Source organism: Flavobacterium rhamnosiphilum, from assembly GCF_004349195.1.
GTDB lineage: Bacteria > Bacteroidota > Bacteroidia > Flavobacteriales > Flavobacteriaceae > Flavobacterium > Flavobacterium rhamnosiphilum.
Genome location: NZ_SMLG01000003.1, coordinates 288,357 through 333,034 on the forward strand (window position 1 = coordinate 288,357; position 44,678 = coordinate 333,034).

Sequence of the window (44,678 nt, forward strand, 5' to 3'; positions counted from 1 at the left end):
GGTTTAATAAAAATACGGATAAACTATTGGATTTAATATTAATAATGGATAATAAAGGAAATGCTGAAGCAGAAACTTCTAGTTTTGAGCAAAATACGCATAATAAAAATGACCAAGGTTGGTATTACACTTACAAATTGAAGATTTATAAAAAAGATTTAGAACAGTAAAAAAGTTAATGTTCCTACTTGTAAAGTTTCACAACATTGTTGATGGCATTTTGATCCCTGCTCTACGAAGTGTTCGTCGGTTATGCTGCGCAAATGTCTCCTTTGAGCTGTGTTTTAATATCGATTATTCAACTCTTCCCAATCCGATATATACTTACGTCAAGGTAAATATAGTATAAAATTGTTGCCCTGATATTTCACAATTTGATTCAAATAAAAAAAACCATCAAAATTACTCTTGATGGTTTTTTGCATATTTTTTAAGCTTAGGTTTATGCCAATAGATCTAATACAAAAGAAGGGAACAAACCTAATACAATATTCAAAACAATCGCTATAACGGCAACTGCATAAATGATAACCGGAGTTCCTTTTCGTTCTTCATTTGGTTCTTTGGTATACATTGCCAAAATCAATTTAAAGTAGTATCCAACGCTAATAATAGAATTCACCACTGCTACAATCACTAAAGCCAAATAACCCGCTAGAATCGTTTGATTGAACAAAACCAACTTAGCAAAGAATCCGGCGAAAATTGGAATACCTGCCATGGAAAGTAAAGCTGCCGTAAGAATGGCTGCTAACAATGGGTTGGTTTTTCCTAATCCATGGAAATTCACGATATCTTCGTTGTCTCTATTTTTACAAACGTATAAAATCACACTAAAAGCAGCGATTCCAGATAAAGAATACGCTGAGGCATAATACAACAAACTTCCTGCTGAAGTAGACAAACTCAATAAAGTCATCAACATAAAACCGGCGTGAGAAACCCCTGAAAAAGCCAACATACGTTTTACATTCGTTTGTCTCAATGCCATAATATTACCAACCGTCATCGATGCCATAGAAATCACGACAACAATAATTTTGAATGACTCAGAAATATCAGCATTCATAACCGATAACAACTTGTACAAAGTCGCCATGGCAACTACTTTCGCCAAAGTACTCATCAATGCCGTTGTCAACGCTGGAGAACCTTCGTAAACGTCCGGTGCCCAAAAATGAAATGGAACTGCCGCAATTTTGAATAACATTCCAATAGTTACCAATACAATTCCGATTGGAAACCAAATTGGCAATTCCGCTGATTGTGACAATTCGCTGATTTCAGTAACATCAAAACTTCCCATGGCTCCGTAAATTAAACAGATCCCAAACAGAATGATTCCAGAAGCAAAAGATCCCATTAAGAAATACTTCATTCCTGCTTCGTTGCTTTTTAAATTCATACGATCACTTGCCGCAAGAATATAAAGGGAAATTGACAATACTTCGATTCCTAAAAAGAACATTGCTAAGTTTCCAAAAGAAACCATTGCCACTGCTCCTGCCAATAAAAATATTTTTATGGCAATATAATCCGAGATTTTAGATTGGTGATTTTCGTAAAAATTATGTCCTAAAGCCACCAAGAAAATGGTAAGCACAATAAACAAAGACGAAAAAGTACTTGAAAATTTACTCACAACAATCATGTTGTTGTAGTAGCTTTCCGTTGAATTAAATTCAGATATGGTTAAACCCAGCACTCCCAATAATCCAATAATTGTTATTGGAACAATGGCTTTCCTTAAATTAAATATTTCAAATAAAAGGCATAAAACACCTAATCCTATTATAGCTATTAATGTATTCATTTTTTTATTTGACTTAGTTAATTCGGTTTATTTGAGTTAAAATTTCTTCCAGACTTGGGGTAATCAAATCGGTAATTGGCTTTGGATACATCCCAAAAAAGAATAAAACACCAATTATTAGTACCAAAGTTATTCCTTCATTGACTGTTACATCAGCAAAAACTTTAGAATTAGTTTCACCCAACATCACATGTTGAAACATTTTCAACATATAATACGCTCCTAAAATTATGGTTGTTCCTCCTAGAATGGCAAACCAAATATTAATTTGTGAAAGACTATATAAAACAGTGAATTCTCCAATAAAGTTAAAAGTTGTTGGCAAAGCAACAGATGCTAAAACCAAAATTAAAAACATCGAGGTGAATTTTGGTGATTGCGTACGAATACCGCCCATTTCTGCAATGGCTCTGGTTTCGTATCTTCTGAAAATAATTTCAGCTACATAAAACAATCCCACAACCACAAATCCGTGTGCAATCATTTGTAAAACCGCACCACGTAATCCGTCTAATGTCAAAGTGTATGTTCCTGCTGCAATTAAACCAACGTGGGCCAAAGAAGAATAGGCTAATAATTTTTTTAAATCTTTTTGTCTCAATGCAACGATAGATCCATAAATCACACCCGCAATTCCAAGACCAATGAAAATGTACATGTATTCTTTGGCTGCCAATGGCGCCAATGGCAATTGCCAACGAATAACGCTATACAATCCCATTTTCAACATGATACCGGATAAAAGCATTGTCCCAACGGTTGGTGCTTTTTGATACACATTTGCTTGCCAAGTATGGAAAGGAATTAATGGAATCTTAATCGCATACGCCAAGAAGAAAGCTAAGAATATCCATAATTGTTCGGTTGCTGATAGATTCAATTTGTATAAATCTTCTAATAAAAGACTTCCCGCTTGTTGGTACATATAAACAAAAGCAACCAACATGAATAAAGAACCGGCAAGTGTGTAGATAAAGAATTTAACTACTGCTTTTTTGCGATCTTCTGCGTCTCCGTTGCCCCAAATTAAGGCGATAAAGTAAATTGGAATCAAAGATAATTCCCAGAAAATGTAATACAACAAACCGTCTGATGCCAAGAATGTTCCTGCCATTGCAAATGACATAAACAGAATTAAAGCATAAAATGATTTTGAATTTTTATATTGATTTCCAAAAGAAGAAAAAATAATTATTGGAGTCAAAGCCGTGGTTAATAAAAGCATCGCCATCGATAATCCATCTGCTTTTAGAGCAAAAGAAATATTAGGCTGCGTAATCCATTGGCTGATGAAACTGATATTTTCACCTAAATTATAGTGATTTAATAATACAATAGATGAGCCTAATGAAGCCAAACCAAAGAACAAAGCCACTTTTGAAGCCAGTTTATCGCCTGCAAGATAAGTTGCAAACGCACCAACCAAAAGTATAATTAATATTAGAGATACATTCATAGTATAAGATTATTGAGCTAAAAATAAATAAGAAACAATGGCACAAAGCCCTAAAACGAAAACAAAAAGATAAAGACCAATGCTTCCATTTTGTATTTTCTTTCCTTGGTAACTTATTTCGTTGGTAACTTTTCCGAATCCAAAAACCAAAGCTGATAAACCTGTTTCTATAGTATCTCTGAAAAAACGAGACAAGAAATTAATTGGTTTAACAAAAATAGCATCATAGCATTCATCAACATAATATTTATTGTAAAGCATTTTAGAAAATCCTGAAATGGCAGCATCTTCTGTCGGAACTGTATTTTGTTTGATGTATTTGGCGTAAGCAATACCAATTCCTACTAATCCGCCCACAACAGCAATAGCCATCAAGATATATTCAGTAGTTCCTAAATGGTGTTCTGCGTTTGCTAATTTTGGTAAAATAGGAGTCAAATATCCATTCAACCAGCTGTTTCCAGGTAAACTGATCAAACCACCGATAGTAGCCAAAATTGCTAAAACAATCAAAGGAATGGTAATCAAAGAAGGACTTTCGTGCAAATGGTGTTTTTGTGCTGAAGTTCCTCTGAATTCTTGGAAGAATGTTAAAAACATCAAGCGGAACATATAGAAAGCAGTCATTATAGAAGCAACCGAAGCCACAACCCATAACGGAATGTTGTGATGAAAAGCCACTAATAAGATTTCGTCTTTCGAGAAAAACCCTGAAAACAATGGAACTCCAGAAATCGCTAAAGAAGCAATTAACATGGTTACAAACGTAATTGGCATCGCCTTTTTCAAGCCACCCATGTTACGCATGTCTTGTTCTCCGTGCAAAGCGTGAATTACAGAACCTGAACCCAAGAACAAACAAGCTTTGAAGAAAGCGTGTGTGATTACATGGAAAACGGCAACTTCATAAGCACCCAATCCCAAAGCCAAGAACATCAGTCCCAATTGAGAAACGGTAGAATAGGCCAAGACTTTCTTAATGTCATTTTGAACCAATCCAATTGTAGCAGCAACTAAAGCAGTAACAGCTCCAACAATTGCGATTATAGATTGAACGCTTGGAACCAAATCAAACAAGAAATTTAATCTTGTAATCATAAAAATACCAGCAGTAACCATCGTAGCTGCGTGAATCAAGGCCGAAACCGGAGTTGGCCCAGCCATTGCATCCGGTAACCAAGTATACAATGGAATTTGTGCTGATTTACCACAAGCTCCAATAAATAGAGTTAAAGCAGCAACTGAAAACCAAAAATCATTATAGTCTGGCGCAGTAGTGATGGCTGTTTTTAATGTTGTAAAATCAACCGTTGAAAATAAAGATCCAAGGATAAAAATACCAACTAATAACCCTAAATCACCGATTCTGTTCATGATGAATGCTTTCTTAGCAGCATCATTAAATTCTTGGTTTTTATGCCAAAATCCAATTAGCAGATACGAACAAAGACCAACGCCTTCCCAACCGATGAACATCACTAATAAGTTACTTCCTATTACTAACGTAATCATGAAGAATATAAACAGATTCAAATACGCAAAAAACTTGTGCATATTTTCATCATCGTGCATGTAACTGATCGAATACAAATGAATCAAAGATCCAATTCCGGTTACAAAAAGCAACCATAAAATTGACAATTGGTCCAATTGAAATCCAAAATCAACTTTGAAATTACTGATTTGAATCCAGTCAAAAAGAGTAATTCGAATGCCTTCCGGTTGTGCCGCTATTCCACTGAAGAAATAAACAGTTGCGATAAAAGAAACCACAACTGATAGGGTTCCAATTATTCCAGAAAGCGATTTTCCCAGACTTTTGCCAAAGAAAACATTGATTAAAAATCCTAAAAAAGGAGCAAGAACTAAAACTAAAGCTATATTGGTATTCATTTCCATTTATCCTTTTAAGTTTTTTAAATTATCGATAGTAATTGAACCTAAATTTCTAAAGATAGAAACTAGAATCGCCAATCCTACCGCAACTTCTGCCGCAGCAACAGCCATCGAAAAGAACACAAAAACTTGTCCTTGTGCATCTTGATGATAGGTCGAAAATGCTACAAACAATAAGTTTACTGCATTCAGCATAATTTCAATTGACATAAATACGATAATGGCATTTCGTCTGTACAACACTCCGAAAACTCCAATACAAAAAAGTATTACGCTCAGGAATATATAATTTTCAATACCAATGTGGTTTAAAATATTGTTCATCTTATTTTTGCAATTTTTCTTTTTTAGACAATAACACAGTTCCAATCATAGCAACCAAAAGTAATATAGAGGCAAATTCAAACGGAACCATATATTCATTCAACAGTATTTTACCCAATACTTTTATAGACTGATAATCTTCGCCGGTAGTTACGTATTCTCCAACAATAGGTTTTGAGTTGATAAAAATGGCTATCAAAACCAAACAGATCAAACAAAAAGAAACAATAGCTCCTAATCGCGTAATTCTAGGTCGGTGCACTTCTCTTTCTTCATTTAAATTCATCAACATAATGGTGAATAAAAACAAAATCATAATCGCTCCAGAATACACAATAATGTGAACTATCGCTAAAAATTGAGAATTCAATAATAGATAATGACCCGCAATCGAAAAGAAACAAATCACTAAATAAATAGCGCTGTGAATCGGATTTTTGCTAAAAATTGTCAAAAATGCGGTTGCTAATGTGATAGCAGCCAATACACAAAAAATTATAAGTATCGTAGACATTAGTTAGCGTTTTTAAGTTGAGCGTTTTTCATTGCCATTTCCAGAGGCATGACCAATTTGTCTTTTCCAAAGATAAAATCTTCTCTCTCATAGCTAGAAGGAACCAAAACTTTAGAAGTTGTCAGGTAAATTGCGTCTTTAGGACAAGCCTCTTCACACAATCCACAAAAAATACAACGCAACATATTAATTTCATATATCGACGCATATTTTTCTTCTCTATACAAATGTTTTTCATCTGCTCTGCGTTCTTCAGCCTTCATCGTAATCGCTTCAGCAGGACAAGACAAGGCACATAAACCACAAGCCGTACAATTCTCACGACCTTCCTCATCACGCTTCAACATGTGCTGACCGCGATAAACCGGACTTCTTTCTCGTACTTGTTCCGGATATTGAATCGTTACTTTTCTTTTAAACAAATGCTGAATCGTAATTATCAAACCTTTGACAATCGCAACAAGATACATTCTTTCCCAAAAAGTCATCTCCTTGTTAGAGACTAGCTTTTTTCTTCCCGATAAGGATATACTTTCTATTGACATTTTTTATTTTTATTTGAAGCTTAATCCTGCTATTCGCTATATCTTTTATTTTTTAAAGAAAAAAATAAAAGGATGCCGCTACTATCAGGGCTAGGGCTTTTTCGGTACTAATTAAAATCCTAAATAAGTTGCAATTTCACTTCTCAAAATTACAATTCCGGTAATCATGATATTGATAATGGATAATGGAATCAAAATTCTCCAACCCAAATGCATCAATTGATCGTATCTGAATCTTGGAATAGTCCAACGAACCCACATATAGAAAAAGATGAATCCACATAATTTGATAAACAAAGCACCAAATCCTATAACGTTAGCAATATTTACACCCCAATTTTCTACCGCCCAACTCATTCCAGGATAATTATATCCTCCAAAGAATAAAACAGCTAAAATCGTTGAAGAAATAAACATATTCGCATATTCAGCAAATAAATAGAATCCCATTTTCATCGATGAATATTCCGTGTGATATCCTCCAATTAATTCCGTTTCGCATTCCGCTAAATCAAAAGGTGTTCTATTGGTTTCTGCAAAAGCACAAATTAAGAATATAATAAAAGATAACGGTTGGTAAAACACATTCCAATTCATTCCTGCCTGTTGCGCCGAAATCTCTCTTAAGCTCAACGTTCCGGTCATCATCAACAAAGCAATCAAGGAAAGTCCCATGGCTACTTCATAAGATACCATTTGCGAAGCAGCACGAACGGCGCCCATCAAAGAGAACTTATTATTGGATGCCCAACCACCAATCATGATTCCGTAAACACCCACTGAAACAACTCCAATAAAGTATAACAATCCAATGTTTAAATCAGTTGCCTGCAATAGAATATCTCTTCCAAACAAATGCAGCCTGTCTCCCCAAGGAATTACGGCACTCGTCATTAAAGCGGTACTCATAGCAATTGCTGGACCCACGAAAAACAAAAATCTATTTGGAGTGTTTGGCTCAAATTCTTCTTTCGAGAATAATTTCAAACCATCGGCAAGCGGCTGAAATAATCCAAAAGGACCTGCTCTGTTTGGTCCAACACGATCTTGAAGCCAAGCGGCAACTTTTCGTTCAGCCCAAGTGGAATACATTGCCATCAACATTGTCAAAGCAAAAACTGCAACAATAATGACACTTTTTTCTATGATAATAGTACTATCCATTATTACCCAAGCTTTTTTGATTAATAATGTCTTCTTCAGTCAATGGAATTTCGGCCATGCTTATTTTCTTACGGTCTTCCTCTCTACCTAAAAGGATATGCTCTTCCGTAGCGATTTCAACTTTTTCTAATTTTCTGTTGTATTTGTTTTGGTTGATAACCGAATCTTTTTCGAATGCTCTTGGTCCTTCAATAGTCCAATCTGCAATATCTTTATGGTCAAAACGACATCCATTACAAATAAATTCATCTACTTCATGGTACTCATCTTTTCTTCCGGTAACACGTTGGATTTCGTCACCAAACATCCAAACGGTAGTTTTCCCGGAACAAGTAGGGCAATTTCTGTGTGCATTATAAGGCTTACTAAACCAAACTCTAGATTTAAATCTAAACGTTTTGTCTGTTAAAGCGCCTACTGGACAAACATCGATCATATTTCCAGAGAACTCATTATCAACCGCTTTTGAGATACAAGTCGATATATTAGAATGATCTCCTCTATCCATTACTCCGTGCACACGATCGTCAGTCAATTGATCTGCAACCATCACACAACGGTAACAAAGAATACAACGGTTCATGTGTAATTGAATATTTGGACCAATATTTTCTGGCTCAAAAGTTCTTTTTTCTTCGATAAAACGGGTTTCTGATTTCCCGTGTTCGAAGCTTAAATTTTGTAAATCACATTCTCCTGCTTGATCACAAACTGGACAATCTAATGGGTGATTGATCAATAAAAACTCTGTTACTGATTTTCTGGCTTCGGTTACTCTTGGTGAAGATTTACTGTTCACTTCCATTCCGTCCATACAACCTGTTACACAAGATGCCATTAATTTAGGCATTGGTCTTGGATCAGCTTCACTTCCTTTTGCAACTTCCACTAAACAACAACGGCATTTTCCACCGCTACCTTTTAGTTTAGAATAATAGCACATCGCTGGCGGAACTACTTCTCCACCTATCATACGTGCTGCCTGCAGGATTGTTGTTCCTGGTTCTACTTCTATGCTTTGACCGTCTATGGTTACTTTCATTTTCTGAAATTCTTGACTTTATACGATTACTTTAGAAACTAAATGCTTTACTTTTTCAAAAGGTTCAGCAACAAAATGATCTCTATTTTTTATTTTTTCCGGGAAACGAATATGGTATTCAAACTCCTCTCTAAAGTGACGAATGGCTGCTGCCACAGGCCAAGCTGCTGCGTCACCTAATGGACAAATTGTATTTCCTTCAATTTTACTCTGAATACTCAAAAGCAAATCGATATCTTCTTCACGACCGTGACCATTTTCTATTCGGTGTAATACTTTTTCCATCCATCCTGTTCCTTCACGACAAGGGGAACATTGTCCACAGCTTTCATGGTGGTAAAAACGAGAGAAATTCCAAGTATTACGAACGATACAAGACGTATCATTGTAAACGATAAATCCACCAGATCCTAACATAGAACCTGTTGCAAATCCACCGTCACTTAACGATTCGTATGACATCAAACGATCTTCACCGTTTGCCGTTTTATAAATTAAATGGGCAGGTAAAACGGGAACAGAACTTCCTCCCGGTACAAATGCTTTCAAAGGTCTGTCAGAACTCATTCCGCCTAAATATTCATCAGAATTCATGAATTCATAAACACTCAGACCCAATTCAATTTCATAAACACCCGGGTTTTTGATATGCCCAGAAGCCGAAATTAATTTGGTTCCTGTAGAACGTCCAATACCAATTTTAGCATATTCTGCACCTGTATTATTGATAATCCAAGGCACAGCGGCAATTGTTTCTACATTATTTACAACCGTTGGATTTGCCCAAAGTCCTGAAATAGCAGGAAATGGTGGCTTGATACGAGGATTTCCTCTTTTTCCTTCCAAGGATTCAATCAATGCAGTTTCTTCTCCACAAATGTAAGCTCCGGCACCACAATGAACATAAAGTTCTAAATCATACCCTGAACCCAGTATATTTTTACCCAAAAATCCAGCAGCTTTTGCTTCGTTAATGGCTTTTTCTAATATTTTGTAAACCCACATGTATTCTCCACGAATGTAAATATATGAAAGGTTTGCGCCCAAAGCATAACTGGAAGTAATCATTCCTTCAATCAATAAATGAGGAATAAATTCCATCAAGTAGCGATCCTTGAAAGTTCCTGGCTCTGATTCATCCGCATTACAAACTAAATGTCTTGGTTTTCCTGATTTTTTATCGATGAAACTCCATTTCATTCCTGCTGGGAATCCTGCTCCACCACGACCACGCAATCCTGAAGTTTTTACTTCTTCGACAACTTCGTCTGGTGTTAATGTTTTTATGGCTTTTTCTACTGAAGCATAACCTCCGTTTTGACGGTATACTTCGTACGTTTTAATTCCTGGAATATTTATTTTGTCTAATAATATTTTTTGTGACATATTATTTATCGTGTAATATTATTGTATCGTTTTTGCAATCATCAATTAACTGGTCGATTTTTGCTGCTGTCAAATGTTCTTTGTAAAAATCGCCTAATTGCATCATTGGAGCGTAACCACAAGCACCTAAACATTCAACACCTCTAACTTCAAATAGACCGTCTGGAGTAGGTTCGCCCACTTTTACACCTAATTTTTCGCAGGTATAATCCATTAAATCCTCCACTCCATTCAAACAACAAGGAGAAGTTTGACAAAATTCGAACATGTATTTTCCAATTGGTCTTTGGTTGTACATCGTATAAAACGAAACTACTTCGTAAACTTCAATTGGTTTAATCAAAAGGATTTCGGCTACTTTATTCATTAATTCAATACTCAACCAATTCTCGTGAGCATCTTGAACTTCATGTAAAACAGGCAATAATGCCGATTTTTTTTTCTCTTCAGGATAATGACTTATCAATTCATTGATGCGGGACATCAATGCTTCGGTCATATTTATTTCTTGTTTGTGATACGTACGTTCCATTTTTTATTATTTCAAATTTTGAATTCTAAATTTTTAATGCTTTTTAACTTTCATTCAAAATTTATAATTCATCATTTATAATTTTATTAAGCGTCTAATTCTCCGGCAATAACATTTAAACTTGACAAAATAACAATTGCATCCGATAGTAATGAACCTTTAATCATTTCTGGATACGCTTGATAGTAAATAAAACAAGGTCTGCGAAAATGCAATCTATAAGGAGTTCGACTTCCGTCAGTAACCAAATAAAAACCTAGCTCTCCATTTCCACCTTCAACAGGATGGTAGATTTCAGCAACTGGAACAGGAACTTCTCCCATAACAATTTTGAAATGGTAAATCAACGATTCCATACTGGTGTAAACATCTTCTTTTGGTGGAAGGTAATAATCCGGAACATCAGCATGAAAATCATTTCCTTCCGGCATTTTTGCTAATGCTTGACGAATAATACTCAAACTTTCCCAAACTTCGGCATTACGAACACAAAAACGATCATACGTATCTCCAGATTTTCCAACAGGAATAATAAAATCGAAATCTTCGTAAGAAGAATACGGTTGCGACACCCTAACATCATAATCAACACCTGCAGCACGTAAATTTGGACCTGTAAATCCGTAAGCCATCGCTTGTTCAGCTGTTATCGCTCCAACATTTACAGTTCTGTCAATAAAGATTCTATTTCTTTCGAATAAATTTTCAAATTCTTTCCAAGCTGCTGGAAATTCGGCTAAAAACACATCTAATTTTCTAAAAGCTTCTGGTGACCAATCTCTTTCGAAACCACCAATTCTTCCCATATTAGTAGTCAAACGCGCCCCACAAATTTCTTCGTATATTTCGTACACTTTTTCTCTAAATTGGAACACATATAAAAATCCGGTATACGCTCCGGTATCCACACCAAGGATTGAATTACAGATGATATGATCCGTGATTCTAGCCAATTCCATTACAATAACTCTTAAATATTGCGCTCTTTTAGGAACTTCAATATCTAACAATTTTTCTAATGTCATCCACCAACCCATATTGTTTATAGGTGATGAACAATAGTTCATTCTATCAGTAAGAGGCGTGATTTGGTAAAAAGGACGGTTTTCAGCGATTTTTTCGAAAGCTCTGTGGATGTAACCAATCGTTGGTTCCGCTTCTAGAATTCTTTCTCCATCCATCAACAGGATATTTTGAAAAATACCGTGTGTAGCTGGGTGAGTAGGTCCTAAATTCAAGATTGAAAGCTCGCTTCCATCTTCATTTAGTTGCGCTGCAATTCTTTTAGCATAGCGATGCTCTGGTGGTAATAATAGTTCTGACATTTAGTTAATGTGAAAAATTATAATAGTGAGTATTTTTAATAATTGTCTGTCGTTCTTCCAAAGAAACGGTCATCTTTATCTGTTCTTCCGCTATCTTCCATTGGGAATTCTTTTCGCATTGGAAAAGAAATCATTTCATCCATATTCAAAATACGTTTCAACTGTGGATGACCAATGAAGTTTATCCCATAAAAATCAAACGTTTCTCTTTCCATCCAGTTAGAACTTAAGAAAATGTTTGATATCGTTTTTATTTCTGGGTTTTCACCGTTGATAAATGCCTTAATTTTAATTCTTTTGTTTTCGTACCAATTGTGCAAATGATACACCACTGCAAATTGATGGTCCACATCATTGTCAGGATAGTGAATCCCACACAAATCAGTTAAAAAATGAAAACGCAATGTTGGGTCATTTTTCAAAAAAAGAATAACTGCCGTAATTTTATCAGCAGCTACTTCAAATGAAAATATATCTTTTTCCTGATTGAATTCAAAAACAGCCGAATCAAATGTTTCAACTAATTTTTCCTGGATTTGTATCGTTTCTAGCGCCATTATTTATTTGATATTATAAGAAGCTAATAATTCTTGATATTCAGGAGAACTTCTTCTTCTTACAGATTCATTCTTTACTAATTCTTGCAATTTCATAACGCCATCAACGATTTGTTCCGGTCTTGGAGGACAACCAGGAACATAAACGTCAACCGGAATTACTTTATCTATTCCTTGTAAAACTGAATAGGTGTCAAAGATCCCACCTGAAGTAGCACAAGCACCAACGGCAATAACCCAACGAGGCTCTGACATTTGTTCGTAAACCTGACGTAAAATTGGTGCCATTTTTTTTGAAATTGTCCCCATTACCATAAGCATATCGGCTTGACGAGGAGAAAAACTCACTCTCTCCGAACCAAATCGTGCCAAATCATAATGTGAAGCCATTGTAGCCATGAATTCAATCCCGCAACAAGACGTTGCAAAAGGCAGCGGCCATAATGAATTAGCACGAGCCAATCCCACAACATCATTCAGTTTTGTAGCGAAGAAACCTTCACCAACAACACCTTCCGGAGGGGCAACCATATTTATATTTGAATCACTCATTTTTATAAAAGTTATGAGTTATGAGTTATGAGTTCATAACTTAAATTTAAAATCAATTTAATATTTTTAATTCCAAAACCTTTTAGGTGGTTAGGACTTATTCCCACTCTAAAGCTTTCTTTTTGATAATATAAAAGAAACCAACCAAAAGCAACATCATGAAAATCACCATTTTAACCATTCCTTCCATTCCCAATTCTTTGAAATTGATTGCCCATGGATACAAGAAAATCACCTCAACATCAAACAAGACAAACAAGATGGCAACAAGGAAATATTTAACTGAAAATGGAATTCTCGCATTTCCAACAGATTCAATACCACATTCGAAGTTCCTATCTTTGATTTCAGATGATCTTTTAGGGCCTAATTTTCCTGAAACTAATATAGTTCCTACAACAAATCCTACAGCTAGGATAAACTGCATTAAAATTGGGATATAATTTAATTGATCGGATTGCATAGTATCGTTTTTTTTGAATAAAAATAAGCCACAAAGATAACTTTCAAATTATTAAATAACAATAAAAATTCAAAAATACATCGCAACTACAACGTTGTAAATTTACAATTTTTATTAATTATAAATAAGGAAAGATTTTTATCTTAAGATGTGTTTAACGTTTATAAAATTCAACAATCTTAAAAAGAAGGTTCATTTATTTCGAAAGTGGCAAAAATTTTGAATAAAAAAAAACGTTCCGAAATAAATCGGAACGTTTTTAAACATTCGTAGGCAAAAAAAATTAATTTTTTTATGCTTAGATAACTGCTACTTTCGCAGCAACTTTTCCTTTTCTTCCTTCTTCTTCTTCATAGCTAACTCTGTCACCTTCGCGTAATTCTTCCGCGTTGATTCCTGATGCATGAACAAAAATGTCTTTTCCTGTTTCTTCGTCTGTAATGAATCCGTAACCTTTAGATTCATTGAAAAATTTAACTGTACCTGTACGCATTGTAATAGTAATAATAATTTATAATGAGGCAAATGTAATATTTAATATAATACGAAAGACATTCTTCTCTTTTTATTTTGTAAAAATATTGATATTCAACGTTTTCTAACTAATTTACACCCTAAATTACGATGAAACTAATTTTATATGCAACTCTTTCAATTGCGACTCATCAATTGTAGACGGCGCATCAATCATAACATCTCTTCCTGAATTATTTTTTGGAAAAGCAATAAAGTCCCGAATCGTTTCCTGACCACCAAGAATTGCTACTAATCGATCCAATCCAAAAGCCAAACCTCCATGTGGTGGCGCTCCAAACTGGAATGCATCCATCAAGAATCCGAACTGTGCCTTAGCTTCTTCTTCGGTGAAACCTAAATATTTAAACATTAATTGTTGTGTTGCTTTATCATGAATACGAATCGATCCACCACCAATTTCATTTCCATTCAAAACCATATCATATGCATTAGCCCGAACTTTCCCTGGGTTCGTCTCCAATAAGTGCATGTCTTCTGGTTTAGGAGATGTAAAAGGGTGATGCATAGCATGGTAACGACCACTTTCTTCATCAAATTCTAATAATGGAAAATCAACCACCCAAAGCGGCGCAAATTCAGCTGGATTTCTCAACCCTAATCGCGTTGCTAATTCCATACGCAACGCACTTAACTGTGTACGTGTTTTATCAGCTGGACCAGAAAGCACAAAAATCATATCGCCCGGCTGAGCACCTGTAGTTTTTGCCCAATTACTCAAATCATCTTGATCGTAGAATTTATCTACTGATGACTTATAAGTCCCGTCTTCATTGCATTTCACATACACCATTCCTGACGCACCCACTTGAGGACGCTTAACCCAGTCAATTAATCCATCTATTTCCTTACGAGTATAGTTTCCAACTCCCGGAACTGCAATTCCCACCACTAATTCCGCAGCATTGAAAACCGGAAAATCTTTGTGTTGTGCTATTTTATTCAACTCGCCAAATTCCATTCCGAAACGGATATCTGGTTTATCATTCCCATAGGTTTTCATGGCATACTCGTAGGTAATTCTTGGGAATTTATCTACTTCGATGCCTTTTATTTCTTTCAATAAATGTCTTGTCAATCCTTCGAAAACATTCAAAATATCTTCTTGTTCCACAAAAGCCATTTCGCAATCAATTTGTGTAAATTCCGGCTGTCTGTCGGCGCGTAAATCTTCATCACGGAAACATTTCACGATTTGGAAATATTTATCCATTCCGCCCACCATTAACAATTGCTTGAAAGTTTGAGGTGATTGTGGTAACGCATAAAATTGCCCTTCATTCATTCGAGAAGGAACGACAAAATCTCTAGCTCCTTCTGGTGTAGATTTTATTAAATAAGGTGTTTCTACTTCACAAAAATCCAAATCCGAAAGGTATTTACGCACTTCCATCGCTACTTTATGACGAAACATCAAACTGTTTTTTACCGGATTTCTTCTAATATCAAGGTAACGGTATTTCATTCTGATGTCTTCCCCACCATCCGTTTCATCTTCAATTGTAAAAGGAGGCGTAAGCGAAGCGTTAAGAATAGTAAGTTGAGTAACTAAAATTTCTATCTCGCCTGTTGCAATGTTTTTATTTTTGGCTTCACGCTCAATAACAGTCCCTTTTACCTGAATTACAAATTCACGACCAAGTGTTTTTGCAAGTTCAAAAACTGATTTTTCAGAACGACCTTCGTCAAAAATCAATTGCGTAATTCCATAACGGTCACGCAAATCAACCCAATTCATAAATCCCTTATCACGTGATTTTTGAACCCATCCCGCAAGTGTAACTTCTGTATTAATATGTGAGGCATTCAACTCACCACAATTATGACTTCTATACATGATCCAAATTTTAGACTGCAAAAGTAAAAACAAATATTGTATTAAACCCTAAAACCACGAAACTTCAACGAAAATTAAATTATTGTTAATCTTTCAAAAAATTAATAATTAAATAATTAAGTTTGACTAACACAATCTAACCTCATCATTTATGAAAAAATTAGTACTTATTGCCATTCTATTTGCCGTTACGTTTTACAGTTATGGGCAAGGTCCAAATTACGTTTCTTTTAATGCCGAAATAGCCAACAGAAATGGAGATTCTATTTATATCAGAGACAACAAAAAAGTGATTCGAAAAATCCAAATCAACAAAGAAGGCGTTTTTAAAGATACCTTAAACATAAAAGACGGCTTATATCTAATGTTTGACGGGGTTGAATATACCAGCTTGTATCTTAAAAACGGATATGATTTAAAGCTAAAAATGGATGCAAAACAATTTGACGAGTCCATTGTATATTCAGGAAAAGGAGCTGTAGAGAACAATTTTTTGGCTCAAAACACCATATCGGAAAGCAAATTTAATTACGATGAAATGCTATCGTCTAATGAAGAAGCGTTCAATAAATTAATTGCCGAGAAAAACAAAGCCGATTTAGCAAAACTAGAAACCAACAAAATGGACCCTAATTTTGTTGCTCTTCAAAAGAAAGATATTGAGAATAATTTAGCCGGCTTGACTAGATATTACAAACAAGGCCTAGCGAACAATAAATTAAACAATTCCGTTTCTCCTTCGTTTGATTATGCTAATTACAAGGGTGGAAAAACGAAGCTGGAAGACTTTAAAGGGAAATATGTATATATAGACGTTTGGGCAACGTGGTGCGGACCCTGTCGTGCCGAAATTCCTTTCTTGAAAAAAGTTGAAGAAAAATACCATGATAAAAACATTGCTTTTGTGAGCATTTCTATTGATAAATTAAAAGATCTCGAAAAATGGAAAACCATGATAAAAGAAAAAGAATTAGGCGGCGTTCAGGTTTTTGCAGATAATGATTGGAATTCTCAATTTGTCAAAGACTTTAATATCACCGGAATCCCTAGATTTATTTTGATAGATCCGAATGGAAAAGTTGTAAAAGCAGATGCAGCCAGACCTTCGTCACCAAAACTACAAGAAGAACTGGATGTTCTTTTAAACTAAGTTTGATAAAACTAAAACAAATGAACCAATGTGAAAGCATTGGTTTTTTTATGTTTGAGTATTTCCAATGTTAAGTTTTACTTCAATGTTACTAAATTGTTAACTAAAAGTTTTTTTAATGTAAATTATTTTCTAAATTTGATAAGAAAATGTAATTAATTAAAACTAACGATATGAAAAAGTATGTAATTTTAGTGGCGCTATTGTTCTCTGGGATTCTTTTTGCACAAGTAGGAAAACCAAAATTAGAAATTGTTGGCCAACAAGTTAAGGCTGTTTACTATTTTGAAGATGGTAAGATACAACAAGAAGGTTTCTTTAAAAATGGCAAACTGGAAGGAACTTGGACTTCATATGACACAAATGGAAATAAACAATCTATTGGCAATTATGAAAATGGTACTAAAACTGGAAAATGGTTTTTCTGGAATGGAAATAATTTGAGCGAAGTAGATTTTTCTAACAGTAGAATTGCATCGGTGAAAACTTGGAAACAAGATAGTTTAGTCAACAGAGACTAGAAAAACTCAATTAAAACATTAAAAAAGCTTCCGTTAATTTCGGAAGCTTTTTTTATACCTATTAAACAAAGCAGCCGTAAATTTTATTCTTTCAATTAAAACCCCCAAGACAGGAGTCTTCGAAGAACGCTTAGATTTGTAATAAAAATATTATTTATATATTTGCCGATAATGCGCTATTCAATAGCGGGTATGAATAAATTGGGTGCAATTTTACAACAACATAGAAACGTAACAAATGGACGGATATATTGACGAAATAATTAAGCATTCAGCAAATGCATGCAGTAGAATTAACAACTTTTCTCAAGATGTTCTAAAAACCAGAGGAGGAAGGATTGGAAGTGGTATGGGGCTCTTGATTGAAGCTCTTTGGGGGTATTATATGAATATTGAACTTACTGATCAACCCATAGAAATAGGATGGTTCCCAGATCATCAATATAATGACTTTGTTTGTTTAAAAAAGGGAGAAGACTGGGTTCCCGAAACAGGACAAGGCGAAGTATGTAGAATTGAGGTAAAATCGATGAATAGTGGTGCTGACGAATCTAAAGCGCATTTTGACGTTTTACAAAAGGAAATTGACCCAATAGACTTATTATTAGTGATAACTTGGGAATGGAAAAAACTTGATGATCATCATTTCTTTCCATATATAAATGACCATTTCATTGGTCTTGCGCATGACATTATCAAATTGCGAGATTCATTACATATTACAAGAGGTGGAATTTTTACAGACCATACAAATTGCGAAGAAGATTGTAATTGTGATATTGATGAATGTTTATACTATGGCGAACCTTTGAATTCATCTTCAAAGAGAGAAAGAATAACAGGACCACCAAAGACAAGACCTTCTGAAAAAGTTGCATATGCAGCAAATTTTGGCGGTTTGTTGAGAATGATTAAAACTAGTAGTGAAGATTCAAGAAATAAATTTAGAGAAATAAGAAAGAGTAACTTAACAGCACATAATTATATATCATTTATTCATAGGAATTTTGCCGCTGAAGAACTAAATCAATTCACAAAAGAAGAATGGTTAGTAGTTGCAAAATCATATGAAGTAAATTTTGACAACAGTCTCTCGAAACAAGAAATTTATACTATTGTAAAGTCTAACCCAGACTACCAAGAAAGATTAAAGAATCTACTTTGATTTATTTTTTTTTAGGTTCTGAGATTCGGTTCTCTTTAATTGAGGTTAATAGTATCTCATTAAGGTCTTGTTGATAAGAATTCAACTTGTTAAAGCAGTCTAAATATTCTTGATGCTTTTCTTTTAAATACTTGCTAAGTATTAATTGATATTTTTTGTCAATTTTTGGAATTTTAATAGAAAGAAAATCATCAGTTTGAATTCTAGGTAATGCTGCACCAGCAATAAATTTTTCAACTTGTTCTTGCACAAAATCAGACGAAATAATATACCTTAATAAAATTGGCTCGATTAAGCTTGTTTCTATTTCGAAGACCAAAAATTCGGTAGAACAAATTCCATTGTTAACTCTCTCATCAACTATATAGGATTTATTTAAAGTTGGTCGTAACTTAGAATACAATAAATCACCTAACTTGAAAATTTTGCATCTGGACTTAACTGCACTACCATACTTTGACTTAAAATCAACAAGAAATCCAGTGTAAGGTTGTATGTTTTCCAATCCTAAATAATTAAATGAAGTTTTAGAGTAGACTTGTGGATCTATTGATTCTTTTCTTTCCCTTAATACATCTCTTAAAGAAATCAACTCATTGTCAGGAAATATGGTCAATTCCTCATTATCTGTCAATATTGAGTTAATTAACCACCTATCGTTCTGAGTCAATACTAACTCATTAATAAATTTAAAATTACTCATATTTTGTTTATTAATATTTTTAAGGGTTTAATTAAATCATTGATATCAGAATCACCTGTATCTTGTCCTTTGAAATCATATCCGACTGAACTTATATTACCAATCAGAATCTCTTTATTACTAATTCCTTTGTTAGATTTATTTTCCTTAACTCCAAACAGAATCACAGTTTTAATATTTGCCCCATAAGGAGAAAAGGTTTCTAATGGTAAGCCAACAATTCCGACAATAGTGATTTTTTGTAAAAGCCAATCCCGAACAAATTTGGTATTCTTATTGGTTATAATGCTTTCAGGAAGAACAATTCCTAAACGACCACCTGTTCGTAATAATTGAATGCACCTTTCCAATCCAAGTATCTCTAAGGGCACCGAGTTTCTACCTTTCATTAATTCAAAAGAATCCAATCTACTTAATGCCTCTTTTGATAGTATAGAACCGAATGGAGGATTTGACATAACAATGTCGAAGCTAGACTCTTTTAAGTCTTCATAATTGTCAAAACTCAGCAACGCATCGGTGCATCTGATATTCGAATGACCATCACCATGCAATCGCATATCAGTCATAGAAATTCTGACCATTCTTTCACTTTTCTCAATCCCATGCAACTTATGAAATTTAAATTCATGAATTTTTTTCTCTGGAATTTTTGAATTGTTATTGGTAACATGAAAAAGTGACTGTGTTAAAAAATGACCAGAACCAGAAAAAGGATCAATTATTAAGTCATCAACATTTGGATTAAGAACATCAACAATAAATTTAATAATAGGTAATGGTGTAAAATATTGACCTAGTCCAGCTCGCATAGCAGGCAACATCATTTTCTGAAAAGCCCTTCCCTTAACATCTACCTTGGAACTAGACAAATCAATTGCTTCAAAGAGTCCAACTAATTTTACCAATGCAGGGGCAGAAAGTGTCATTTCAGTATTAAATACCCCCCTAGATTTCTTATACTTTGGAATCCTCATTGAATACACCCTATCATCATATTCTGTCGATCTTGCGTAAACACCTCTTACAACTGAAGCAAGTTCTTCAGAAGAAGAATATAAACAACGTTGAAAAAAATAGTAAGTGTTTTTCACCAAAGACTCCTCATCATACAATTTTGCATATAAAAACTTGCAGACTTCATCTAATGCCTGGTCTGCATGTAACCCATCAATATCTCTGATTATCGAATGCGCTTCGAAAAACAGTCCTTCAACAGACTTGTCAATTTGCTTCAAAGGTCTAAAGCCCTCATCTATATCTCCAAAAATTAGACTTTTTGTTGTTTCAATTTTCTTTGGAGATTCAACTTCATTAGTATAATCAAATGATTTGTCTGAAAAATTTTTGACTTGAATTCTTTTAATTTCCGTACCATCAAAAAATACAATTAGACCAATAAGTGGTAGTGTTGCTTTAATGATTTCCGTCAACTCCAATTCATTCCTATCATTGAGCATTACTAGTGCAAGAAATGGGTCTTTGAACTTATTTTCTAACACCCAAATGTTATTTATTGGAGTCTCATTGTATTCACGTAGCCTATCTTTAATAAAGCTCTGTAAAAAACCAATTCTGATTAAAATTTCGTTTACTTTTTCCATAAATTAAGACGTTGCGTCTGCAAATATAAGACTAATTGTCTAAAAAACAAAATTGCACCCAACACTTGCTACAATTGATTTGGACAATTGGCATAATTCAAAAATAGGCTTGCATTTGTGATGTTTAGACAAATCTGAAATTAAGGCTTAATTTAACCCCAAACCACTTGTAGCAAGGGAGCAATAAGCCATCTTAGAAATCTCATCAAAAACAAGAACCTATGTCTGTTCTAGTTGATACACTTTTTAAAGAAATCAATTTAGAATATTCGAAGCCATATAAATGGAATGAAAAGCTTAATGCAGATTTTAATGGTGTTTATATTGTACCAACATCAAGTAATTCAACATTGCCCAACAAAAATTCAAAACTTAGCCACCCTTTTGACCACCCTAAAAAAAAACCTCTGAAAATCAAAAGATTTCAGAGGTTTTTGTACCCGGAGCCGGAGTCGAACCGGCACGGTTTCCCACAGGTGTTTGAGACCAGCGCGTCTACCAATTCCGCCATCCGGGCTTAGCAGACATGAAATAACGACAGTTATTTCAACGCAATAAAAGATGTGATTGTGTTTAAATCAACCATCAATTCCTTTAACACGGTGCAAATGTAAAAAATAATATTAAATGTTCAACTAAAAATACTTAATTTTTTCCTTTCAGAGTTGAATAAATTTTATAAATTTGCACCTCGGTAAAATGAAACACACTAACTAACTACACCCGAGGCATTTATATTTTTCTGGTTTTAAACAAATGATGAAGCCGAATTGTATGGAGCGCAGCGGAATAAAAACAACAAATTAATGTCACACCTAGAACCTGAAGCTAAAATTTTTGCTTGTTCACAAAGTGTCTATCTTGCAGAAAAAATTGCTGAGAAATACGGAATTCCGTTAGGAAAAGTTACCATGTCTAAATATAGTGATGGTGAATTTCAACCTTCTTACGAAGAGTCCATCAGAGGATTACGCGTTTTTATCGTTTGCTCCACTTTTCCGAATGCAGATAATTTGATGGAATTGTTATTAATGATTGACGCTGCAAAACGTGCTTCGGCAAGACATATAACCGCAGTAATTCCTTACTTTGGTTGGGCAAGACAAGACAGAAAAGACAAGCCAAGAGTTCCGATAGGAGCAAAATTGACAGCAAAATTGTTAGAAAGCGCTGGAGCAACAAGAATCATGACTATGGATTTGCATGCAGATCAAATTCAAGGATTCTTTGAAAAACCGGTAGATCATCTTTTTGCATCAACTATATTTTTGCCATACGTTAAAAGTTTAGGTTTAGATAATTTGACAATCGCATCTCCAGACATGGGAGGTTCAAAAAGAGCGTATGCGTATTCTAAGTTTTTAGAATCGGATGTAGTGATTTGTTACAAACAAAGAAAAATTGCCAATATCATCGACACGATGGAATTAATTGGCGAGGTTAAAGGTAGAAATGTAATCTTAGTAGATGACATGATTGATACCGGAGGCACTTTGGCGAAAGCCGCAGATTTAATGATCGAAAAAGGAGCATTGAGCGTAAGAGCGATTTGTACCCACGCTATTTTATCAGGAGACGCTTACGAAAAAATAGAAAAATCGCAATTGAGCGAATTGATAGTTACCGATTCTATTCCGTTAAAGAAAGAATCAAACAAAATAAGAGTGTTGAGTTGCGCACCTCTTTTTGCAGAAGTTATGCACATGGTGCACCACAACAATTCCATTAGCGGAAAATTTATAATGTAGTCATTGCGAGGAAAGAAGCAATCTCATTACGCAAAATGCCGATAGCCAAAAGCTAAAAGCCAAACAAGTAATATTATTTAATAACTATATTTTTTTTACAATGAAATCGATTACAATTAAAGGATCAGAAAGAGAAAGCGTGGGTAAAGTAGCAACTAAAGCCCTACGTAATGCTGGATTGGTTCCTTGCGTATTATACGGAGGAAATCAGGCAGTTCATTTCTCAGCAGAAGTTATGGCTTTCAAAAACTTGGTTTACACTCCAAACGCTCACACAGTTGAGATCGATCTTGGAAAAGGAAAATCATTTAACGCTATTTTACAAGACATTCAGGTTCACCCGGTGTCTGACAAGATTTTACATATTGACTTCTTTCAAATCTTTGAAGACAAAGAAATCACTATGGAAGTTCCTGTAAAAATCGTTGGTAACTCTAAAGGAGTTATGGCTGGTGGAGATTTACGTTTGAACAACCGTAAATTAAAAGTAAGAGCTTTACCTAAAAATCTTCCTGATTTTGTTGAAGCTGACATTACTCCACTTGACATGGGTAACAAGTTATACGTTACTAAAGTAGCGTCTCCAAACTACAAGATCATGCACCCAGACAATACAGTTATTTGTCAAGTGAAGATCTCTCGTGCCGCTATGAAAGCAGCTCAAGAAGCAGCAAAAGCAGCAAAAGCTCCTGCAAAAGGAAAGAAAAAATAATATTTTTCAATCATTCAAGAAAGCGTCAGTTACACAACTGGCGCTTTTTTTATGCGCATTACTTTTGGTCATTGCGAGGAGTTGCGAGGAACGTGGCAAAGCAATATCATTATCCCATTTTTAGTATTAGGAGCACAAATATCCCAACTTCAAACACGACTCCTCCTGCTGTCCGTTGTATCTTTTTATCCTGAACTTGTTTCATGATCCTGAAACAAGTTCAGGATAAAAAGGATGCCACTCCCATCAGGGCTATCCAGAACTATTTTGTTCTCAATAACGATTTTCTAAATCTATTGAGCAATTCTACTCTTTCCTCCCTTAAATGAACTTAAATCTCTTCTATGGTTTAAAAAACTCAAAAAAAGCTAAACGGTTTTGCTCTAATAATTGCCATTAGTTTACTTTTACAGCATGATAAAATGTCCCGATAGCTATCGGGATTAAACATTTGAACAACAAAAACAGAAGACAATACGGATTGTATGAAGAAATTTTTAATAGTTGGACTCGGTAACATTGGCGCCGAATATGTAAACACACGTCACAACATCGGTTTTAAAATAGTGGATTTTTTGGCTCGAAAAGAAGGAGTCAACTTTGAAACCGTAAAATTGGGTTCGCTTGCCGAATATAAATTCAAAGGAAGAACCTTCTTACTGCTCAAACCAAATACCTATATGAATTTGAGCGGCAAAGCGGTACAATACTGGATGGATAAGGAAAACATTCCTTTGGAAAACATTCTGGTGATTACAGATGACTTAAATCTTTCTTTTGGAACCATCCGCATCAAGCCAAAAGGAAGTGACGGCGGACATAACGGATTAAAAAACATCAATCTCGTTTTGAATACACAAAACTACACCCGATTCCGCTTTGGCATCAGCGACGAATTCAAAAAAGGAAAACAAGTTGACTATGTTCTTGGAGACTGGGATGATGCTGAAAAAGCCGCACTTCCGGAACGATTAGAATTGGCTTCAGAGATTATAAAATCATTTGGAACCGCAGGTTTAGAAAACACCATGACCGCATTTAATGGAAAATAAAACTGCAACATTCTTAGCCGTTAATAAATGGATTTTGAATTAACTTGTATTAGACGATAATAATAATTAATTTTAATGCATCTTTAATTAATTATCAGAAAAATTCACACCTTATATCAAAAATTTTCAGATAAAACCAACAGGCTTATACCATGAAAAAAATTACTTTTATACTCATACTATCCCTTTTTTTTTCAGCCAATTATTCGTTTGCACAAGTAAACAATACTACAGAGGTTATCCTTTTTGGTAAAAAGCAAATCATTAAAAAAGGCTCTTTCATTCGATGTGCAACCACAGAATACGAGGAATATTTGAAGTCCAAAAATCCAAATAGATTATCTACAACCGAATTTGAACAATGGATAGCGCCAAAAATTACAATTGAAAAACAAAAAATAAAAAACACATCTAAAGGATTAAAACAAAATGCAGTCATAACAATTCCTGTTGTAGTTCATGTTATACATAATGAGGAAGTAATAGGAGTTGATGAAAACATATTTGATCAACAAGTAATCTCGCAAATTCAAGTACTGAACGAGGATTTTAGAAAAAAAACAGGGACTCCGGGTTTTAATACCAATCCTGTTGGAGCCGATGTTGAAATTGAATTCGCTCTTGCAAAACGTGATCCCTCGGGAATTGTATCAAACGGAATAGACCGAGTAGACTTCGGACAAGAAAGCTGGTCAACTGATGAAATTAATTCCTTTGTAAAACCTCTGACACAATGGGATCCAGAAAAGTATCTTAATATTTGGGTGGTTAAATTAGCACCAAACAATCTTTTAGGGTACGCACAATTTCCAAGTACATCCGGCTTATCAGGACTAAATGCCGATGGAGGCTCAGCTAACACCGATGGTGTCGTGATTGGCTATGCCTTTTTTGGTTCATCAGACTACTTTCCCGGAGGGACATATTTAACCGATTACGATAAAGGCAGAACGACCTCACATGAAGTAGGACATTGGCTCGGGTTAAGGCATATTTGGGGTGATGACGAAGGGTGTGACGTAGATGATTTTTGCGCGGACACCCCGAATACTGGTGAAGCAAATGAAGGGTGCCCGATAGGAGTTGATTCCTGCCCGGCTCCAGGGTTAGACATGGTTGAAAATTACATGGACTATACGAATGATGCCTGCATGAACATATTTACAGTGAATCAAAAAACACGTATGATAACCGTTATGAATAATTCAATTCGAAGAGTTTCATTAAAAACTTCTGACGCGCTTCTTCCTGGAGTAACCTTCGCCAATGACGCCATGACTATGATTGTAAATCTAAATATTAACTGCAGTAAAAGTTTCTCACCAGTCATAAAAATCACAAATAAAGGAAACTCCCCTTTAACACAAGCCTCTATACAATACGGCATTGACAATCAGAATTTACAAACTTATAATTGGACTGGTAATCTGGCCAATAACGAATCCCAAGACATTACTTTAAACAGCTTAACTACAACCGAAGGGAACCATAATTTTAGCTGTACTATAATCAGTGCAAATGGAACAACAGATCAAAATACTTCTAACAACAACAGCGCAGTTAATTTTGACATTACAAACAGCGTAAACTACTCGTATAATACAGCAACCTTTATAGTAAACTTCTCACTACAATTAGACCGCTACGGAACTGAAACTACGTGGAAACTAACAAACGCTGCAGGAAATATATTGTATGAAGGCGGACCCTATACTGATACCGTGGTAGCCGATCCACTTCCCGACCCAATAAACACCAGCTTTAACCTCCTCAGTGATGATTGCTACACTTTTACAATATTTGACAGTCAAAGCGACGGCATTTGTTGTGATTACGGAAGTGGGTTTTACACCTTAAAAACACCAACAGATGAAGTTATTGCTTCTGGCGCGACTTTTGAAGGAGCAGAATCAACTAAATTTAGCATCATTAAAGACGGCAGTTCAATGTCAACCAATGAAGTAAAAAACTTAAATTCGGTTTATCTTTACCCAAATCCTACATCTAATATATTGAATATCGCTGTTGAAAATAAATTAGAGACTCCGGACACTTACAGCGTTATCAATAGTTTGGGTCAAATTATAAAATCTAAAAAAATCGAATCAGAAGATGATCTTCACGTAAATGTTTCAAATTTAACACAGGGTATTTATTTTTTAAAATTATCGAGAAATAAATCCGAAATAACCACTATTCGGTTTATTAAAAAATAAACAAAATCAGCTAAAAAAGGATTGAAGTTTTCAATCCTTTTTAAATTATATCAATTGGATACCTTAAATTTGCACTTTCATAAAACACTTGCTTTGAAGATTTTTCATTCTATAAACGATTTTAGCTCCACAAAAAAAACGATTCTAACCTTAGGAACCTTTGACGGAGTACATATTGGTCATAAAAAAATTCTAAAAAAAATAACCAAAAATACGGAGAACAAGAAATACGAAAGCTTAGTCCTTACTTTTTTTCCGCATCCCAGAATGGTGTTACAAGAACACTCTGATATAAAATTGCTCAATACCATAGATGAAAAAATCGAATTGCTCGAAAAAATTGGCATTGAAAACCTTGTTATACACCCTTTTGACGAAGCATTTTCGAGATTAACTGCCGAAGAGTTCGTGAGTACCATTCTTGTAGATCGGTTTCATATCCAAAAAATAATTATTGGTCACGACCATCGATTTGGAAGAAATCGAACAGCAAATATCGACGATCTTATCGCTTTTGGCAAAGAATATGATTTTGAAGTGGAACAAATATCAGTTCAGGAAATTAATGACATTTCTGTGAGTTCTACTAAAATCAGAAACGCCCTATTAGAAGGAGACATGGCTTTGGCCAATGACTATTTAGGATACGATTACTTTCTAACCGGAATTATTGTCAAAGGAAAACAATTAGGACGAACCATCGGTTTTCCAACGGCTAACTTAAAAATCGAAGAAAATTACAAACTAATTCCGCAAAACGGAGTTTATATTGTAAAAAGTATAATTAATGAACAAACCGTTTTTGGAATGATGAATATTGGATTCAATCCTACTGTTGGGGGGCAAAAACAGTCAATTGAAATTCATTACTTTGATTTTAATGCTGATTTATACAATCAAAAAATCAGCGTTTCAATACTGCAGAGGATTCGTTCAGAACAAAAATTTGAATCAGTTGATTTCCTAAAAGAGCAACTTGGAAAAGATAAAAAAGCGGCACTCGTTTACCTGAATAAATTTTAATTCGGAACCAAAATCTTTTATATTTTTCATAAAACATTGCTATTTTTTCTGTAAATTTGATTGTAATATACTGTTTATCATAGAAGGTGTAATTTTTAAATTTTAAAACTGGCCATATGAAACTACCTAAAGAATTATTAAACGGATTTATTATTTTCCTTGGAATTGGATTTTATTTCTTATTAATGGAGGCTTTAGGCCTTGCCGATTTATATTATTTACGTCTGCTTAATGTCCTATTTATATTTTACGGAACCCAAAAAACCTTAAAATCAAATTTTGCCGAAGGTAAAACCATCTTGGCTTCAAATGCTGTTTCAGCATTAATCACATCACTCACAGGAGTATTTTTAAGCATCATTGGTCTGATAGTTTACAGCTTTTCAAAAGGTGGAGATGCCTATGTAGGCTCATTGTCAAAAACTTTTTTATTCGGCGGAAATCCATCCGTGATGACCTATTCCATTTCCTTATTATTTGAAGGAATCGTATCGGCCGTAATTGTTACATTCATGCTAATGTTATATTGGGACACCCGCTATGCTTCAGACAAACATCAAAATTGATTGAGCTTATTTTACTTATAACACCCTTTATGAAGAAATGATTTACAGCTGTTAAAACAGAATAAAAAACAAATATTCCACTGAAGACACCATCAAAAAACATTTATCGGAAGACGGTAAATAAGACTATTAAACAGTAATAAATTTCGAAAAAGAATACTGTTTTCACTTCAAACATCTATGCTATTGCGTAATGAAACGTGTTTTTTAATTTTTAAAAACGAATCGTATGAAACTACCAAAAGAATTAGTAAACGGTGGTATTATTTTCATCGGAATCGGAGTGTATTTTTTACTAATAGATGCACTTGGTTTTGCTGATTTATTTTATTTACGTCTTTTGAATGTGTTTTTTGTTTTTTATGGCGTCAACAGAACAATCGAGACAAACATTACGGAAGGTAAAAAAAACTTTGTAGACAATGCTGTTTCGGCAATGATTACTTCACTTGTGGGAGTATTTTTAAGCATCATAGGATTAGTGACTTACAGCTACATGAACGGAGGTGATTCCTATGTAAAATCCTTGCCGAAAACTTTTTTATTCGGTGGAAACCCATCAGTAAACACTTATTCCATCTGCTTACTTTTTGAAGGAATAGCCTCTTCAGTAATTGTTACCATGTTGCTAATGTTATATTGGAACAACCGTCATGCAACTGATTAACTTAGCTATTGCATTGCTTCTTTAGAACAATTTGACTACTTTTGGTGCATCAAAAAATCGCATCGATGAGCATTACAAAACACAATTGGACGAAAGAAGAAATTATCGCAATATATAACAAGCCTATGATGGATTTGCTTTTTGAAGCAGCTTCTATACATAGAGAACACCATGATCCAAACGTGGTGCAGGTTTCGACCTTATTGTCTATAAAAACTGGCGGATGTCCTGAGGATTGTGGCTATTGCCCACAAGCAGCCCGTTACCATACTGAAATTGAAGGCAATGATTTAATGTCAGTAAGCCAAGTAAAAGCACAAGCCTTACGTGCAAAATCAAGCGGATCCTCTCGTGTATGTATGGGAGCAGCTTGGAGAAACGTAAAAGATGGTCCTGAATTTGACCAAGTACTTGAAATGGTTCGTACCATAAACAAATTGGATATGGAAGTGTGCTGTACCCTTGGAATGATTACTGAAAACCAGGCACACCGATTGGCAGAAGCAGGTTTATACGCATACAACCACAATTTAGACACCTCCGAAGAATATTATAAAGAAGTGATTTCAACACGCGGATTTGAAGACCGTTTGCAAACTATAGAGAATGTTCGTAAAACGAATGTTACTGTTTGTAGCGGAGGAATAATTGGGATGGGAGAAAGTATCGAAGACAGAGCAGGAATGCTTGTAGCACTTTCTACATTGAACCCACAACCAGAATCTGTGCCAATAAATGCTTTGGTTGCTGTTGAAGGAACCCCGATGGAAGAAGAAAAACCGGTAGAAATCTGGGAAATGATTCGAATGGTAGCCACTACGAGAATCATCATGCCTGAAACTCAAGTACGTTTATCAGCCGGAAGAATGAACATGAGCCGTGAAGGTCAAGCCATGTGTTTCTTTGCCGGTGCCAATTCTATTTTTGCTGGAGATAAATTGCTTACTACACCAAATCCTGATGTAAATGAAGACATGAAAATGTTCGAAATGTTAGGTTTAAATCCACAAAAACCATTTACAAAGGTTTCCCAACCACAAACTGTTGAGGCTGAAGATTCTCAATTTGCACCATTAGGTGAAAAACCAAAATGGTCAAGACCAGGACATACCATTGACAGAAATCTTGAAGCATCTGGTAAAGAAAAATAACTATCTTTTCCGATTAACACACAAACCATCTGTTCAAACCAGATGGTTTTTTTATGCATTTATTTTAATAAACAACCTTTCTCACAACTGAACGACCATTTTGAAAAACTATATTAATCAATACTACTTGATGATTTGAAACCAAATTAAGTACCGAAAAATTAACATCGTTTATATTACTTCTTTTGTACATTTTTCTTCCTGACAAATCATATATGGTAACCTCATCAATCAATTCTTCAGTAGAATTTATTTGTAATTGTTTGTTTTTATGGAATACCAAAACTGATTCCTTTTCTTTTTGAAATTTATTCGCAGACAAAGTTCTATTAGCATACCGCAATACAAATCTGTCATTGAAAGTCCCTACTTTACTGGTAAAACTATAGGCCCCATCTTTCAGATTATGGATTACTTTAATCTCTTTGTCTTCAATAAAAACAGCTTGATTCACTAGCAACCCGTCAACGGCATCAATATTTATTGTAAAAACACCTTCAATAGTAGTATTATAACCCAATGGCACGGTATCGGTTTCTTCAAAAGGCAGCAATCTCCCCTGAATTACTAAATTTTTATCTTGATTGACACTATAAAAATCAACGTATTCATTTCCGTCAAAACTTTCCCCATCAAAAGGACCATCATGCCCATTGGTAGCACCTGTTACATAACCAATCAAGGTTTGCTTGAAAGCGCCACGGTCATTCGACAAATTCAACCAAATGCGATGTTTTTCGATTACATTGGCAGATTTTACTTTAGTGTTGCCTATTTTGAAAAATTGAGAATTATCTCCTGCTATGGCCCCAACACCCACTCGCATGCTATTGTTAAACACAACTGCATTACCAGAAATAGGTGCAACTTTACTCGACACAAAGAATCCTTGCCCTGAAGCAATTTTACCGGATGGTTTTTCACCACCACTTGCAGCTGCAAGTGTTTCTACTCCTCCAACCCCATTATAAGATGCATAATCATCGGAAGTATAATTGTATAGGAAGTCTCCCGCTATGGCATCACTAGGTGGCGAGTTGTGGGTCCAGAAATAAATGGTTCCGTCCAGAACGCCGGCATTGGCAGTCAAGAATGTATCTGCATCCAAAGCCGAAGGATACGGATTTCCTAAAAGATACGATTTATCCGGATTAACACCCATAAGAGAGTACCCTCCGTTATTTGGAACACCTTCAAAAACGGCTGAAAAAGGGGTCGCAGTAATTAGATCATGATCTTGGGGTGCGCGAATAGCATATCCCTCTCCCTCTGTCATTGGAGTTACTGACGATTCTTGTGCCCAATCATCTGTGTCAGGATTAAAAGAAAAATACTTATCCCCGAGTGTGTTTGGAGAAAGTGCTCCTAAAGCATATCCCGCTACAGGGGACGACCAATAGGTGAAATCGTATTTCCTAACTGGATTGGTTGTTCGTTTATAGATTATATCACCTGTATTTACCGCAGCGTCATTTATTTGCACTAAGCTGGCGTTGTTTTCAAATGTCAATGATCCTCCAGAAACAGTTACCGCATTAGTTATCTTCAAAGTATGTCCAGAATTGATTATGATCGCCCCCGAATTTACTTGACAAGAACAACCCTCTAAATCACCTGTTGAATTATAGCCTGCATTAAAAACAATTTTTTGATTACTTGTGGGAGGAGAACCTGTTGACCAAGTCCCTGTATAAGTATTGGTAACTAATGACGATATTACAACATTTTTCACTAAAGATACACAACCTGCAGCATTTCTTGCATAAACCGTGTGGGATGAACCTTGTGCTAAACTACCATAAACTAATGTTCCGGAATAGGCACTTCCATCAAAACTGTAAGTTTCTCCTGAAACAGCTATTATGGTTATACTACATGTCGCTACTGTACATGTAGGTTCAGTTATTGTAACTGTTGGGGCACTTGGCAATGAATTTACTGTTACCGTAGCACTACCTGTAAGTGTTTGTGTACATGATGGATTAGTCGAATAAACAACACTTACCAAAGCATACACAAAAGAACCAGCTATAGTTGTAGGCACTGAAACATTTGCAGTACCACTTGCAACAACACTTACAGTTGGACTTACAACTCCATTAATAGTATAGGTTATAGTTATTCCTGCTGCCTGTGGGTTTGTAAATGCAATATTTGGACTTGTAGCGCCAAGACATACCGCCGTAGTACCACTAACGGTCGCTGTTGGGTTTGGTCTAAAAGTAACATTGGCAGTTTTATTAGCTGGTGATAAATTTACACAACCATTAGCATTGGTAATTGATAGTAAAGTATATGTTTTTGAAGTTGTAGCTGATACATTAAAAGTCGTAGCAGCATTGGTATTTATAGTTTGACTATAAGTCGTTGTTCCATCCGTATAGGACAAAGTATATGGAGGCGCTCCATTGGTGTCATCCGCATCAAAAGTAAGTGTGGCTTGACTGCCTATACAAAACGAACCTCCCGTAAAACCAGAACTTGATGTATTGTTAGGCAATGCATTGACAACTACTGTAGTTGAAACAATCATCGTTTTGTTTAGTGAAGCAGAAAAAATCCTTACTTTGTAAGTATGCGTACCTGCTGTAGATGTAATAGACAAATTTTGTCCCGTACCAATTGGATTCGTTGAAACAGCTGGCTCATACCAAGTATAAGTAAAAGCCCCCCCATTCGGTGGAGGTGTAGCCGACAAATTAATACTATTGCCAGTACAAACAGGAGAGTTAGAAGTGGCACTACCCGAACCTCCAAAACTTTCAATATCAGAAAAGGTAACATCTGCTCCGCCACCTCCATTACAACTTGCATATAAAACTCCTCCAATATAAATACGTTCTGAAGCATTACAACTTGATCCTGATAAATCACCCCCCGATTCAACAACAATTGAAGATCCAGCGCCCAAATACAACCTATCGCTTGATCCGAAATTTACAGCTGCATTATTCTTTATGACAAACTGAATAGAGTTCAAACAAGTCAAATCCAAATCTGCATTAAAATTTAAACTTGTTGTTGTTGTTCCGTTCCCTATATTTATAGCTGTACAGCCCGTATATGAACTACAAGGCATAGTACTAGTATTAACATTTCCAGTTACAGTACACTGTGCCCCCACATTTTCAGAAAAAGCAAACAACAAAAACAGAACAGCAAAAATAGTAGACTTTGGTAAAAGTATTTTCATATTTCGTTACGTATTATCCTTACAAAACAACCCTATACCTCATTGTAAAAGAAGGCACTACAGCAAAAAAAGTAAAATTCAGCAGAAGAATGAAATTAAGTCGTTCAAAGGCTATTAAATCAGTTGTAAAACGGAAAGTCTAGATTTGACAATGCTGTTATTTTAATCTCGAAATCATAAAAACCTTTAAACTGTAGAATAGTGTTATTTCGTAAAAATATTTTTTTTGTCGACACGCACTTTTATTCATTGTTAATTCTTAAATTCCCCATTTCAAACCTAAAAATGAACCCAGTTTTTTCCATAAAAGAAGCGATACATAAGATCGAACATTATTGCGCCTATCAGGAACGCTGTCATGAAGAAGTAGTTTCAAAATTACGGAGCATGAAAATGGAATCTGGAGAAATTGATGCCATTATTGTACATCTTATCGGTTCCAATTTTCTAAATGAAAGCCGTTTTGCCTGTAGTTTCGCAAGAGGAAAACACCGGATTAAATTTTGGGGGAAAATAAGAATTGTAAATGAATTAAAATTTCGAAAAATCACTCAATACAATATTAATCTGGCACTCAAAGAAATCACACTCGAGGAATATACCGCAACATTTGACACGCTAGCCGAAAGAAATTGGGAAACCATCAAAGAAACCAACGAACTAAAAAAACGAAAAAAATTTTGTGATTACTTATTACGCAAAGGGTATGAAAGTAATTTGGTTTATGAAAAACTTAAAGAATTTAAGACTTAAAGTCCTCAAAACAAACTCTGATTTTTATCAAAAACCCTTTGTATTTTTATACCGATAACAAAATACTTACCGCATTCCCTCCAAAACCAACTGCATTAATCAGTACTTTTTTAATAGGTTTTGTTTGTATTTGTGCTTCCGCAAAAGGAACTCCGATGAAGGTATTGTGTCGCATCATCAAAATAGCGAGTTCCATACTCAATATTCCCGATGCGCCAAAAGTGTGGCCTATTTTCCATTTATTGGTAGTCAAAAGCGGAAGTGTTGCACCAAAAATTTTCTCGATAGCTCTATATTCCGTCAAATCGCCTTTTATGGTTCCCGGAGCATGCATCACAATAACATCAACTTCGGATAAATCAGTGTTTTCCAACGCCATTTTCATTGATTTCTGGAAACAAGTCGCTTCCGCAGAAATAGAAATGTTATGTTCCAGAATTTCTGTAGCATATCCAATTCCTTCTATAAAAGCCAATGCATTTTCTTTTTTACCAATTTCGAGACAACAAACTCCGGCGCCTTCGCCAAGAATCATGGTATTCTGTTTTTTGTCTAAATCAAGTGCCCGATTTGGATAAATTTCTTCACTATTGGAATAAATTTTCAACGCCCGCATTTGGGCAATCGTAAAATCAGTTAATGGCGCTTCACTTCCACCAACTAAAAATTTATCAGCCATTCCAGCCCGAAGCCAAGCCACTCCGTTTAATACCGCATGCAAAGCGGTAGAACACGTTATGGAATGTGAAATTTCAGGACCTGAACTCTGCAAATCATGGGCAACCCAAGAAGAAATATTTCCCAAAGTGGTCGTTGGAGAAGCCAGAGTTTGCGCTTTACCCGTTTCTAAATAGTCCTGATAATGTTTTTCGAATAAATCTGTTGCACCTCGAGACGAACCAATGTTAATTCCAAAAATATCTTTTGGAGTCCAACCCGCATTTTGCATTGCTTTTCGGGAAGCCACCATAGCATACAAAACCGATTTGTCTAAGGACTTATATTTGTTATCTGACTCTCGCAAGACCTCAACGACTTCTTCTAAATTAGTGTCCAGCTTAGCAACGTATGTTTTTTTATGGTCTAAATCATGCTCCGTAAAACAATGATTTTCATTGAGATAATTTTCCCAAATAGACTCAGGTGTATTACCTAAAGGTGAAATAGAAGCAATGGCTGTTATAGAGATTGTCTGTTGTTGCAAGTGGATAATTTTTTTATTTTGTTTCATGAAGATTCACAAAGAAAGCTCGAAGATGCGCTACGTTTTACTATTGTTAAAGAAAATTTTTAATCCTATTTCTTTGTGAATCTTTGTGTAATCACTTTGGAGGCAAAATTAAACTATTTCTAAGGCATTTTCGACTACTTGATATACTTTTTGTAATTGCTCATCGGTAATAATATATGGAGGCAGAATGTACACAATATTTCCTACTGGACGCAGAATCACTCCGTTTTCGATAAAGAAATCATAGAGTTTGTTTCGTAAGGATCCATAATAACTGGCGGAACTTTCGGTTTTTATTTCTAATGCAAAAATGACGCCCAGCACTCGTGTTGTGACTACTTTTGGATGATTTTTAACACGCTCCTGAAAAGCCAAATGACTTTGATTGACACGAGCAATATTAACTTGCATTTCATTGGTTTGCAACAAAGCAATACTGGCCAAAGCCGCAGCACAACCCGTAGGATTTGCCGTGAAAGTATGTCCGTGAAACAACGCTTTGTTGATATCATCATCATAAAAAGCTTCAAAAATACCTGCAGTAAAAGTAGTAATCGCCATTGGAATGGTTCCTCCGGTCAACGCTTTGGACAAACACATCATATCTGGTTTTTCCACCAGATAATCCGTTGCAAAAGTTTTACCCGTTTTTCCAAAACCGGTCATCACTTCATCCGCAATGGTAAGGACATTACTCTCTTGACAAATTCGCATCAATATATCTAACGATTCCGGCTGATACATCACCATTCCTGCGGCTCCTTGAACCAGTGGCTCAAAAATAAAACCTGCACAATTGTTGTTTTTTATAACGGATTGTAAAGCATCGTAACTTTCCTGCTCCAGTCCTTTAACCGGAACCGGAATCCGAACCACGTCAATAAACATTCCTTGAAAAGCTTGGGTATAAAATGAAATTCCGCTTGCCGCCATTGCTCCAAAAGTATCGCCATGAAAGGCGTTTTCGAAAGCAATTATAGTGGTTCTTTTTTCTCCTTTATTAAAGAAGTACTGCAAAGACACCTTAATTGCAATTTCGACTGCCGTAGAACCATTGTCCGAAAAGAATATTTTTTGTTGGTTTTTTGGTAAAATTTCCATCAGCTTCTCAGCTACCAAAATAGCAGGTTCATGTGTAAATCCACCAAATAGCACATGTTCTAATGTCGTGAGTTGTTTGTAGATTGCATCGGCAATAAACTTGTTGGAATGTCCGTAAGGATTGACCCACCACGAAGCGATTGCATCAATATATTCTTTGTCATTTTCGTCCCAAAGCAGTGCACCTTTCCCTTTTTTAATGGCAATTGGTAACGCTGCGGTTTTGTGTTGGGTATACGGATGCCAAAGATATTGGCGGTCTCTTTCTGTTAAATTCATTTGAATGATGATTGTAGATTTTTGATTTAGCTATTAGTTTTTAGCCATTGCTATTGATTTTGCTATTGCAATTGCAAAAGATCTTCTCGAAACAAATCGGCATATTCTTTTATTACATTTTGATCAAAATAAGGCTCTTGTACTATTCTTCCAATGCATTTCAAACCTGTTTTATTCAAAATTATTTCTTCCGTAGCTTTATCCCGATAGCTATCGGGATCATCACCCGAAAAAACAATTCCAGCAAGAGTAATTTTTCTATTCTGCAAAGCTTCAATGGTCAATAAGGTATGATTGATACTTCCCAAATAATGGCGGGAAACTACGATCACTTTATAATCCGGTTGAATCAAATCAATCACACAATCATTCGCGTTTAACGGAACAAAAACACCTCCCGCACCTTCAACGACCAAATGATTCTCTGTTTTAGGTTCGATGATTTTATTTAAATCAATAGTAATACCATCTAATTCAGCAGCGAGATGTGGACTTGCAGCAGTATTCAAAGCATAACTATTGGAATGAATTACCGTCTTTTCATTAGATAAAAAACATTTGATTTTATGACTATCCGAATTTCCTAAATCGCCGGCTTGGATTGGTTTCCAGTAATCAGCTTCCAAAGCTTCTGTTATAATGGCTGATGCGATGGTTTTACCTACATCGGTTCCAATCCCTGTGATGAATAGTTTCATAAATTGATTTTAACCGCAAAGTTCGCAAAGTATTCACAAAGTTCACCAAAAAATCAGCATTATTGAACCCCGATTATAAAATCAAAAAAAATGCCTATCGAGTTGACAGGCATTCTTTCTATTATTCTTCTTTTAATTCGTCTAGAACTTTTCGTATTTGCTTAGCATATTTACCGTAAAAATAATGAACCCAAATTTCAGTTAAAAATCCAACTAATAAAATAGAAAAAACTAAAGTTACCAATAGCGGCACTAACTTACTATGTATAATGTCCCCACTAAACATCGACATTAAATCGGGGTTTTTATATAAAAAATAACCTGTCAAATACATCATTATAAAAGGCCCTAATGCAAAAGTAAATGTTTTATATAATTCCATATTTAATCTTATGTCGTAATACGTTTCGTATAAATTATCTTTGGTGTTCAAAACAGTGGTATTTAACCTTTTGAAAAACAAAAAAAGTTTTACTAAATAATAAATACTTACGGCAAACATTATCGCATATAAAAAGTAATAAGGCGTTATCATATTTGCCGGAAACTTACTACATAACGGTATCAAACCAATAAACACAAGTGCTAAAAATTGATTAATAAGTTCAAAACGTAAATTTTTTCTAATTTTTTCTAACGGCATATTAGCCGATTTTAGTTTCTCTAAATTGGTTGGAACTTTAATGTCACTGTCAGTGTCATTATTCCATGCTGATTGTATATCTTTAAAATCCATATCCTTGTTTTTCAATTATTTCTTTCAATTTGTTTTTTGTTCTGTTCAGTTTTACTCTGGCATTGCCTTCTGAAATCCCCATATTATCCCCAATTTCTTTATGAGAATAGCCTTCAAGATGATAAAAAACCAATGCTTTTTCTATTTTATCTAATTTATTTACCGCACGATAAAAATGATCTAGTTGTGATTCTTTTATTTCTGAATCGCCTATTTCATCTTTGATGTCATCTGATGAGAGTGCATAATTATCGACTTTTCTTTTTTCCTTCTTAAAGAAAACGATTGCTGTATTTACGGCTACCCGATACATCCATGTCGAAAATTGGCTTTCGTTTCTAAAGGAATCATACGATTTCCAGAGCTGACATATAATTTCTTGGAATAAATCCTGTTGATCATCCCGATTATCCATATACATTTTGGAAACCTTATGTAATATTCCTTTATGAATCTCAATTCGTGCTAAAAATTCTTTTTCCTTTTCCTTCAAAATACTATTAGTTCATTACGGGTTTTACAGTAAAACCTGCATTTTTCAACAATTGGACTACTCCATAATCCCCAGCCAAATGAGCTGCGCCAACAGCATAAAAAGTACTTTTTTGTTTCATCATTATCGGCATATTTTTAACCCAATTCGTATTTCTTTCATCAAGCATCAACTTTTTATCAGTAGCACTCATGAATTTCTCAACTGTCATCGCATCGTAAAGTGCCTCAAACTTTTCTGATTTATAGTTCTCAACCATCACTTTAGTCATTTGATTGTATTGATTACTATTTTTCAGCAATTCTAAAACATCTTCCTCATCCATTGTCTTATTTATGCATTCCAATTGTTCTTTAACTGTCTCTAAACCGCCTATTAATTTATTTTGAGTTTTAGCCAATTTAAGCAATTCCATCTCGTACAACTTCAAATTATCGCATTCAAAAGATTTAACAGTAACCAAACTTACTAACATTGCTAGAGAATAATTATCAAATTGTTTAGCGGATATTTTGTATTTAGAAAGCAACAATGAGTCTAATTCATTAAATTTTTCCACAGTCAGTTTTTTACTTAAGGGAATATCCGACATTAAAGCCAATTGCATCTCCTTCATTTCTTTTTCGTTATCAAAATTGACTTCCATAATATATTGATCACTCTTTAACAATGCCTTTTTGACTTTTTCTTTCAATAAAAAATCTTTTTCGCAAATCATGTGGATGGTTCCAAACAGATAAGAGGGCTTGGCTAACCCATTTCCTGTTACTTCCCATAACAGGGAAGATTCCTTTGTTTTTTCTTGCGCAAAAGTAATATTAGAAATAAATAATACTGCGGCTACTGCTAATGTGCTAACTAATTTTTTCATTGTAATTCTTTTTTTGATTGATTGATTGATTGATTGATTTAGTTGATGATTATTTAGATGACTGAAACTCCGTTGAATTATTTACTGTATTTTGATCTTAAGACAGAGGCAATTCCTGCTACAAGAAAACAAACCATACATACCAGCAAATTAAAATTATAATCGGGCTTCTCATAAAAATAATCATTTACTAACATATGCCCTATTACTAGTGTACTAATAAAAATCATAATGGGTCCAAAATAATTTCTCTCGCTAAATTTTTTGGTAGTTTCTGTTTTCATAATGGTTTTGTTTATTTGATTACGACTCGTAAGTAATTAAATAAGCAAAACGTTACAAAAAAAATTTAAACTTTTTTAAAGAAGTGAGTAAATACAATGCATCACAGCCGAAATTTCTTCAGGCGAATTATAACTGTGTAAACAAAATCGCAGACGTTCTTGACATTCGCCTTACTTAAATTCAAAATTACACTTATTACATTTGTATTTATGTTTGGAATAAATAGGCATTAAAACAAAAAGTAGTGATAAAATAAATACAAAAAGAGTTTTTATATCTTTTATTGAAGTTATCATTTCGATTTCTTCAGCACCACACTTTGGACATTTAATCAATTCATTATTCTCATCTAATGAATATTCACTGATTTCTTACAGAACATCATTTGCTTTAACAAAATCCTTGCTTTTTACAAAAAGTTTGATTCCGCCAATAGCATTACTATACATTGGATTTGCGTCTACAGTATTGTTGTCTCGCATAAACACCTTAATCCCTTCTGATTCTAGCTTGCCTTTAAAAATCAATGCTTCTGAAGAATATTGAAAAGTAGCAATTTTTCGAAAAGTCATTTCTTCCATGACACTAAAAAATAAGTTTACTTAACAATCCTAACACTTCCGAGATTTGCTCCTTCGAATTATAACTGTGGAGACAAAAACGCAGGCGTTCCTGTCCTTCGGGAACTGTTGGAGACAAAATTGCTTTCACATCAAATCCTTTTTCCTGCAGTTGGTTGGCGATTGCTTTTACTTTTTCATTTCCTGGAATGATAGCTGATTGTATGGCCGATTTGCTTCGAACAAAAATCTGTTTTAATCCTAACAAATTCTTTTCCTGATTGAAATGAATGATGTTTTCTCGAAGTGTTTCTATGTTTTTTTTCTCTTTGTCTAAATAATTATAGGCAACTAAAATCGTTGCAACGGAATGTGGCGAAAGTCCCGTAGTATAAATAAAACTTCGGGCAAAATTGACCAAATAGCTTCTCAATTCCGGAGAACCTAAAATCGCTGCTCCATGACATCCCAGTCCTTTTCCAAAAGTTATGATTCGGGCAAAAACTTGATCTTGCAATCCCAGCATTTGAACGAATCCTTCGCCTGCTGAACCAAAAACTCCCAAAGCATGCGCTTCATCAACAACTAAATAACAATTGTGTTTATCTGAAAGTTGCACTAATTCCTCTAGATTTGGACAATCTCCGTCCATTGAGAAGACACTTTCGGTAACGATGTAAATTTCGCTTAACAAAGTACCTCGTCCCTCGACTGCGCTCGGGAAGACATGCTCATTACGAAAGCGTAAAATCAACTTTTCTAAATCCTCAAAATCATTGTGATCGAATTTATAGGCTTTCGCATGCGACAGTTGAATTCCGTCACGAATAGAAGCATGACACAACTCATCGTATAAAATCAAATCTCCTTTTTGTGGAACCGAACTAAAGAATCCAACATTAGCATCATAACCCGAATTGAAAATTAAAGCAGTTTCTGATTGATGGAAATTGGCAATAAAATCTTCTGTTTCTTGATACAGTTTATGATTTCCAGATAATAATCGGGATCCTGTCGCTCCGTTTTGAATGATTTTATTGTTAATTAAATACTCATGCGTTTCATTAAAAATAATTTCCGATTGAGACAAACCCAAGTAATCATTGGAAGAAAAATCGATTAATTGCTTATTGCTTACAAACAACAATCTCAAGGCATTACCTTGAACGCGTTGCTCTAATTTATTTGATAATATAGCAGGGAATAATTTCATAGGTTACAAAAATAAGGAACTTAATTTTATTAAAATTTACAATTAATTATTGTTAATAATTCTTTTATTATTGTTTTACGATAATTTAAGTATATTTACAGTCTAATTAAAACATATATAAAATGAGAAAATTAAATTATTTCAAAAACATAATACATCTTTTTTACTATTACTACCTGATCCTCATGGTAGAAATGCTTTGAAAATTAATCGGGTTGTCATTAGGATACGAAACAGATATAACCCTAGCTGGTTACAAGATCTCCAACAACAACCTAGTAGATAAAATATTTTTAATCTTAGACCTTATAAGTTCTGCCATTTTCATTTACGGCATCTACATTTTAAGAAAACTAATCGAACTATTCATATCAAGCGATATTTTTAGTACGGAAGTCATCCAAAAATTAAACCAAATCGGTAAAGTCTTCTTGTTGTCAACATTAACAGAGTTAATAGCGGCCAGTTTAATATTTATTCCACTCGGATACAACCAAAAACCTATAGACCATTCATGGATTAATTTCGAATTCCCAACATTAGGACTTGCTTTGTTTTTTATGTTTTTAAGCGAAGTATTTAAAAAAGCCAAAGAAACGAAAGACGAAAACGACTTAACCGTATAATTATGGCTATAATAATCAACGTGGACGTAATGTTGGCAAAACGCAAAATGAGATCCAACGAATTGGCAGATCGCATCGGAATCACTACAGCCAATCTGTCGATATTAAAAACCGGTAAGGCGAAAGCCATACGGTTTTCAACACTGGAAGCAATTTGTGCTGTTTTAGAATGTCAGCCAGGTGACATTATGGAATATGTAAAAGAAACTGAAGGATAAAAAAACGCACAAAACTCTTATGAAAAGAACTCATAAAAAAAGCCAAACATTACTGTTTGGCTTTTCCATTTTATTAATCGAAATTACTTTAGTCCGCTAAAATAATAACTTTATTGTCTTTCATTTCAATTGTCCCCGAATTGATAGCCAGCGTATAATTTTGAGCATCTAACTTTGTGAATTTACCTGCCACTTCTTTTGCAAAAGTAAAAGAAGAAGCTGTAATTTTCACGACACCTTTTCCTAAAATAGAAACGATTGGTGCGTGGTTATTCAAAATTTGAAAGCTTCCATCAACCCCTGGCAATGTAACCGAAGTCACTTCTGCTGAAAATAATTTTGCTTCTGGTGATACTATTTCTAATAACATAATTATGAGTTTTGAATTATGAGTTATGAGTTTTCAAAATTTGAAATAACTCATAACTCATAACTTATAATTTTTAAGCTTCCGCTAACATTTTTTCTCCAGCTTCGATAGCTTCTTCGATAGTACCTTTAAGGTTAAAAGCTGATTCTGGCAAGTGATCTAATTCACCGTCAATAATCATATTAAATCCTTTGATAGTATCTTTAATATCAACTAACACCCCTTTTAACCCTGTAAATTGCTCAGCAACGTGGAAAGGCTGAGATAAGAAACGTTGTACACGACGCGCTCTTGAAACGGCTAATTTATCATCTTCTGATAACTCTTCCATACCAAGGATCGCGATGATATCTTGTAATTGTTTGTATTTTTGTAAAATTTCTTTCACTCTTTGAGCACAGTCATAATGCTCATCACCTAAAATTTGTGGAGTAAGGATTCTTGAAGTTGAATCCAACGGATCCACTGCAGGATAAATACCTAACTCAGCAATTTTACGAGATAATACTGTTGTTGCATCTAAGTGAGCAAAAGTTGTAGCCGGAGCTGGATCCGTTAAATCATCCGCAGGAACGTAAACCGCTTGTACAGATGTAATAGAACCTTTGTTTGTTGATGTAATACGCTCTTGCATCGCACCCATTTCAGTAGCCAATGTTGGTTGGTACCCTACTGCAGATGGCATACGACCTAAAAGAGCCGAAACCTCAGAACCTGCTTGTGTAAAACGGAAGATATTATCAACGAAGAACAAAACGTCTTTCCCTTGATCAGTACCTGCTCCATCACGGAAATATTCCGCAATAGATAATCCTGAAAGCGCTACACGAGCACGAGCTCCAGGAGGCTCATTCATTTGTCCGAAAACGAAAGTAGCTTTAGACTCTCTCATTCCTGGCATATCTACTTTAGATAAATCCCATCCTCCATTTTCCATAGAGTGCATGAATTCATCACCGTATTTTATAATTCCAGACTCCAACATCTCACGAAGTAAGTCATTTCCTTCACGTGTTCTTTCCCCTACTCCTGCGAATACAGAAAGTCCACCGTGACCTTTTGCAATATTGTTGATCAACTCTTGAATCAATACTGTTTTACCAACACCTGCACCACCGAACAATCCAATTTTACCTCCTTTTGAGTAAGGCTCAATTAAATCGATTACTTTAATACCTGTGAATAAAACTTCAGATGAAGTGGATAAATCTTCGAATTTTGGTGCTTGTCTGTGAATAGACATACCGTTTTCTCCTGTTTTTGGCAAGTTTCCTAAACCATCAATGGCATCTCCAATTACGTTGAACAAACGTCCGTAAACATCGGCTCCAATTGGCATTTGGATAGGATTTCCTGTTCCAACTACTTCATAACCTCTACTCAAACCATCTGTTGAGTCCATCGAAATGGTACGAACTGTATTTTCACCAATGTGAGATTGCACTTCAAGTACTAATAAAGTACCATCTTTTTTTGTGATTTCTAATGAATCATAAATTTTTGGAAGTTCAACATCCTTACCGTTGAAAACAACGTCAACTACTGGGCCAATGATCTGGGCAACTTTTCCTATTACTTTAGACATTACTTATGTATTTATTAAATAGCTATTTAGGTTTATGAAACAGAACCAATCGAAACTTATCGATTAGACACTTTTTTCAGTGCGCAAAGATAATTTTTTAAAATATAAAATCAATAATTTTTTTTATAAAAAACAGGATAATTTTAACGGATTGTCTCAAACCCGTTCATAAACAAACAAAAACGCTAGATTTTAATGAAATAAAAAACCACCGCGTCATCAAACGGGTGGCTTTTTACTTAAAACAA

At 34.8% G+C, this 44,678-nt stretch carries 44 protein-coding genes and 1 tRNA gene (1 of these 45 only partly in view); 15 read left to right on the forward strand and 30 right to left on the reverse strand.

The genetic code is table 11. The features are described from left to right. Window positions 1-170, forward strand: the end of a protein-coding gene (locus E0I26_RS06330) for a hypothetical protein (RefSeq protein ID WP_131915646.1). 226 nt of this gene lie to the left of the window's left edge; the window shows 170 of its 396 coding nt (coding positions 227-396); the start codon falls outside the window, past its left edge; it ends in the stop codon at window positions 168-170. Window positions 171-442: 272 nt separating this feature from the next. Here the strand turns inward: E0I26_RS06330 and E0I26_RS06335 are convergent, their stop codons facing one another. From E0I26_RS06335 to aspS, 16 genes are all read right to left on the reverse strand, one after another. Continuing rightward, window positions 443-1,813, reverse strand: a complete 1,371-nt coding sequence (locus E0I26_RS06335; RefSeq protein ID WP_131915647.1) for an NADH-quinone oxidoreductase subunit N — start codon at window positions 1,811-1,813, stop codon at window positions 443-445. A 13-nt stretch (window positions 1,814-1,826) separates the two neighbouring features. Next, complete coding sequence (locus E0I26_RS06340) at window positions 1,827-3,269, reverse strand: complex I subunit 4 family protein (RefSeq protein ID WP_131915648.1); 1,443 nt, start codon at window positions 3,267-3,269, stop codon at window positions 1,827-1,829. A 9-nt stretch (window positions 3,270-3,278) separates the two neighbouring features. Next, a complete protein-coding gene (gene nuoL / locus E0I26_RS06345) occupies window positions 3,279-5,162 on the reverse strand; it encodes an NADH-quinone oxidoreductase subunit L (RefSeq protein ID WP_131915649.1) in 1,884 nt (627 codons plus the stop codon). Window positions 5,163-5,168: 6 nt separating this feature from the next. Beyond that, complete coding sequence (gene nuoK, locus E0I26_RS06350) at window positions 5,169-5,489, reverse strand: NADH-quinone oxidoreductase subunit NuoK (protein ID WP_066079401.1); 321 nt, start codon at window positions 5,487-5,489, stop codon at window positions 5,169-5,171. Between the two features lies 1 nt (window position 5,490). Continuing rightward, complete coding sequence (locus tag E0I26_RS06355) at window positions 5,491-6,003, reverse strand: NADH-quinone oxidoreductase subunit J family protein (RefSeq protein ID WP_091172454.1); 513 nt, start codon at window positions 6,001-6,003, stop codon at window positions 5,491-5,493. Next, window positions 6,003-6,548 carry a NuoI/complex I 23 kDa subunit family protein gene (locus E0I26_RS06360; protein ID WP_131915650.1) on the reverse strand — a complete coding sequence of 182 codons (546 nt, stop codon included), beginning with the start codon at window positions 6,546-6,548 and terminating at the stop codon, window positions 6,003-6,005. Before E0I26_RS06360 ends, E0I26_RS06355 begins: the two co-directional genes overlap by 1 nt. Before the next feature lie 111 nt (window positions 6,549-6,659). Continuing rightward, a complete protein-coding gene (gene nuoH, locus E0I26_RS06365; protein WP_131915651.1) occupies window positions 6,660-7,712 on the reverse strand; it encodes an NADH-quinone oxidoreductase subunit NuoH in 1,053 nt (350 codons plus the stop codon). Beyond that, window positions 7,705-8,754: a 2Fe-2S iron-sulfur cluster-binding protein gene (locus E0I26_RS06370; protein WP_131915652.1), complete on the reverse strand. Its 1,050-nt coding sequence runs from the start codon at window positions 8,752-8,754 to the stop codon at window positions 7,705-7,707. Before E0I26_RS06370 ends, nuoH begins: the two co-directional genes overlap by 8 nt. An 18-nt stretch (window positions 8,755-8,772) precedes the next feature. After that, on the reverse strand, window positions 8,773-10,140 hold the full coding sequence (gene nuoF / locus E0I26_RS06375) for an NADH-quinone oxidoreductase subunit NuoF (RefSeq protein ID WP_131915653.1): 1,368 nt from the start codon (window positions 10,138-10,140) through the stop codon (window positions 8,773-8,775). 1 nt (window position 10,141) lies between these two features. After that, the gene (locus E0I26_RS06380; protein ID WP_131915654.1) at window positions 10,142-10,672 is read right to left on the reverse strand and encodes a complex I 24 kDa subunit family protein; all 531 of its coding nucleotides are present in this window, start codon (window positions 10,670-10,672) and stop codon (window positions 10,142-10,144) included. Window positions 10,673-10,758: 86 nt separating this feature from the next. Further along, the gene (locus tag E0I26_RS06385; protein WP_131915655.1) at window positions 10,759-11,997 is read right to left on the reverse strand and encodes an NADH-quinone oxidoreductase subunit D; all 1,239 of its coding nucleotides are present in this window, start codon (window positions 11,995-11,997) and stop codon (window positions 10,759-10,761) included. Window positions 11,998-12,032: 35 nt separating this feature from the next. Then, window positions 12,033-12,554, reverse strand: a complete 522-nt coding sequence (locus tag E0I26_RS06390; protein WP_131915656.1) for an NADH-quinone oxidoreductase subunit C — start codon at window positions 12,552-12,554, stop codon at window positions 12,033-12,035. Between the two features lie 3 nt (window positions 12,555-12,557). Further along, window positions 12,558-13,106, reverse strand: a complete 549-nt coding sequence (locus E0I26_RS06395; RefSeq protein ID WP_131915657.1) for an NADH-quinone oxidoreductase subunit B — start codon at window positions 13,104-13,106, stop codon at window positions 12,558-12,560. A gap of 97 nt (window positions 13,107-13,203) precedes the next feature. Further along, the gene (locus tag E0I26_RS06400) at window positions 13,204-13,569 is read right to left on the reverse strand and encodes an NADH-quinone oxidoreductase subunit A (protein WP_131915658.1); all 366 of its coding nucleotides are present in this window, start codon (window positions 13,567-13,569) and stop codon (window positions 13,204-13,206) included. A 298-nt stretch (window positions 13,570-13,867) separates the two neighbouring features. After that, on the reverse strand, window positions 13,868-14,062 hold the full coding sequence (locus E0I26_RS06405) for a cold-shock protein (RefSeq protein ID WP_007137066.1): 195 nt from the start codon (window positions 14,060-14,062) through the stop codon (window positions 13,868-13,870). Window positions 14,063-14,188: 126 nt separating this feature from the next. Next, window positions 14,189-15,940, reverse strand: a complete 1,752-nt coding sequence (gene aspS / locus E0I26_RS06410) for an aspartate--tRNA ligase (RefSeq protein ID WP_131915659.1) — start codon at window positions 15,938-15,940, stop codon at window positions 14,189-14,191. Between the two features lie 151 nt (window positions 15,941-16,091). Here aspS and E0I26_RS06415 point away from each other — a divergent pair, with 151 nt between their 5' ends. The 3 genes from E0I26_RS06415 (at window position 16,092) to E0I26_RS06425 (ending at window position 18,776) form a co-directional block, all read left to right on the forward strand. Next, a complete protein-coding gene (locus E0I26_RS06415) occupies window positions 16,092-17,090 on the forward strand; it encodes a TlpA family protein disulfide reductase (protein ID WP_131915660.1) in 999 nt (332 codons plus the stop codon). Between the two features lie 173 nt (window positions 17,091-17,263). Beyond that, complete coding sequence (locus E0I26_RS06420; protein WP_131915661.1) at window positions 17,264-17,611, forward strand: toxin-antitoxin system YwqK family antitoxin; 348 nt, start codon at window positions 17,264-17,266, stop codon at window positions 17,609-17,611. A gap of 238 nt (window positions 17,612-17,849) precedes the next feature. Further along, window positions 17,850-18,776, forward strand: coding sequence for a hypothetical protein (locus tag E0I26_RS06425; RefSeq protein WP_131915662.1), 927 nt, complete (start codon window positions 17,850-17,852; stop codon window positions 18,774-18,776). A 1-nt stretch (window position 18,777) separates the two neighbouring features. On the opposite strand, the gene E0I26_RS06430 is transcribed toward E0I26_RS06425, so the two are convergent. The 3 genes from E0I26_RS06430 to E0I26_RS06440 all read right to left on the reverse strand — a co-directional run bounded on the left by E0I26_RS06430 (window position 18,778) and on the right by E0I26_RS06440 (window position 21,600). Then, the gene (locus tag E0I26_RS06430) at window positions 18,778-19,479 is read right to left on the reverse strand and encodes a restriction endonuclease subunit S domain-containing protein (RefSeq protein WP_131915663.1); all 702 of its coding nucleotides are present in this window, start codon (window positions 19,477-19,479) and stop codon (window positions 18,778-18,780) included. Beyond that, window positions 19,476-21,083, reverse strand: a complete 1,608-nt coding sequence (locus E0I26_RS06435) for an HsdM family class I SAM-dependent methyltransferase (RefSeq protein WP_131915664.1) — start codon at window positions 21,081-21,083, stop codon at window positions 19,476-19,478. Before E0I26_RS06435 ends, E0I26_RS06430 begins: the two co-directional genes overlap by 4 nt. 437 nt (window positions 21,084-21,520) lie before the next feature. Then, a tRNA-Leu gene (locus E0I26_RS06440) sits at window positions 21,521-21,600 on the reverse strand. 289 nt (window positions 21,601-21,889) lie between these two features. On the opposite strand from E0I26_RS06440, the gene E0I26_RS06445 reads away from it, so the two are divergent. From E0I26_RS06445 to bioB, 8 genes are all read left to right on the forward strand, one after another. Continuing rightward, window positions 21,890-22,831: a ribose-phosphate pyrophosphokinase gene (locus E0I26_RS06445; RefSeq protein WP_131915665.1), complete on the forward strand. Its 942-nt coding sequence runs from the start codon at window positions 21,890-21,892 to the stop codon at window positions 22,829-22,831. 100 nt (window positions 22,832-22,931) lie between these two features. After that, on the forward strand, window positions 22,932-23,543 hold the full coding sequence (locus tag E0I26_RS06450) for a 50S ribosomal protein L25/general stress protein Ctc (RefSeq protein ID WP_131915666.1): 612 nt from the start codon (window positions 22,932-22,934) through the stop codon (window positions 23,541-23,543). 485 nt (window positions 23,544-24,028) lie between these two features. After that, window positions 24,029-24,595: an aminoacyl-tRNA hydrolase gene (gene pth / locus E0I26_RS06455; protein WP_131915667.1), complete on the forward strand. Its 567-nt coding sequence runs from the start codon at window positions 24,029-24,031 to the stop codon at window positions 24,593-24,595. A 152-nt stretch (window positions 24,596-24,747) separates the two neighbouring features. Next, on the forward strand, window positions 24,748-26,811 hold the full coding sequence (locus E0I26_RS06460; protein WP_131915668.1) for a T9SS type A sorting domain-containing protein: 2,064 nt from the start codon (window positions 24,748-24,750) through the stop codon (window positions 26,809-26,811). Window positions 26,812-26,904: 93 nt separating this feature from the next. Beyond that, complete coding sequence (locus tag E0I26_RS06465; protein ID WP_131915694.1) at window positions 26,905-27,834, forward strand: bifunctional riboflavin kinase/FAD synthetase; 930 nt, start codon at window positions 26,905-26,907, stop codon at window positions 27,832-27,834. A 116-nt stretch (window positions 27,835-27,950) separates the two neighbouring features. Beyond that, the gene (locus tag E0I26_RS06470; RefSeq protein ID WP_131915669.1) at window positions 27,951-28,400 is read left to right on the forward strand and encodes a hypothetical protein; all 450 of its coding nucleotides are present in this window, start codon (window positions 27,951-27,953) and stop codon (window positions 28,398-28,400) included. 229 nt (window positions 28,401-28,629) lie between these two features. Continuing rightward, window positions 28,630-29,067: a hypothetical protein gene (locus tag E0I26_RS06475; RefSeq protein ID WP_131915670.1), complete on the forward strand. Its 438-nt coding sequence runs from the start codon at window positions 28,630-28,632 to the stop codon at window positions 29,065-29,067. Window positions 29,068-29,132: 65 nt separating this feature from the next. Continuing rightward, window positions 29,133-30,218, forward strand: coding sequence for a biotin synthase BioB (bioB, locus tag E0I26_RS06480; protein WP_131915671.1), 1,086 nt, complete (start codon window positions 29,133-29,135; stop codon window positions 30,216-30,218). Window positions 30,219-30,282: 64 nt separating this feature from the next. Here the strand turns inward: bioB and E0I26_RS06485 are convergent, their stop codons facing one another. Then, entirely contained in the window at window positions 30,283-33,411 is a 3,129-nt protein-coding gene (locus E0I26_RS06485) for a T9SS sorting signal type C domain-containing protein (protein WP_131915672.1), read from the reverse strand. Between the two features lie 285 nt (window positions 33,412-33,696). Between E0I26_RS06485 and E0I26_RS06490 the strand changes: the two genes are divergently transcribed. Next, window positions 33,697-34,164: a regulatory protein RecX gene (locus E0I26_RS06490; RefSeq protein WP_131915673.1), complete on the forward strand. Its 468-nt coding sequence runs from the start codon at window positions 33,697-33,699 to the stop codon at window positions 34,162-34,164. 46 nt (window positions 34,165-34,210) lie between these two features. Here E0I26_RS06490 and E0I26_RS06495 read toward each other — a convergent pair whose 3' ends face one another. The 8 genes from E0I26_RS06495 to E0I26_RS06530 form a co-directional block, all read right to left on the reverse strand. Further along, a complete protein-coding gene (locus E0I26_RS06495) occupies window positions 34,211-35,395 on the reverse strand; it encodes a beta-ketoacyl synthase N-terminal-like domain-containing protein (RefSeq protein ID WP_131915674.1) in 1,185 nt (394 codons plus the stop codon). Window positions 35,396-35,503: 108 nt separating this feature from the next. Then, the gene (bioA, locus tag E0I26_RS06500) at window positions 35,504-36,775 is read right to left on the reverse strand and encodes an adenosylmethionine--8-amino-7-oxononanoate transaminase (protein ID WP_131915675.1); all 1,272 of its coding nucleotides are present in this window, start codon (window positions 36,773-36,775) and stop codon (window positions 35,504-35,506) included. A gap of 62 nt (window positions 36,776-36,837) precedes the next feature. Beyond that, window positions 36,838-37,473, reverse strand: a complete 636-nt coding sequence (gene bioD, locus E0I26_RS06505; RefSeq protein ID WP_131915676.1) for a dethiobiotin synthase — start codon at window positions 37,471-37,473, stop codon at window positions 36,838-36,840. A 121-nt stretch (window positions 37,474-37,594) separates the two neighbouring features. Further along, the gene (locus E0I26_RS06510) at window positions 37,595-38,209 is read right to left on the reverse strand and encodes a hypothetical protein (RefSeq protein ID WP_131915677.1); all 615 of its coding nucleotides are present in this window, start codon (window positions 38,207-38,209) and stop codon (window positions 37,595-37,597) included. After that, the gene (locus E0I26_RS06515; protein WP_131915678.1) at window positions 38,199-38,702 is read right to left on the reverse strand and encodes an RNA polymerase sigma factor; all 504 of its coding nucleotides are present in this window, start codon (window positions 38,700-38,702) and stop codon (window positions 38,199-38,201) included. The genes E0I26_RS06510 and E0I26_RS06515 overlap by 11 nt, the downstream gene beginning before the upstream one ends. 7 nt (window positions 38,703-38,709) lie before the next feature. Next, a complete protein-coding gene (locus E0I26_RS06520; protein ID WP_131915679.1) occupies window positions 38,710-39,573 on the reverse strand; it encodes a TraB/GumN family protein in 864 nt (287 codons plus the stop codon). Window positions 39,574-40,229: 656 nt separating this feature from the next. After that, window positions 40,230-40,439, reverse strand: a complete 210-nt coding sequence (locus E0I26_RS06525; protein ID WP_131915680.1) for a DUF2007 domain-containing protein — start codon at window positions 40,437-40,439, stop codon at window positions 40,230-40,232. 4 nt (window positions 40,440-40,443) lie between these two features. Then, a complete protein-coding gene (locus tag E0I26_RS06530; protein WP_131915681.1) occupies window positions 40,444-41,631 on the reverse strand; it encodes an aminotransferase class I/II-fold pyridoxal phosphate-dependent enzyme in 1,188 nt (395 codons plus the stop codon). 215 nt (window positions 41,632-41,846) lie between these two features. Here E0I26_RS06530 and E0I26_RS06535 point away from each other — a divergent pair, with 215 nt between their 5' ends. Together E0I26_RS06535 and E0I26_RS06540 are read left to right on the forward strand one after the other, a co-directional pair. Next, window positions 41,847-42,257 carry a DUF2975 domain-containing protein gene (locus E0I26_RS06535; protein ID WP_165929414.1) on the forward strand — a complete coding sequence of 137 codons (411 nt, stop codon included), beginning with the start codon at window positions 41,847-41,849 and terminating at the stop codon, window positions 42,255-42,257. A gap of 2 nt (window positions 42,258-42,259) precedes the next feature. After that, on the forward strand, window positions 42,260-42,475 hold the full coding sequence (locus E0I26_RS06540; RefSeq protein ID WP_131915683.1) for a helix-turn-helix domain-containing protein: 216 nt from the start codon (window positions 42,260-42,262) through the stop codon (window positions 42,473-42,475). A gap of 88 nt (window positions 42,476-42,563) precedes the next feature. Here E0I26_RS06540 and E0I26_RS06545 read toward each other — a convergent pair whose 3' ends face one another. Then, a complete protein-coding gene (locus E0I26_RS06545) occupies window positions 42,564-42,845 on the reverse strand; it encodes a FoF1 ATP synthase subunit delta/epsilon (RefSeq protein ID WP_131915684.1) in 282 nt (93 codons plus the stop codon). A 73-nt stretch (window positions 42,846-42,918) separates the two neighbouring features. After that, on the reverse strand, window positions 42,919-44,430 hold the full coding sequence (gene atpD / locus E0I26_RS06550) for a F0F1 ATP synthase subunit beta (protein ID WP_035668832.1): 1,512 nt from the start codon (window positions 44,428-44,430) through the stop codon (window positions 42,919-42,921). Between the last annotated feature and the right edge of the window lie 248 nt (window positions 44,431-44,678).

What these genes read in the sequence shown, in the direction of transcription:
- bioD (WP_131915676.1), bottom strand. Translation starts at nt 37,473, where the DNA reads ATGAAACTATTCATCACAGGGATTGGAACCGATGTAGGTAAAACCATC.
- E0I26_RS06405 (WP_007137066.1), bottom strand. Translation starts at nt 14,062, where the DNA reads ATGCGTACAGGTACAGTTAAATTTTTCAATGAATCTAAAGGTTACGGA.
- E0I26_RS06390 (WP_131915656.1), bottom strand. Translation starts at nt 12,554, where the DNA reads ATGGCGCTAGAAACGATACAAATCCAGGAAAAATTAGTTGAAACATTT.
- E0I26_RS06430 (WP_131915663.1), bottom strand. Translation starts at nt 19,479, where the DNA reads ATGAGTAATTTTAAATTTATTAATGAGTTAGTATTGACTCAGAACGAT.
- atpD (WP_035668832.1), bottom strand. Translation starts at nt 44,430, where the DNA reads ATGTCTAAAGTAATAGGAAAAGTTGCCCAGATCATTGGCCCAGTAGTT.
- E0I26_RS06485 (WP_131915672.1), bottom strand. Translation starts at nt 33,411, where the DNA reads ATGAAAATACTTTTACCAAAGTCTACTATTTTTGCTGTTCTGTTTTTG.
- E0I26_RS06395 (WP_131915657.1), bottom strand. Translation starts at nt 13,106, where the DNA reads ATGAGTGATTCAAATATAAATATGGTTGCCCCTCCGGAAGGTGTTGTT.
- E0I26_RS06525 (WP_131915680.1), bottom strand. Translation starts at nt 40,439, where the DNA reads ATGGAAGAAATGACTTTTCGAAAAATTGCTACTTTTCAATATTCTTCA.
- E0I26_RS06420 (WP_131915661.1), top strand. Translation starts at nt 17,264, where the DNA reads ATGAAAAAGTATGTAATTTTAGTGGCGCTATTGTTCTCTGGGATTCTT.
- E0I26_RS06340 (WP_131915648.1), bottom strand. Translation starts at nt 3,269, where the DNA reads ATGAATGTATCTCTAATATTAATTATACTTTTGGTTGGTGCGTTTGCA.
- E0I26_RS06510 (WP_131915677.1), bottom strand. Translation starts at nt 38,209, where the DNA reads ATGGATTTTAAAGATATACAATCAGCATGGAATAATGACACTGACAGT.
- E0I26_RS06380 (WP_131915654.1), bottom strand. Translation starts at nt 10,672, where the DNA reads ATGGAACGTACGTATCACAAACAAGAAATAAATATGACCGAAGCATTG.
- nuoF (WP_131915653.1), bottom strand. Translation starts at nt 10,140, where the DNA reads ATGTCACAAAAAATATTATTAGACAAAATAAATATTCCAGGAATTAAA.
- E0I26_RS06545 (WP_131915684.1), bottom strand. Translation starts at nt 42,845, where the DNA reads ATGTTATTAGAAATAGTATCACCAGAAGCAAAATTATTTTCAGCAGAA.
- E0I26_RS06460 (WP_131915668.1), top strand. Translation starts at nt 24,748, where the DNA reads ATGAAAAAAATTACTTTTATACTCATACTATCCCTTTTTTTTTCAGCC.
- bioA (WP_131915675.1), bottom strand. Translation starts at nt 36,775, where the DNA reads ATGAATTTAACAGAAAGAGACCGCCAATATCTTTGGCATCCGTATACC.
- E0I26_RS06360 (WP_131915650.1), bottom strand. Translation starts at nt 6,548, where the DNA reads ATGTCAATAGAAAGTATATCCTTATCGGGAAGAAAAAAGCTAGTCTCT.
- E0I26_RS06445 (WP_131915665.1), top strand. Translation starts at nt 21,890, where the DNA reads ATGTCACACCTAGAACCTGAAGCTAAAATTTTTGCTTGTTCACAAAGT.
- E0I26_RS06435 (WP_131915664.1), bottom strand. Translation starts at nt 21,083, where the DNA reads ATGGAAAAAGTAAACGAAATTTTAATCAGAATTGGTTTTTTACAGAGC.
- nuoK (WP_066079401.1), bottom strand. Translation starts at nt 5,489, where the DNA reads ATGAACAATATTTTAAACCACATTGGTATTGAAAATTATATATTCCTG.
- E0I26_RS06470 (WP_131915669.1), top strand. Translation starts at nt 27,951, where the DNA reads ATGAAACTACCTAAAGAATTATTAAACGGATTTATTATTTTCCTTGGA.
- E0I26_RS06495 (WP_131915674.1), bottom strand. Translation starts at nt 35,395, where the DNA reads ATGAAACAAAATAAAAAAATTATCCACTTGCAACAACAGACAATCTCT.
- E0I26_RS06415 (WP_131915660.1), top strand. Translation starts at nt 16,092, where the DNA reads ATGAAAAAATTAGTACTTATTGCCATTCTATTTGCCGTTACGTTTTAC.
- nuoH (WP_131915651.1), bottom strand. Translation starts at nt 7,712, where the DNA reads ATGGATAGTACTATTATCATAGAAAAAAGTGTCATTATTGTTGCAGTT.
- pth (WP_131915667.1), top strand. Translation starts at nt 24,029, where the DNA reads ATGAAGAAATTTTTAATAGTTGGACTCGGTAACATTGGCGCCGAATAT.
- bioB (WP_131915671.1), top strand. Translation starts at nt 29,133, where the DNA reads ATGAGCATTACAAAACACAATTGGACGAAAGAAGAAATTATCGCAATA.
- E0I26_RS06425 (WP_131915662.1), top strand. Translation starts at nt 17,850, where the DNA reads ATGGACGGATATATTGACGAAATAATTAAGCATTCAGCAAATGCATGC.
- E0I26_RS06385 (WP_131915655.1), bottom strand. Translation starts at nt 11,997, where the DNA reads ATGTCAGAACTATTATTACCACCAGAGCATCGCTATGCTAAAAGAATT.
- E0I26_RS06540 (WP_131915683.1), top strand. Translation starts at nt 42,260, where the DNA reads ATGGCTATAATAATCAACGTGGACGTAATGTTGGCAAAACGCAAAATG.
- E0I26_RS06520 (WP_131915679.1), bottom strand. Translation starts at nt 39,573, where the DNA reads ATGAAAAAATTAGTTAGCACATTAGCAGTAGCCGCAGTATTATTTATT.
- aspS (WP_131915659.1), bottom strand. Translation starts at nt 15,940, where the DNA reads ATGTATAGAAGTCATAATTGTGGTGAGTTGAATGCCTCACATATTAAT.
- E0I26_RS06530 (WP_131915681.1), bottom strand. Translation starts at nt 41,631, where the DNA reads ATGAAATTATTCCCTGCTATATTATCAAATAAATTAGAGCAACGCGTT.
- E0I26_RS06400 (WP_131915658.1), bottom strand. Translation starts at nt 13,569, where the DNA reads ATGCAATCCGATCAATTAAATTATATCCCAATTTTAATGCAGTTTATC.
- E0I26_RS06490 (WP_131915673.1), top strand. Translation starts at nt 33,697, where the DNA reads ATGAACCCAGTTTTTTCCATAAAAGAAGCGATACATAAGATCGAACAT.
- E0I26_RS06450 (WP_131915666.1), top strand. Translation starts at nt 22,932, where the DNA reads ATGAAATCGATTACAATTAAAGGATCAGAAAGAGAAAGCGTGGGTAAA.
- E0I26_RS06475 (WP_131915670.1), top strand. Translation starts at nt 28,630, where the DNA reads ATGAAACTACCAAAAGAATTAGTAAACGGTGGTATTATTTTCATCGGA.
- E0I26_RS06370 (WP_131915652.1), bottom strand. Translation starts at nt 8,754, where the DNA reads ATGAAAGTAACCATAGACGGTCAAAGCATAGAAGTAGAACCAGGAACA.
- E0I26_RS06335 (WP_131915647.1), bottom strand. Translation starts at nt 1,813, where the DNA reads ATGAATACATTAATAGCTATAATAGGATTAGGTGTTTTATGCCTTTTA.
- E0I26_RS06355 (WP_091172454.1), bottom strand. Translation starts at nt 6,003, where the DNA reads ATGTCTACGATACTTATAATTTTTTGTGTATTGGCTGCTATCACATTA.
- nuoL (WP_131915649.1), bottom strand. Translation starts at nt 5,162, where the DNA reads ATGAATACCAATATAGCTTTAGTTTTAGTTCTTGCTCCTTTTTTAGGA.